This is a genomic window from Thioalkalivibrio sp. ALR17-21, from assembly GCF_000420185.1.
Taxonomy (GTDB): domain Bacteria; phylum Pseudomonadota; class Gammaproteobacteria; order Ectothiorhodospirales; family Ectothiorhodospiraceae; genus Thioalkalivibrio; species Thioalkalivibrio halophilus.
Genome location: NZ_ATUL01000025.1, coordinates 1 through 46,834, shown reverse-complemented (window position 1 = coordinate 46,834; position 46,834 = coordinate 1). Strand labels below are relative to the sequence as shown.

The following is a 46,834-nucleotide window of genomic DNA, read 5'->3' as shown; positions in this document are numbered from 1 at the left end:
AGTGGACCGACAAGCAGAGCGGGGAGCGGCGCGAAAACACCGAATGGCACCGGGTCGTGATGTTCGGTCGTCTGGCCGACATCGCCGCGCAGTCTCTGTCCAAGGGCTCCCAGGTGTACATCGAGGGCCGGATCCAGACCCGCAAGTGGCAGGGGCAGGACGGTCAGGATCGCTATACCACCGAGATCGTCGCCAGTGACATGCAGCTGGTCGGTGGACGCGGCGGCGGTGGCGCCGGCGGTGCCGCTGCTGCCGGTGCCGGCTACGGCGGCGGTTACGACCCGGGCCCCGGTGGCGACGGCTTCGGTGGCGGTTCGTCCTCCCCGTCGTCCGGTCCGGGTGGCTCCTTCGATGACGATGACGTCCCGTTCTCGCCGCTTCGGGGGATCTGGTGATGGGTGTCGCGGAGCTGAAGAACGGGCAGACCGAGCACGCATACCTCAGTGGCGAAATGCCGGCACCAAGGGGTGACGTATGAAGCTGATCACCGTCGATCAATTCCGCCAGCGGTATTTCGACCAGGAAAGCCAGCCCCAGCGGCGCACCGTACGCTCTTGGATCGATGCTGGCGAAGTGCCTGGCAAGATCGTGGGCAAGCTGTACTACGTCGACGAGGACGCCTGGCTGGCCGGTACTCATGACGCCTTGGTCGAGCGGGTGCTGCAGTCCGCATGAGCCCTCGCCCGCGAAAGAAAGGAAGGCGCGACCTGCCGCCGAACCTGTATACCACGGTCAGCCGGGGGCGGACGTACTACGTCTATGAGCACCCGCAGACCCGAAAGCGGCACGGCATGGGCGTGGACAAGGCCAAAGCGATACAGGCGGCCAAGATCCTCAACTCGCGCCTGATGCCTACAGGCAGGGAAGCCGAGACGATGGCCGCGGCCGTGCTGGCCGGGCCTGACCAGATCGGCACCGTACTCGAGCGTTTTGCAGCCACATTGCCCGACCGGCGAAACAGCCAGGGCAACCCTATGGCCGCGAAGACGATCCACGACTACACGAACATGCTGCGCGAGGCGGCCGGGCAGTTCGGCCACCTGGACGCGCACGAAGTCACGCGCCGGCACATCGCCGAACACCTGAACCAGTACCCGCCCCGGTCCAGCAACTCGCGCAGGAACGTGCTGCGGCAGGCATTCGCGTGGATGGTCGCGGAGGGCCTGCGGGACGACAACCCGGTCGAGGGGACGGCGACGAAGACCGAGGTGGTCCAGCGCCAGCGCCTGACCCTGGACGAATGGCGCGCCATTCGCGATGCCGGGGAGCCATGGTTCCGCAACGCGCTGGATCTGGCGCTGCAGACCTGCCAGCGCCGGGGTGACCTTGTCGTGATGCGCTTCGACCATATCGAGGACGGCCACCTGCTGGTGCGGCAGCAGAAAATCGCGGGCAAAGAGGCGGGCAATATCCGCATTGCGATCGGGCCCGAACTACAAAGGGTAATCGATGCATGCCGTGATGACGTGCTCTCCCCTTTCCTGATCCACCGACGGCCGACCAGGAACCGGCGCGACCACCAGAAGCGAAAGGAACACTGGACACAGCTGGTGCCCGAACGCCTGAGCCGAGAGTTCGCCCGGGTACGGGATCGACTGGGCATCCGGTCAGAACTCCCCAGCAGGGCCCGGCCGTCCCTGCACGAAGTGCGCGCCCTGGGCGCAGACCTGTACCGGCAAGCCGGGTGGTCCGAGGACGCCGTGCAGCGGCTTCTAGGTCACTCCAGCCAGGCCATGACCAAGGTCTACCTGAGCCGTCACCGGGAGACCTGGGTGGATGCGGAGGCCGGTCTGGATGTCGGATGACGGCCTTCGTTTCGCAAACGAATCGCAAACGAATTCCCAACACACCCGGGCACAAAAAAGGGCCGGCGCGTAACTCGCTGACCGGCCCCTAGAAATTTGGTCGGGACGGCAGGATTTGAACCTGCGACCCTCTGCACCCCATGCAGATGCGCTACCAGACTGCGCTACGCCCCGAACGCGACATATGGTAATCGAGAGCGGCCGTTCGCGAAAGGGGGCGAACAACCCCGTCTTCCGCGTGTTTCAGTTCCTCAGCACCTTCAGTACCGATTCCAGTTCCTGAATCGTGTCCTGGATGATCTGCCGGGCCTGCTGGTGATCCTCGCGCGCCTCGTCCCCGGAGAGCTTCTGCCGCGCGCCACTGATGGTAAAGCCTTCTTCGTACAGCAGCGCGCGGATCTGACGGATCAGGATGACGTCCTGACGCTGGTAGTACCGGCGGTTGCCGCGCCGCTTGACCGGCTCCAGCATCGGGAATTCCTGCTCCCAGTAACGCAACACGTGCGGCTTGACCAGACACAGCTCCGCGACTTCCCCGATGGTGAAATACCGCTTGCCCGGGATCGCCGGCAGCTCCTGGTGGTTACTCGCTTCCAGCATAGCTCTCGACCCGTTCGCGCAGTTTCTGGCCCGGGCGGAACGTCACGACGCGGCGCGCGGAGACCGGGATCTCTTCCCCGGTCTTGGGATTGCGCCCCGGGCGCTGGTTCTTGTCGCGCAGCACGAAATTGCCGAACCCCGAGAGTTTCACGCCCTCGCCGTCTTCCAGCGACTGACGCATCTCCTCGAAGAACATTTCGACGAATTCCTTGGCCTCGCGCTTGTTCAGGCCCAGTTCCTCGTTCAGCGTGGCGGCCAGATCCGCCTTGGTCACAGCTGCCATCGATCAGTGCCTCAGGGTCGCATTGAACCGGCTTTCGAGGTGCGCCACCACCGCATCGGTCACGGCGGTCACATCGGAGTCATCAAGCGTGCGATCAAATGCCTGCAAAATCAAGCCCAGAGCCAGACTCTTCTCGCCCGGATTCAAACCCTTGCCCTGGTAGACATCGAACAGCCGGACGTCACGCAGCAGCTCCAGCTCGAGTTCGCCGATCGCCGCCAGCAGATCCCCGGCAGGCACGTCCTCCTGCACGACCAGGGCCAGATCCCGCCGGATCGAGGGATAAGCCGACAGGGGCCGGAACTGCGCCACCGGGTCGGTACTGACGGTCCGTGCATCCAGGTCGAACAGGAACACCGGGGCCCCGAGGTCGAAGCGCTCCGCCAGCGACGGATGCAGCTTGCCCACCCAGCCGATCGGCTGTTCGCCGGCCAGCACACGGGCACTCTGACCATCGTGCAGCGCGGGATGCTTCTCCGCGCGGAAGCGCAACGGCTCCGCCAGGTTGCCGCAAAGGGTCTCCACCTCGCCCTTGGCGTCGAAGAAGTCCAGCTCGCGGGATGCCGTCTCCCAGTGCTCGGGCATGGCCCGTCCGCTCAGCAGCCCGGCCAGCCGGGGTTCCTGGGACAGGCCGGAAGGCCCGGGCACGAAGCGCAGGCCGTGTTCGAACAGCCGCAGGTCGTACTGCTGCCGGGCCGTGTTCCAGGCGGCCGTGCTCACCAGCCCCGGCCACAGGCCGGGGCGCATCACGCTCATGTCGGAGGCGATGGGGTTGGCCAGCGCCAGCGGCTCCACCTCGGGATAGAAGCGCTGCGAAACCTCGCGGTCGATGAAGCTGAAACTGATCACCTCGTGGAACCCGCGCCGGGTCAGCCCTTCCCGCAGCGCCTTCAGGCCACCCGGCGGCGTCACCGGCGGCACCGCGCCCGGCAGGGTGCGCGGCAGACGGTCATACCCGTGCACCCGCGCCAGTTCCTCGATCAGGTCTTCCTCGCGCTCCAGGTCGAAGCGCGCACGCGGGGCCAACACCCGCCACGTGCCATCGCCACCGGGCTCCACCACGCAGTCCAGCGCCCGCAGGATGCGCTCCACCTCGCCGTCGTCCAGGGCGACCCCGAGCAGCCGCTCAATGCGTCCGGCGCGCAGGGTGATCGGCCGTTCATCGTGTGTCGCGGGGATGTCGCCGACCGTCTCCACGGGCCCGCAGGCGCCGCCGCAGATCGCCAGCAACAGCTCGGTGGCCCGTTCCATCGCGCGCGGCACCAGGGTGGGATCCACACCCCGCTCAAAGCGATGCGACGCATCGGTATGCAGCCCATGTTCGCGCGCCCGGCCCGCCAGCGCACGCGGCGCGAAATGGGCACATTCCAGGACCACCCGGGTGGTGTCGTCATCCACCGCCGAAGCCGCTCCGCCCATGATTCCGGCCAGCGCCAGCGGCTGTGTCTCTCCGGCGATCACCAGATCCCGCGCCGACAGCTCCACCGTCTGCTCGCCGCCCAGCAGGGTCAGGGACTCGCCCTCGCCGCCCCGGCGCACGCGAATCACCTCGTCGGCACGCTCGGCATCGAAGGCATGCAGCGGCTGCCCCAGCTCCAGCATCACGTAGTTGGTCACGTCGACAATCGCGGAGAGCGGGCGCACCCCGGCCCGGCGCAGGCGTTCGGACATCCACAGCGGCGTGGGTGCCCGGGCATCCAGACCCTCGAGGATCCGCCCCGAATAGATCGGACAGGCCTGCGCATCGTCGACGGTCACGCGCACACGTCGATCCAGCGTCGCCTCCACCGCGGGCGCCGGGCGGACCTGCAGCGGCCGGTCCAGCAGGGCCGAGCACTCGCGGGCGATCCCGCGCATGCCCAGACAGTCCGCGCGATTGGGCGTCAGGTCGACCTCCAGCACATGATCATCCAGCCCCAGCGCCGAGCGCAGGTCACTGCCGATCTCCAGGTCATCCGGGAGATCCAGCAGCCCCTCGGCATCTTCGGCCAGACCGATCTCGCGTGCCGAGCAGAGCATCCCTTCCGAGGCCACGCCGCGCAACTTCGAGCGCTTGATGCGGAACTCGCCCGGCAGCTCCGCCCCGACCACCGCGACCGGCGCCACCATTCCCGTGTAGACATTGGGTGCGCCACAGACGATGTTCAGCGGTTCCGCCTCGCCCGCCTCCACCTGACAAACCCGCAGGCGGTCGGCATCCGGGTGCGGCTCCACGCTGATCACCCGGCCGACCCGCACGCCGTGAAAGACCGGCGCCGCCGCTTCGATGGCGTCCAGCTCCAGCCCCGCCATGGTCAGGCGGTGCCCGAGCTCCCGCGGGGTCTCGTCGATCTGCAGCCAGTCCTGCAGCCATTCCATACTGATGCGCATTAGCCTGCCTGCCCGAATTGCCGAATGAAGCGGATGTCGTTGTCGAAGAACAGCCGGAGGTCATTGACCCCGTGGCGCAGCATGGCCATGCGTTCCACGCCCAGGCCGAACGCGAACCCGGTGTATTCCTCCGGGTCGATCCCCACGTGACCCAGTACGTTGGGATGCACCATCCCGCAGCCCATCACCTCCAGCCACCCCGTGTGCTTGCACACGCGACAGCCTTCACCGCCGCAGTGCACGCACTGGATGTCCACCTCGGCCGAAGGCTCGGTAAACGGGAAATACGATGGCCTGAAGCGCGTGGCCAGATCGTCGCGCTCGAAAAAGCCCCGCAGGAACGCATCCAGCACCCCGCGCAGATCGGCAAAGGTGATGTCACTGTCCACGCACAGCCCCTCGATCTGATGGAACATCGGGCTGTGCGTCAGATCGGAATCGCAACGGTAGACCCGCCCGGGCGCGATCGCGCGCAGAGGAGGTTTCTGCTGTTCCATCGCCCGGATCTGCACCGGCGAGGTATGCGTCCGCAGCACGCGGTGGGCATCGAAGTAGAACGTGTCGTGCATCGCCCGCGCCGGATGATGCGCCGGGATGTTCAGGGCCTCGAAATTGTGGGTGTCGTCTTCCACCTCCGGGCCCTCCGCCACGCGGAACCCGAGACCGGCGAAGAAATGCTCGATGCCTTCGATGGTCGAGGTAATGGGATGCAGCGCCCCGCCGGCGGGACGGCGCCCCGGCAGGGTCACGTCCACCCGCTCGCGCGCCAGCTGCGCCTCGCGCTCGGCCTCGGCAAGCGCGGTCCTGCGCGCCTCGATGGCCTCCGCCACCCGTTCCTTGGCCGCGTTCACCGCCTGCCCCGCGGCCGGCCGTTCTTCCGCCGGCAGCCGGCCCAGCTCCTTGAGCTGCGCGGTCAGCACACCCTTCTTGCCCAGATAGTGGACCCGGACATCATCCAGCGCCTTCAGGTCCGTGGCGGCCTCGACCCGCGCCAGCGCCTCGTCGGTCAGCTCCTGCAATTGCTCCACGTACTGCCCCCTTTGCAAACAAAAAAGGGAGGGCCTGAACCCTCCCCTTTCGGGATCCCCGCATGATCCGGGGTTGCCGGCCTTTCCCGCCCGCGCTCCGGCGGGCCGTCGAGGCCGGCGATGATCCTGCGGGATCTCAGGCCGCCTGAGCGGCTTTCGCCTGTTCGGCCAGCTTGCCGAATGCGGTCAGATCGTGCACCGCCAGATCGGCCAGCGACTTGCGGTCGATCTCGATACCGGCCTTCTTCAGCCCGCTCATGAAGCGGCTGTAGGACAGGTCGAACTGCCGCGCGGCGGCGTTGATGCGGACGATCCACAGCGAACGGAAGTCGCGCTTTTTCTGGCGACGGTCACGATAGGCGTACTGGCCGGCCTTGATGACCGCCTGGTTGGCAACGCGATAGACGTTCTTGCGTGCCCCGTAGTACCCCTTCGCCTGCTTGAGGACCTTCTTGTGACGGGCGTGAGCGGTTACACCGCGCTTGACTCGTGGCATATCTCGATTCCTCGGTCAGTTCAACGATGGTTGGGCAGCATCTTGCGCACGGCGGCCGTGTCGGCCTCGTGCACCATCGCCGGGCTGCGCAGGTGACGCTTACGCTTGGTGGACTTCTTGGTCAGGATGTGGCTGCGGTGCGACTGGAACCGCTTGTACTTTCCCGACCCCGTACGGGTGAAGCGCTTGGCCGCACCCCGGTTGGTCTTGATCTTGGGCATTTTCTTCTCCGGCATTTCGGACCGGTTCCCCGCAGGGCCGGTCGTTTGTGAAAAGGGCGATCAGGTATGCGGAAACCCGCCGCCCCTTGTCGATGTCCGCCCTACTGCTTCTTGCGGGCCGACATCACCATGATCATCTGGCGTCCTTCCATTTTGGGGCGCTGTTCCACCACCGCGATGTCGGACACGTCCTGTTCGATCTTGTCCAGCAGCTGATTGCCCAGCTCCTGGTGGCGCATTTCGCGACCACGGAAGCGGATGGTGACCTTGGCCTTGTCACCCGCCTCGAGGAAACGCCGCAGATTCCGCAGCTTGACGTTGTAGTCGCCCTCGTCCGTTCCGGGACGGAACTTCACTTCCTTGATCTGGATCTGCTTCTGCTTTTTCCTGGCTTCCTGAGCCTTTTTCGACTGTTCGAACTTGTACTTGCCGTAGTCCATGATCCGGCAGACCGGCGGCTCGGCATTCGGCGAGATCTCCACCAGGTCCAGGCCGGAATCGCGGGCCATCTCGAGGGCCTCGTCGCTGGTGGTAATCCCCCGGTTCTCGCCTTCGGCGTCGATCAGCCGGATTTTCGGGCTCGTAATCTGATCGTTCAGGCGAACGGTTTTCGCTGCGCTAATGGCCTTTTCTCCAGTTCAGGTTCCGGTGCCCCGGCTGGCAACCTCTTTCCCGAGGCGTTCGCTCAGTTCGTCCAGGGACATGGTGCCGAGGTCTTCCCCGTCGCGGGTACGAACCGCGACCTTGCCCTCTTCCATCTCCCGGTCTCCGAGCACCAGCAGGTACGGCACGCGCTTAAGCGTGTGCTCGCGGATCTTAAAGCCGATCTTTTCGTTTCTCAAGTCAGGCTCGACCCGAAAGCCCTGCTCGCGCAGGCGCCGCGCCACGTCCCGGGCGTAATCATCCTGGCGTTCGGTGATGGTCAGCACCGATGCCTGCACCGGGGCCAGCCAGGTCGGGAAATGCCCGGCGTAGTGCTCGATCAGAACGCCGAAGAAGCGTTCCACGGAGCCCAGCAGGGCGCGATGGATCATGATCGGCCGCCGCCGCTCGTTGTCTTCGGCGACGTACTCCATGTCGAAACGCTCGGGCAGATTGAAGTCGAGCTGAATGGTGGAGCACTGCCACTGACGGCCGATCGCGTCGTGGATCTTGATGTCGATCTTGGGACCGTAGAACGCACCGCCACCTTCATCCAGGGTGTATTCCAGCCCCTTCTTCTCGATCGCGCCGCGCAGGGCCCGGGTCGCGTGATCCCAGATCTCGTCCGACCCGACCGCATCATCCGGCCGGGTCGACAGGTTCACGTCGAAATCCTCGAAGCCGAAGGTCCGCAGGGTCTCCAGCGTGAGGTCGATGACGCCCATGACCTCGTCCTCGATCTGATCCTCGCGACAGAAGATATGGGCGTCGTCCTGGGTGAACCCGCGCACGCGCATCAGGCCGTGCAGCGCCCCGGACATCTCGCGCCGGTACACCGTGCCCATCTCGCCCCAGCGGATCGGCAGATCGCGATAGGAATGCAGCCGGTCCTTGTACATCAGCACATGGAACGGGCAGTTCATCGGCTTGAGCTGGAACGCCTGGTGCTCGTCCTGCATCGGCTCGTACATTGAGTCGGCATAGAACTCGGCGTGGCCGGAGGTGTGCCACAGTTCCAGATTGGCGATATGCGGGGACACGACGAAGTCGTAGCCGGCCTTCTCGTGCATCTCGTACCAGAAGTTCTCGATCTCGCGGCGGATGCGCGCGCCCTTCGGGTGCCAGAACACCAGGCCGCCGCCGGCCTCGTCCTGGATGGAGAACAGATCCAGCTCCGCGCCGATCTTGCGATGGTCGCGGCGTTCCGCCTCTTTCAGGCGATGAAGATGCTCCTCCAGCTGCTGCTTGTTCGGCCACGCGGTGCCATAGATGCGCTGCAGCATCTCGTTGTCGGAATCGCCGCGCCAGTACGCCCCGGCCACGCTGGTCAACTTGAAGGCCTTCAACTTGCCGGTGGACGGGATGTGCGGGCCCCGGCACAGGTCGATGAAATCGCCCTGACGGTACAGCGAGATGGTCTCGCCCTGCGGGATGGATTCGATGATCTCGGCCTTGTATTCCTCCCCCATGTTGCGGAAGTACTCCACCGCCTCGTCGCGGTCCATGGTCGAGCGCTCCACCGGCAGATCCTGCTTCGCCAGCTCCTTCATGCGCTTCTCGATCTTTTCCAGATCTTCCGGCGTGAAGCCGCGGTCATATGCGAAGTCGTAGTAGAACCCGTTCTCGATGGTCGGGCCGATGGTCACCTGGGCATCGGGAAAGAGTTCCTTGACCGCCTGCGCCATCAAATGCGCGGTGGAGTGGCGGATGATCTCCACGCCTTCCGGATCGCGGTCGGTGACGATCGCGACCTCGGCGTCGTCATCGATCTCGTGGCGCACGTCCACCAGTGCGCCATTCACCTTGCCGGCGACGGCAGCCTTCGCCAGGCCGGTGCCGATGTCCTTCGCCACGTCCATGATGGTGACGGGGTGATCGAACTCGCGGCGGCTGCCGTCGGGGAGGGATACTGCAGGCATTGCGAAACTCCTTCGCCGACCCATACGCGGGGTCGAACGTCGCTGATTCAGAAAATGAAAAGGGTTCGGACAACCGAGTTGCAGAGGTTATCACGAACCCCGCACAAACCGACACGAATCCCTGCCCGCAGCGGGGCGGGGCGCCCCGGCCCGTCGGCCCCTCACCCTTCGGGCACGGCCTGGTCCAGCGGTACCGGCTCATCCGGCCCCGAGTCCCCACCGATGATATCGGTCGACCCCCCGCCCGGATCGGCGTCGTCATCGTCCATAAGCAGCACGTCCACCCGCCGGTTGCGGGCGCGGCTTTCGGCATCCACGTTCGGGCGCAGCGGGCGGGTATCCGCATGGCCGGTGGCACGCATGCGGGCCGGCTCCACCCCGGTGCCCTCCATCACGTGCACCACCGAGACCGCCCGCGCGGTGGACAGGTCCCAGTTGGAGCGGAAACGTTCGCTGCGGATCGGCAGATCGTCGGTATGCCCGGCAATCACGATCTGGCCCGGGGTCTCGGCCAGCACCTCGGCCACCCGTTCCAGCACCGGCACGAAGTCCACGTTCAGATCCTTCTCCCCGATCTCGAAGGCGGCCTGCTCCTCGAAACGCAGCAGGATACCGGCGTCTTCTTCCGCCATGTCGATCAGCCCCTGCTCGAGCTCATCCTGCAGGGCCTCGCGCAGGGCCTCGGTGATCTCGTCCTGCTCGCGGTACTCGGGTTCCGGCTCGGGTTCTTCAATCGTACGGGGTTCAGGGGAACGGCCTTCCAGATCCAGGATGGTCGGCTCGGGGATCGCGGGCACCTCCTCCTGCACCTCGGTGGAGCCCAGCACCTCGCGCAGCGAATCGGCCATCTGCTCGTACTTCTCCGCGTCGATGGTGGAAAAGGCGTAAAGCATCACGAAGAACACCACCAGCACCGCCATCAGATCGGCGAAGGTGGTCATCCAGCGCGGTGCGCCGCCCTCGCCTTTCTTGTTCCTGCGCACGGCCATCTACGAAGACGCCCCCTGAGGCTGCCCCTCGGCCTGTCCCTGCTTTTCGAGCTCTTCGGCCGCCTTCTCGCGCTGCTTGCTGGGCAGGTAAGGCAGCAGCATCTCCTCGATCATGCGCGAATTGAAGCCCTGGTGGATGCAGTTGACGGCATCCACGATCAGGCTCCGGGTGATGTGCTCGGAGCGCGCCCGCATCTCCAGATTGTCGGCGATGGGCAGGGCCACAAGCTGCGCAAAGATCGCGCCGTAAAGCGTTGTCAGAAGGGCCACCGCCATGCCGGGGCCGACCGCTTCGGGGCTCTCCAGGTTGCCCAGCATCTGCACCAGCCCGACCAGGGTTCCGATCATGCCGAAGGCGGGCGCCTGCTCGCCGATGGACCGGAACACCTTCTGCCCGGTCTCGTGCCGCTCCAGCGACAGCTCCAGATCCTCGCGCAGTACGTGCTGGATGCGCTCGGGCTCGAAGCCGTCCACCGACAGCTGCAGGGCCTTGGCGTAGAACGCGTTGGGGGTCTCCTCGTCCTCCAGTGCCAGCAGCCCCTTCTTGCGCGCGACCTGCGCCAGCTCCTTGGTGCGCTCGATCAGCGCACGGGGGTCATCCTCCTGGTGATAGAGGGTCTTCACCGCCACGCGGAACGAGCTCACCACGTGGCGGAAGGGGAACTTGATGAACGTAGCGGCCATGGTGCCGCCGACCACGATCAGCACCGCCGGCAGGTGCCAGAAATCCGCCGCCTGACCGCTCAGGACAATGGCGCCGAAGATCACGCCCAAGCCCAGCACCACGCCGAAAAGGGTTGCCTTGTCCAAGTGGGACTCCGCAGAAAAAGAGCTGGATGGAATGGCGTCATCCTAATATATGCGCTCGACCCGTGCGCGGCCGCACGGGTCGCGGCTGTGTCACAATCGCGCCATGAGCACCCACCCCTACGACGTCCTGACCCCCGAATGCATCCTGGATGCGGTGGAATCCACCGGCCTGCGCTGCGACGGGCGCCTGCTGGAGCTCAACTCGTTCGAAAACCGCGTCTACCAGATCGGCACCGAAGATACTCGGGGAGGATCACGGCCGATCATCGGCAAGTTCTACCGCCCCGGGCGCTGGTCGGATGCCGCCATCCGCGAGGAGCACGCATTCGCCCTCGAGCTGGCGGCGGCGGAGATCCCGGTGGTCGCCCCGCTGGCGGATGCCACCGGTGAGACGTTCCACCGGCACGCCGGCTTCCGCTTCGCGCTGTATCCGCAGCGCGGGGGCCGCAGTCCCGATCTGGAACAGCCCGAGGTGCTGGAACGCATCGGACGCTTCATCGGCCGCATCCACACCGTCGGCGCCGCCGCCCCGTTCCTGCATCGCGAGGTCATGGACCTCGCCGGTCTGGCCACCGCGGCCCGCGAGGATGTCCTGTCCGGCGAGCATCTGCCGCCGGAGCTGGTATCGGTCTATCGCGACCTCAGTGCCGATCTGATCGAGCGTCTGCGGGACTTCGAGCCGATACTGGGCGAAGTCCCGGCGATCCGCCTGCACGGCGACACCCATCGCGGCAACCTGCTGTGGACCGACGCCGGGCCGCATTTCGTCGACCTCGACGACGCCCGCACCGGGCCGGCGGTCCAGGATCTGTGGATGTTCCTGTCCGGCGATACGCCGACCATGACCGGACAGCTGCTGGACCTGCTGGAGGGCTACGAGGACTTCCGGCCGTTCGACCGCCGCGAGCTGTCCCTGATCGCACCCCTGCGCGCGCTGCGGATTCTGCGCCATGCAGCCTGGCTGGCACGCCGCGCCGACGACCCGGCCTTCGTCCAGGGCTTCCCGGTGTTCTACACCCCGCGTTTCTGGGAGGAGCACATCCTCACGCTGCGCGAACAGCGCGCCGCCCTGGACGAGCCGCCCCTGGCACTGCCCTGAGCCGGGCCGCTTTCCGGCTCGGCCGCGTTCGCCGGGTCAGTAGCGCGCGGGGATGTACTTGCCGGTCAGCAGCGGCCCACGGGCATCCTGGTCGTTGGCCCAGACGCGCGGCTCCAGCACCGGCTTTTCCGGCGGGTGATCGCTGTAGGGGATATTCTCGAGGATATCCGCGATGCAGTTGAGCCGCGCGTGGCGCTTGATGTCCGCATCCACCATGCGCCAGGGGGCATGCGCGGTATCGGTATGGCGCAGCATGTCGTCCTTGGCCTTCGAGAACTCGTGCCACAGCTCCCGGGACTTCAGATCCATGGGCGAGAGCTTCCAGCGCTTGACGGGGTCCTCCACCCGCGCCTGAAAGCGGCGTTCCTGCTCCTGCTCGCTGACCGAGAACCAGTACTTGTACAGCTCGATGCCGTCTTCCACCAGCAGCCGCTCGAACGTCGGACAGGCATCGAGAAAGCGCTGCACCTCTTCTTCGGAGGCGAAGCCCATCACCCGTTCGACCCCGGCCCGGTTGTACCAGGAACGGTCGAACAGCACGATCTCGCCCGCCGTGGGCAGATGCGCGGCATAACGCTGGAAATACCACTGCCCGCGTTCGTGGTCCGAGGGTTTCCCCAGCGCGACGGTGCGCACGATGCGCGGGTTGCTCTTCTCCATGATGCGCTTGATCACCCCGCCCTTGCCGGCCGCGTCACGGCCTTCGAACAGGATCACCACGCGGCGGCCTTCGGCCTTCACGCAGCGCTGCAGCTTGACCAGCTCCACCTGCAGCCGCCGCAGCTCGCGTTCATAGACCTTGCGCCGCAACACGCCTTCCTTGTTGTAGTCCTCGGCATCAAAGCGCCGCAGGCGTTCCCCGTCCGCCATCTGCTATCTCCGGCCATCGCAAACCCTGAGTATGACAGCCCGTGCGGGGCGCGGGCATCCACTCGGGACCGTGACCATGCATTGCAAGCCCGCGCCGAGTCGGGCAGGGTCGAACCACGCAACGGAAGGAACCGAATCATGGCCGACATCGCCTCCTGGGCCGGGGCCCTCGATCCCTGGCAGATCTGGCTGCTCGCCGCCCTGCTGATCCTGATCATCGACCTCGCCATCCTCGGCGGGCTGATGTCGGGCGGTGGCGGCATCACCCTTGTACTGGCCGGCGGCGCCCTCGGTGCCATGGTGGCCGCGGCCTTCGGTGCCGAACTGGCCGGCCAGCTCAGCGCCGGCGTGGTCGGCATGATCCTGGCCGGCGCCCTGGCGTTCTGGGTCGGCCGCCGCTGGGCCGGCCGCCCGCAGCAGGGGCCGCCGGATGATCCCCGGGTGCGCGACGAGATCCTGCACCTCGAACCCTACAATGGAGGGCTCGGCGTGCGCGTGCTGGGCGATGCCTACCCCGCCCGTCCCGAGGATCCGCAGCAGACCCTGCAGGAAGGCGACCCCGTGCGCATCCAGCGTTTCCAGGGCATCACCGCCGTGGTCCGGCCGGCCGGCGACGACCCCGGCACCCACTCCAGCCACACCAACGAAGGGAATCCCGCATGAATACGCTCATCACCCTCATCGCCATCGCCGTCCTCGTGGCGGTCTTCCTCAGCATGGGGATCACCATGATCCCGCAGCGCCGTGCCCAGGTGATCGAACGCCTCGGCAAGTACCACCGCACGCTGGAGCCCGGGCTGAACCTGATCATCCCGTTCATCGACCGTCCGCGGGCGATCACCATCCTCACCTTCAAGAACGACCAGCCGGTGGTGAGGACCGAGGACAAGATCGACATGCGCGAGGTCGTGCTCGACTTCCCCAGCCAGTCGGTCATCACTCAGGACAACGTCGGCGTACAGATCGACGGCGTGCTCTACTACCAGATCATGGACCCGCAGGCCGCGGTCTACGGCACCGAGAACCTGGTGCTGGCGATCCAGACCCTCGCCCAGACCTCGCTGCGCTCCGAGATCGGCACCATGGAGCTGGACAAGATCTTCGAGTCGCGCCAGGAGATCAACGCGCGCCTGCAGACGGTGATGGACGAGGCCGGCAACAAATGGGGCCTGAAGGTGAACCGCGTGGAGATCCGCGATATCGACACCCCGCAGGAGATCCGCGAGGCGATGAACCAGCAGATGGTCGCCGAGCGCAACCGCCGCGCCACGGTGCGCGAGGCCGAGGGCTACAAGGAAGCCGAGATCCAGAAGGCCGAGGGTGACAAGCAGGCGGAGATCGCCAAGGCCGAGGGCCAGAAACAGGCCGCCATCCTGGTGGCCCAGGGCGAGAAGGAGGCCATCCAGAACGTGATGGCCGCCCTCGAGGGCAAGGCCGACGACCCGATGGCCGGCGTGCAGTACCTGATCGCGCAGCGCTACATCGAGATGCTGCCCGAACTGGCCAAACAGGGCGACCGCGTGTTCGTGCCGATGGAAGGCACCGCCCTGCTGGGATCACTGGGCGGCATGCGCGACCTGTTCGGTGCCGGAGCCATGTCCAGCGTCGACACCCCGGCGGCGCCGGTGACCGCCTCCCCGACGCAGGGCAGCTGACGCCGCGCCCACCCGGCAGGCACAAAGCGGTCGGTCCGGCGAACGGACCGACCGCCACGGCCTTGCCTCACCGGCCTCGCCGCGGCGCCTGCTCCGGCGCCGTGGTACGGGCCGTACCCGTACTCAGTGCGGTTCGTGGTGGCGGGCCGCCAGAATGGCCGCCGCCACATCGGCAGGTTCAATGCCCGGGGCATCCAGCCCCACCCCGGACATGGCCGTGGCCACCGCATCCTGCAGCACCGGCTCCTCCAGCGGGATCCCGTGCAGGGCCTCCGCAACCCGGTCCATGCCGTCCTCGGGGAACACCGTGAAGTCGCCGGACAGCAGGAGATCGGCGATCTCGTCGTCCTTTTCCATCAGCTGCGCGCGGATCAGCCCGCCGGCCGCCTTGTGCGCGCCCTCGGTGAGATGCGTGCCAGCGGCGATCTTGACCCCCATCTCGACGAACTTGCGGCCCTTGCGATAGGTCCATTCGGGATCCGCCAGGGCCTGCACCTGTTGGTCAATGGCGGCGGCCTCCTCGGCCGTCGGTTCGCTCAGCTCGACGTCCACGTCCAGCTCCTCGCCGACCCGCTTGAGGAAGGCGTCGCGCACCGTCTCGCGCGGCGGTTTCTCGCCCAGCTCGCGGGTCAGCGTGGTGATGTAATCCTCCATGCCGGCACGCAGTTTGTCGCGGAACTTTTCCGACGGCACCTTCAGGCAGCGCGCCATGGTCGCGGTGTCGAAATCGAACATGAAGCTCCCGACCATCACCGTCGCGTCGCCAATGCTGGCGGCGCCGGTGCCGCCGATCTTGCGCCCGTCGACATGGATATCGTTCACCGGCCGGAAGGTCGCATTGACGCCCAGATCCTGATACGTGTGGATCACCGGATCGATGAATTTCTGATAGATCTTCGAGACGATGCGCGGCGCCTTCGCGCTCGGATAGATGAAGTGGAAGAACATCTGGTCGCGGTCCAGATACACCGCGCCGCCCCCCACATGCCGGCGCACGATGGGGAGGTTCTGTTCCTCGCAGTACTCCTCGTCCACCTCCAGGGCGATCTCCTGATGCAGCCCCACGCAGACGTAGGGATCATCGGGGTTCACCAGGGTCAGGACCGGATCGTCGTCCGGCCCCATCGCCTCGGCCACGCCGTGGTACACGGCCTGGGAACGCAGTGCGGGCTGCTGCCCGAAATCGATCACGCGCAAACGCATCTTCCTTCCTCTGATCGAGCGGGGCCGCGGCCCCGGTATCCATGACGGCTCCGGTCGCGGGCCGGATCAGAACTCAGCGTACCAGACCACGCCAAAGCTGCGGCCGGGGGCCAGGATCTCCTGCGCGCCACGCGCCGGGTCGATCTGGTCTTCCCGCTGCCCGGTCACGTGCTCGCGGTAGGCCTTGTCGGCGATGTTGTTCACCTGGAAGGTCAGTTCGTTGTGGCGCAGCAGACCGGACGGCTGGAAACGATAGCCCACCAGCAGATCCCCGGTCGCGAAGCCGGAAGTCTCGCGTTCGGTGTTATCCGTGAAGCGGTCCGCCGTGCGATCCTGGCGCGCCACCGCGCGCAGCCGGCCTTCCCACTGCCAGCCCTGCTCCACCGAGCGGCGCAGCGCGATGCTGGCCTCCGGCGGCGGCATCTCCGCCAGCGGCTCGTCGAACCGGCTGTCGCGGTTCTCGCCGCGGATCCAGGTGCCGGTGAATTCGCCGGTCACGTGTTCGGTGAACGGGCGCTGGACCTGCAGCTCGACCCCGTGGATGCGGGCCTCGTCGAGGTTGACCGTCTGGCGCTGGCCCGCCTCCGGCACCACACCGCCGATGTAGTCGCGGATCCGGCTCTCGTAGGCGGAGACCATGTAGCTGAAGCCCTGCAGATGGCCGCGCGCTCCGATCTCCAGGGTCCGGTTGCGCTCGGGATCCAGCTGCGGATCGGCCTGCCAGAAGTTGCCATCGCTGTAGGGGTAGGTCAGGAACCGTTCGATCAGGCTGGCCGAACGGTAGCCTTCGGACAGACTGACATAGGGATTGACCTCCTCGCGCAGGTCCCAGTTGAAGCCGGCGGACCAGCTCAGTTTGTGATCCACCTGCTGCAGATCCCCGTCATGGCCGGAGACGGCATCCGCATCCCCTTCCACGCGGTCGTAGCGCACTCCGAGGTTCAGGGTGCCGGCATCGAGGAAGGTCTCGTGCTGTACGAACACGCCCTGCGAATCGATCTGTCCGTCGTCGATCAGATCCATGAACAGAGCGGTGTCTTCGTTCGGCCGAAACCCCTGATCCACATGGCCGATATAGGAATCCGGGCTCGCCCGCAGGCGCCAGTACTCGGCACCCACCAGCAGGATCTGGTTGTCGGTCGGGAACAGCTCCGTCTGGATCCGCGCCCCGTCGGTGGTGAAATCGGTGTCCGAGACGCGGTAGTCCCGCCCCAGCGCATGGCTCCAGTCGTAATTGCCGCGCGAAAGCTCCTGACGATAGATCGAGGCCTCGACCCGGGGAGCCCAGGCGCCGCCGAAATCGCCCTGGTAGGTCGCCTCCAGCAGGTCTCGGGTCTGGGTCGGCGTGTAATGGGTATTCAGGCCCTGAGGCGGCGCCTGCATCCGCAGAGCCGCTTCATCCGGATCATTGGGATCCAGGTTGGCCGGATCCATGGGGTTGAACGTCCTCGACGCGAGATACCACACGTCCTCGCGCTCGTCGCGCTGGGCACGGAAACCAAGTTCGTGATCCGGCGTCAGGCGCGTGCGATAACGCAGGTGATAGGCCTCCTGGCGGGTACCGCTGTCGCCCAGGCGGTCACCGTCGCCCATGCGGTAGTCCCCGGTATCCAGATAGGCGGTGGAGAAGTCCAGCACGTGGCGTTCGTTGGAGGCGGTCACCCCCAGCGCGGTGCGCAGCCCGCGATCCACCGAGCTGTAGCCCAGACGGCTCCAGGCGTTCACTTCCTCTTCTTCGGTGAAATCGCCGCTGCGGGTGATGATGTTGATCACCCCGCCCATCGCGCCGGAGCCGTAGAGCACCGAGCTCGGGCCGCGCACGATCTCGATGCGTTCGATCAGGTCCATGTTCACGTAGGAGGCGAGCGAGCCGCGCGCCGGCGGCTGCATCGCGTTGACCCGCACGCCGTCCACCAGCACCAGCACCTGGTCACGTTTGAGCCCGCGAATGATCGGGTCCTGCCCCACCGAACCGTCCACCGCGGTGGCCAGGCCCGCCTCGCCGCGCAGCAGGTCGCCCACGCCCACCCCCGGGCGGTTGCGGATCTCGTCACGGTCGATGACCGTGACCGATGCCGGCGTATCCTCGATCAGGGTCTCGTAGCCGGTGGCCGTCACCGATACCGGTGCCAGCTCCACGGCCTCGTCCTGGGCCAGGGCCGCGCCCGGCAGGGCCAGCAGCGTGGCCAGAGTCGTCTTCCCGATGGTACGTTGCGTCATGGTGATCTCCCCCGTTCCGAAGCCGCGCAATTTAGGCACCTGACGGCCGGGCCGCAAACCGATCCCCACAGCTCACATGGACTTCATCAGGAGACATTGATGTACTGCAATCGGCCGTACCCGGAAATCGGCCCCGCGAGGGGCGGATGAAGACCCGTCCGGTACTTGGCTGGCGCGAGTGGGTGGGGCTGCCGGAACTGGGACTCGACTGGATCAAGTGCAAGGTCGACACCGGCGCGCGCAGCTCGGCGCTGCACGCCTTCGCGATCGAAACCTTCGAACGTGACGGAGGCGAGTGGGTCCGCTTCGGCATGCATCCGCGCCAGCAGGACAGTACGACCGAAACCTGGTGCGAGGCGCCGGTGCTGGACGTACGCCCGGTCACCGATTCCGGCGGTCATCAGGCTGATCGCTACTTCATCCGTACGCCCGTGCGCATTGGCGATTCGGTGCTGCCGGTGGATCTGTCCCTGACGGCTCGCGATACCATGCTGTTTCGCATGCTGCTCGGGCGCGAGGCGATGCGGGGCCGGTTCCTGGTCGACCCCGGCGCATCCTTCGCCCTGGGGAAACCTCCGGAGCGACCCGACATCCTGCAGCAGGACCACGACGACGAACCCGCAACCAGCCCCCGGGAAACCCCATGAAAATCGGCATTCTGTCGCGCAACGCCAAGCTCTACTCCACCCGCCGCCTGGTCGAGGCCGCCCAGGAACGCGAGCACGAAGTACGGGTGGTGGACCCGTTGCGCTGCTACATGAACATCACGGCGCACAAGCCGCAGATCCATTACAAGGGCGACATCCTCGACGAGTTCAACGCGGTTATTCCGCGCATCGGGGCCTCGATCACGTTCTACGGCACGGCGGTGCTGCGGCAGTTCGAGATGATGAACGTCTATCCGCTGAACGAATCGGTGGGCATCTCGCGCTCGCGCGACAAGCTGCGCAGCCTGCAGCTGCTGTCGCGCCGCGGCATCGGCCTGCCCGTCACCGGGTTCGCCCACTCCCCGGACGACATCGACGACCTGCTGGCCACGGTCGGGGGGGCGCCCTGCGTGATCAAGCTGCTGGAGGGCACCCAGGGGCTGGGCGTGGTGCTGGCCGAGACCAAGCAGGCGGCCGAGAGCGTGATTCAGGCATTCATGGGACTCAAGCAGCACATCTTGGTGCAGGAATACATCAAGGAGGCGAAAGGCGCGGATATCCGCTGCTTCGTGATCGGCGACAAGGTTGTCGCGTCGATGAAGCGACAGGCCAAGGAAGGCGAGTTCCGCTCCAATCTGCATCGTGGCGGGAGCGCGGCACTTTGCCGCATCACGCCGGAGGAGCGGGCCACCGCCGTACGGGCGGCCAAGGTGATGGGCCTGAACGTCTGCGGCGTCGACCTGCTGCGCTCCAATCACGGCGCGGTCGTCATGGAGGTCAATTCGTCTCCGGGCCTGGAGGGCATCGAGGCTGCCTCCGGCAAGGACGTGGCCGGCATGATCATCGACTTCATCCAGAAGAACGGCAAGCCCAATCGCACCAAGACCAAGGGGCGCGGCTGAATGGCCGGATTGCCCCGGGCGCGACGCAACCGACCGGTCACGCTGGGCGACACCACCGTCCAGCCCGGTGAACGCCGCACGGTCGAACTGCAGGTCGGCAGCCTGTACACCGACGCCCCGGCGCACATGCCGGTGCAGGTAGTGTGCGGGCGCCAGAAGGGGCCGGTGCTGTTTGTCAGCGCCGCTATCCACGGTGACGAGATCAACGGCGTGGAGATCATCCGTCGGCTGCTCAAGGCCCCCGCCCTGCGGCGCATGAAGGGCACCCTGCTGGCCGTGCCGGTGGTCAACATGCACGGCTTCATCAACCAGAGCCGCTACCTGCCCGACCGGCGCGACCTCAACCGGCTGTTCCCGGGCTCGCGCAAGGGCTCACTGGGGGCCCGCGTGGCCCGCCTGTTCATGCGCGAGATCGTGCATAACAGCACCCACGGCATCGACCTGCACACCGGGGCGATCCATCGTTCCAACCTGCCGCAGATCCGCGCCAACCTGGACCACCGCGAGACCCGCGAGATGGCGCAGGCCTTCGGCGCACCGGTCATCCTCAACTCGGCCCTGCGCGACGGCTCCCTGCGCGAGGCCGCCGCCGAGCGGCAGGTCCCCATCCTGCTGTACGAGGCCGGCGAAGCCCTGCGCTTCGACGAACTCTCCATCCGCGGCGGGGTACACGGAATCATCGAGGTGATGCGCTACCTGGGCATGCTGCCGGCGCCGCCCCGCCAGCGGCGGCGCAAGGAACCGGTGATGGCGCGTTCCGCCAGCTGGGTGCGGGCCCCGGAGAGCGGCATCCTGCGGATCTTCGTGCGCGAAGGGGACCGCGTAACCCGCGACCAGACCCTGCTGGCGATCGTCTCCGACCCGTTCGGTGAACGCGAAACAGAGATCCGCGCCCCGGTCTCCGGCATCGTCATCGGCCAGCTGCGCCTGCCCCTGGTGAACGAAGGCGACGCGGTCTTCCACATCGCCCAGTTCCACCGCACCGACATCGCGGTGGAACGCCTGGAAACCTTCCAGGAAGACCTCGAAGCCCCTGGCTACCCGTATACCGACGGCGGCACCGACCGCAGTGAAGGGCCGTAACCGCCCCGGGGTTACGGCTCCCCGGGACGGACCTCTCCGCTGCCCGGGTCAGGAAGCGAGGGAACGCTCCAGCTCGGCGAACGTCTGGGCCGGCCCCTCGGGCGAGACCTCCACGCCCAGCTGACGCCCGACCTGGGTCGCCGAGAACAGGCCGCACACCGCCTCGCCGCCGCCATCCAGGGACGTCACAACCAGGGCATGCTGGCGACCGGATTTCTTCAGGGTCTCGACCACGTCGCCGACCCGCGAGTGTTCGACCTTGTCAAGATTGATGGCCTCCAGTTCGCTGACCTTGCTCATCACGTGTTTTACTTGCACCGCGTCACGCGGGATCCCTTCGTCCTGTGCGGCCTTCACCGGCCGCTCGCCCATGATGTCGCGCGCGGTCACCACACCCTTCACCGAATCCCGGCCGTCCACCACCAGCAACAGACGCACTCCTGCATGGATCATCCGCTGGAGGGCCTCGTCGGCTTGCATCTCCGCGGTAGCGGTCACCGCCGGCACCTTGCGCAGGTCGGTCATCGCGCGGTCAGCCGGTGATTCCGGCGTCACCCGTGGCGCCAGCACGCCGTCGCAACGCAGCACGGCGGTATCCGCGGACAGCGGGCGAGTCTGGATGGGGGCAAAGCTGTTGTTCATGAACCGCTCCTTGACGTGGTTGCACGGCCCTCACGTTCGTCACGTGGAGGTCATGTCCTTTGAGTGTAGTCAGGAATGCGCCGTTCCGCGTCGCCCGGGGACGGAAAATCGAGAGCGGTAAAATGTGGCGTCCCCGGCAGGATTCGAACCTTTCTCGTGAATTACCAATTATCAGATCCCGGCTGGTTCTATACCCGTTTACGAAACAAATCGGGGCGTTCCTGTTGCCATGCCTTGAGTGTCTCCACCGGCGTTCGATGCCGCGACGCTTTTTTGCCCGATCTGACGGTTGTACAGGCCTGTTCGTCCCGAAGGGTATGCCAGCCACCCCTTTTTCACGGCCTCGCTCACGGTTTCGGCTCCTCCGGTACGCACCGATCACGGTTGGTGGTGTAGCCCTCCCCATCCCAGAAGAAGATCGCCGCCGGCACCGCGACATCTTCTTTCAGCGGTTCCGGGCGATACTGCATGCACCCGCCCTCGTCCCGGCCAATCGGGACATAGCGAACGCTGGGCTCCGATTCGCCGGCCTTCGATTCGTGGGTTCCGACCCCGGCCTGACCGCCGCCGGCACAGGCGGAAAGCATGGTGGCCCCCGCGAGGGCCACCATGAGGGTCATGGCATATCGAGCCGCCATCAGAACCGCACCGCGTAGGTCACGGCACCGGCCCATTCACCCGAGGCGTTCGGGTCATGGTTCGGCTGGTCCATGTACAGCAGATTGGCGTTGAACCGGCTGTCCCGGTCGGGCATGAAGCTGTAGCCCAGCTCGATGTCCGTCTGCCGACCGTCGGTGCCAATGCTGGCCGTGCGGTCCTCGCGAACCACCTCACCATCCACCGTTCGGCCGACCGGCACACTGGCCTCGATCTCCCCACCGGTCACCCGCATCGGCTGGTTCGCCATGAGCGCGACCTGATGGTCATCGCCGTCCCACGCCACGCCCAGGGTGGCCTGTTCGGTGCGCAGGTTGTCGATGGAGCGGATCATGCCGGCACCGCCGTCCATACGGCCCTGGCCGTACTCGTACTGACCCGTCACGCTCAGTCGATCCGACACGGCATATTCCGCCCCGAAGCTGGTGACATGCAGCTCGTGTTCGTCACCCAGGTTCAGCGCACCATAGCCACGAGAGCCCAGCATGCCGTTGTCCTCACGCAGCATGCCCTGACCCAGCGACAGCCGCAGTTCGTCCGTGGCCTGCATGTGCAGGGCGACGTCCTGGCGGTCCACGCCGTAATCCGACAGACCCACCGTGTCTTCGCTCAGCATGCGCTCGGCCGGATCTTCATCCGAACGCCCGGACCAGTATTCCGCGCTGACGCTGAACGTATCGGTCAGGCCCACCTCGGCGGCGACGCCGGCCACATCGTCCAGACTGTGGGTGAACTGCGGCGTGGTGCTGGACAGCATGGCGGTATCCGCCCCCTCCAGCACGGTCTCCATCGGGTTTTCTTCTCCACCCTGGAAGCCGAACGCGGACACGCGGGTACCGTCGAAGTCCATGTCGAAACGACCGGTGAGCAGTTCTCCGGAATCCGCATGGCGCGCGGCCATGCTGACGCCTTCGGCGATCTCGATGGATTCGTCACCCGCCACCGAGGCGTTCCCCAGGTGCGTTTCCAGCCGCTGACGGACATGCGTGTCCAGCGCGAACCCGCCCGCATGATGCCCGCTCAGGTCCACGCGGTAGTCGCGACCCAGTTCGTCGAACGCGACCGCGCCGTCGAACAGCTCTTCGTCCGCCTGGAAGCCGTTGCCGAACGCGTGCGACCAGGACGCGTAGCTCTCCTGAACATCGTGGCTTTCGTCATCCTCGACCTGTTCGCCGGCCGGCTGGACGACATCGCCTTTCGGTTCCAGAGCGGCCTCGAAATCCGCATGACCCTGGCCGAGATAGTAATAGCCGCAGTTCAGGTCTTCGTTCGGCCCGCAGTCGTTTTCTTCATAAAGCTCCGACTCCTGGCTGGCCGTCTCGAGCAGACGCCCGGTGGCCTCGGATGCGTCCAGATGCGGCCACTGCGCGATGATTCCGGTCACCATGCCGGCAATCCGCGGGGTCGCGAACGAGGTGCCGTTGAACATCCCTTCGGCGTCGTCGTCGGTATTCGTTGCCGAACGCGCCGTGTAAGGCGCCACCAGGAACCGATCCTGGATTTCTTCATCCTGGCCCGGGTAGTTGCTGTTCACGTTTTTCTTCCACCCCCGCGAACCGCCCGCAATCAGGATTTGTTCCCAGACTTCATCCAGGTAATCGAACCCTTCGTGGTCGATATACGGATCATCGGGCCCATCGTCTTCGCTGAGGTTGCTCCCGTCGTTCCCGGCGCCGACTACCCCCGCCGTACCCACCTCGATGGTTTGGCTTTCGCCATCTTCCTGCGGTTTTTCGTACGTGACCTCTTGAAGATGCCCCACCGTTTCTTTGCGATCCCATGCCGACCATTGCCCGGACAGAGACGCATTGATGACACGGGCCCCTTCCTCGACGGCATGGGCGATTCCTTCAACCACTTGACCACCAAAAACCACCCCATCTTCATTCGCTGCAGCAATCAGCTCCATTCGGGCATTCCCGCTGATCCCGAATTCTTGCCCACCGAGCAGGGCTGCAACCGGGGTTCCATGGACATAATCCGGATTCCCGTCATCATCTTCCGTGGCTTCCACGCTATCCCGGTAGCCCGCCACGGCCTTCGTGCCCGACACACGGCCATCGAATTCTTCATGACTCGGACGGAATTCAGTATCGATGACCGCGACCTGGACTTCCACGGTGTCCCCGTCATCATCCAGGATCGCCTGCTGATCGTAGGTTGGCAGTACGCGTGTATCTTCTTCCTCGCCGTTGTCGGAGCCACCTCCACCACCATTGCTACTGCTTCCACCGCTACTGGCGCAGCCGGACAGTGCCACGATTGCCGCCGACACGGCGACGGCCACGAAGGTGGGACGAAAACGGTCCCTGAATTCAGGGTCTATTGAAATCATCATGATTCGGATCTCCCTGGTTGTTGCCGGGGCCAGCCCTGCGTGCGCTGCACAAGGCTGGCCCCAATTTCTTGTTTTCGAATCACGCGGAATGTCGACCGCGTTCGGGTCTCAATCCATCAGCTCCTGACCGACCACCAGATAGGCCTCCCGGGTCATCGTGTCCCGGTCTTTCTCGTCGAACACGGCCCGGCCGGCTTCGCCTTCAACGGGGTCAATCGGCACTCGGTTCCGGTCGGCCATCTCTTCTTCGAGCGGGGTTGTGAACAGGGAGATCGACCATTCCCAGGATTGCGAGGCACGGGCATCCTGAGCCGCCATCACGGCCACGACCATGCCTTCCTTCCCCTCGACCGGGAACGTCCCCTCGTCGGTCATCTCCCCCGCCGGTTGGGCGTGGTCTTCCACGGTCGTCCGGATCAACGCATCGCGATACTCACGACGCGACCGCTGGAGAGCCTGCTGCTCTTCCCGAACCTCGAAGGACTGCACGTTCGGTTCCGCACGTTCCACTCCGTCCAGGCGCCCCTGAACACGCTCTCGCTCGCGTTCGGAACGTGAGTGTTTCCGGTTGAGATCGCGCGCACTTCCATGCTTCGAGTCCGCCTCGTTCTGACGCTCGGAGAGCGTTTGTCGAGCCTGGCGAAGCTCGCCCCGGAGACTGTCCTCGGGTGCGTTGCGTCCAATCGGACCGAGCTCCTCTGTCACCTCGTAGGCCTCCAGCAGCCTCGAAGCCAGGATCGGGTCCAGGACCTCATTGACCCCTTCGCCACCATCGAAGGGCGATGGATCACGGTAGGGCGTCGGGGTCGCGAAAAGGCATACTCCGTGGGAGTCTCGAGCATCCACGGTAAGTGAGCTGTCCGGCCGTGGGCATTCCTCCCCCGGCCCCTTCTCCCACTCACGCCACGAATAACGACGCAGGTGGTCCAGCGTGTTGATGGGCAGATCTTCTGCCTCGATCGCCTCGTTCAGTTCCTGGCGGACCGTCTCGCGGATGTCTTCGAACTCCTGTTCGGCTTCCTCGATCTCGTCCTCGAGCTCGCTCACCGCTTCCACTTCGTCCCGCAGCATTGCTTCGCGCGCTTCGATCGCCTCCTCCGTTTCCGCAAGATCGGCGTCGATCGACGACAGCTCCTGCGAGAGCTCCTCCCGCCGCGCCTCGATTTCCTCTTCCCGTTCGGCCTTGATCGAGCGCCGGACTTCCAGGTACTCGGAGTGCGCCGCGCGCAGGGCCTCGCTTTCCGGGCCTTCGTACAACAATTCCGGTTTCGAACCGTCACCGGGGGTGTCCAGATAATCGGACAGTTCCTCGAGATGAGCGGCCACCGGCTCCAGCTCCGCCTCAACCTCGGTCGAAAGCATGAACGACCAGCCCGTTTCGAGCGTTTCCTCGAATTCGACCCAAATCATCCGGGCCACTGCACGTTCCTCTTCCGACTCCAACGCATCGAAATCGATCTCGGCCTCCGTGGGATACGAGTCGCACCCGGTCGCCAGTACCGCAAGCGCCGCGCTGACGCCCGCCACAAGAAGAGTCCTCTTCATGTCGCCTCCTTATTGTTTTCCTCGCAATTCAGTCTGCAGTGCATACCGATAGCGTTACCGTATCCCGACCTGCTAGACCGCTTCCGGAACGACAACCTTGTCGATCCCGGCCGAATCCTGAATATCTAGCGGGAATTCCCCAATCGGACGATGGCAGCCTCCCAATATCGTTCACGGGGGGTCGCGCTGAATGAGGTGCGCATACAGCGCTTTGCTCCGGGCCGGTCAGATTCGTACCGGGGGAATCTGGCCGGCATCGGGGCTATATGGGCAGGAACCGAACGTGGACGGGCCGGTAGCCGAACATGGACCGACACTCCGTTCTGACGAGTCCCGCAAGGTTGCCGGCCCGGACACCTTTGGCACCGCCCGTTATCGTTGCATTCGAGGTCAACACAGCCAGAAACTGGCCGAAGGAGACACAGGATGCTTAACGGGATGGCCAAACTGTCGCTCGCGCTGTTCATTGGCATTGGGGCCACCGGTTGCGCCAACACCCCCGTAGGTTCCGGTGATTACGAAACCGGACAAACCCGGTCGACCGGGACAGTGCAGACCGGTGAGGTGGTCGATGTTCGGCAAGTACGGATCCGCGAGGACGCACGGTCCGCGTTCGGTCGGCGTGGCGGGGTCGGTGCCAGCGCCGGTGCCGCTGCCGGCGCTCTGCTCGGGGACAATGTGGGCGGCGGGTCCGGCCGGGATCTTGCCCGCGTTGTCGGGGCCGGGGCCGGCGCGATTGCCGGGTCCCGGGTGGACCGAGAACTCGCAACCCAGAGCGGCCTGGAAATCGAGGTTAGAAAAGACGACGGCAGCCACGTTGTAGTGACGCAGGGAGACGATCAGACGTTTCAAGCCGGACAGCAAGTCCGTCTGATCAAACACGGAAGGACTTACCGCGTGGCACCCTGATGGATGGCAGGCAGACCGCGCCGCGATCCATCTACGGCGGGGGCATTCTGAACACAGGTACCCTGCACAAGCTTCTGCCCCCCTGAATTCTTCAGAAAACAGGAGAGTCCCTGATGAGCAACGAGAAACCGACTCCCGACAACCAGGACTCGGAAGAGGAAACGCCGCCGGAGGAACAATCCTTCATTGACACGGTACTCGATCACCTCGATCGAATCGGGGCCGGCCTCCAGAAAGCAGCGGATGCCAGTCAAAACCTGGCCGAGAAGGCGGCGGAAAACAACGAGCCACGCGAGACGCATCGCGGATTCGGGAACAAGAGTCCCCGTTCGTCGTCGTTGCCCTGGTGGATATACGGCCCTGACGCCGATAACGAACATTCGCCACCCAGCCACGAGGACGACTGAACATCCGCCCTTCGGCAGGTGATCGCCGGCCCGCCGTTCGGCCATACCGGACCTCCGGTCCGCCCCAATACGGCGGCCATTGAAAGACCCTGTGCCGGTAACAACCCAGAACACAAACACCAACCACGGAAACCACGAAGCCATGGAAAGCGCCGAAACCCACTCTACGCCCCGCAACGCGCTTCTTTGCGTGGCGGGGCTCGCACCCCAGATCATCACGGAAACACTCTACGGACTTGCCGTGCAGCGTGATCCCGCTTTTGTCCCCGACTCCATCCATGTCGTGACCACCCAGGAGGGAGCCGAACGCGCCCGCCTCACTCTTCTCGACCCCTCGCAAGGGTATTTCTACCGTCTTTGCGCTGATTACGGTCTGGATCCCGAACAGATTGACTTCAGCGCCGAAACCATTCATGTCATACGTGACCAGCACGGCCAACCACTGGATGACATCCGGGATCCCGCCCACAATGAAGCTGCGGCCGACCTGATCGTCGACCTCGTGCGCCGCCTGACCCAGGATCCTCAGCTAACGCTGCACGCGTCCATCGCGGGCGGGCGCAAGACAATGGGCTATTACCTTGGCTATGCGCTATCGCTGTTTGGGCGACCGCAGGATGAACTTTCCCACGTTCTGGTTTCCGAGCCGTTCGAGGGTCACTACCAGTTCTTCTACCCACCGCACACCCCGGTTGTACTGTATACGCGGGAACAAAAGCCGATCCGTACCAGCGACGCGGAAATCACCCTCGCCCAAATCCCGTTTGTTCGTCTGCGCGGCGGACTCTCCGATCTTCTGGTAGAGGAAGGGGTCGGTTTCTCCGAAGCGATCAACCGGGCGCAGGCGAGCCTCAAGCCGCCGCGTCTGGAACTGGACCTGGAGCGTCTGGAAATTCACTGTCGCGACGAGACGCTCACTCTCAGCCCGGTCAATTTCGCGTTTTATCTCTGGCTGGCACGCCGCGCTCGCAATGGTGAGCCGCCTGTAGCCCGCCAGGAAGTCGGCCCCGAGTACGCACAGCAGTTTCTTCAGGCATACTACGACATTTCCAACCCCATGGCGGGCGATCGTGAGCGCGTCGAGAAAGCCGTCAAAGAAGGAATGCCTCCGGACTATTTCGACCAGCGCAAGTCCCACGTCAACAGGGAGCTGAACAAACTGGGCCCCGCCGCCGAGGCCTACCGGATTCAGCAAACGGGCTCCCGGCCTCGCGTCCGATACCAGCTCACGTTGGACCCGGAGAAAATCGAGATCCGGCCTTCCACTCGCGGACCCTAGGTACGATCACTGCCGGCGTTTGCGGGTAGCCCGCGACCGACGCACAACGGGCTCCCCGAGAAACCGTACGCGCGGCGAAACCCTGGAGACGCGGGTTTTGTCCGGGTGCAGTTCGAGTCCCATCCGCCGAAGGCAACGATCCACATGACTGCGCGCCCGTTCAGCGTCGGTCCGGGTCGCAGCGAGTAGAAGAAAATCATCCGCGTAGCGGACGAACGGGATGCCGGCATCCGCCAGACTGCGATCAAGGCGGTCGAGGAAGATATTACAAAGCAGCGGTGACAAAACCGCTCCTTGTGGCACTCCTCTCCGGGATCCGGCCAACGAGGCGGAATGGCTGCCCGCGACAAGCCAGCGATCAATCAGGCGCCGCAAGCCGCGATCGCGTACGAAACGCTTCAGCTCCCGACGTACGCCGCGGTGCGGCACCTGATCGAAGAACGAGCGAATATCTGCGTCCACCACCCAGTCCAACCCCGTGGCAATCCGCTCACGCACGCGATGGAGCGCATGCGGAACACCGCGCCCCGGTCGATAGCCAAAACTGTCGGGATGCAGGAACGGTTCGACCCGCGGTTCGAGCACCTGATGCGCCATACGTTGGGCGAGCTTGTCCCGAAGGTACTGGGCGGAAATCACACGCCGCCCGCCGTCGCCCTTGGCCACAGCAAACTGACGCATTGCTCCTGGCCGATACCGCCCGGTTTGCAGGTCCTGAACCAACCGCAGCAGGTGGCGAGGCAGCGCCTGGTCCAGATGTTCCCGGTTGACCTCTGGCGACCAGGGAGCCCGGTCGCGGCGCACCCTGCGCCAGGCCTTCTGTACGTTCTCCGGATCCACCATGGAGTCCAGCAAGGCGTTCATGCCGAGATCTCCTGCCGGATCGACTCGAGCTCTGCCCGCAGCGACCGGACTTCCGCTTGCAGCCACGCACCCACCCCCTTGCCTGACACCGATTCCACGTCGTCATCGCCGGACACGGCGGGCGGAACCTCGCGGTTCCAGTACGCCCAGGCAGAATAAAAGCGGCCTCGCGGTTCCTTGTGCAGGCGGCAACCATCGAGATCGTTGTTGGAAAAATCGGCGGGCCCCACCACACGATCGAGCAGCCCCAGTACGAACAGATCCACCCAGGGCCGGAGCGGCTCCATCACATCCAGCGCCAGCGCCGGGCGGCCCGGTACCGGCTGATGCAGAAAGCCCAGATGCACATCCAGACCAGCCGCTTCGACCCGTGAGTGCGCCTGAGTCGCCAGCAGCGTATAGCCCAGAGACAGCATCGCGTTGACGGGATCCCGGGGTGGACGGCGGTTTCTCCCAAGGAATCGCCATTCCTCGGGAATTCGTTCAGCCAGCCAGTCATACCAGAACCGCGCCGCTGCTCCCTCCAGCCCTCGAACATGTTCGAGCGTTACCGCCTCGTCGAGGTGGGACTGCAGCTCAAGCAGTCGGTTCTGAAAGGTCGACTCGCCGTGCCCGGCCCAGATCAAGGCATCCATGTATCCCCGGAACTTCCGTTGCACCATTCGACGCGCAAGGAGCAAGCAGCCTTGAGCGTCCTCGGCAGCCCTGAACTGACTCCTGCGGATGTTCAACGATCCGCCCAGCCCGCCACCCACCCAGGCCGCGGGGCCATGGCCCCGTCCCGGCAACAACACCGCCGGAACTCCCTGGCCGGCCAACAAGCGCCACACGTCGCTGGCGACGGAATTCCTGCCATGGATCACGACCGCCTCCAGCAGCGCCGGAGGCACTCGCCGAAACGAACCGTCCGGCTCATCCACCCGCACCGACTGGTGTTCAACCGAGAGCGTGGCCCCGCGACGGTCGACGATCAACCAGAGTCCGTCACTCATGCGGACGCCCGCCAGCGCCGTATCCGTTCCGACAACCAGTCCCACCACACGCCGATGGCCTCGACCGACTCATTGCGTTCAACGCTTGCACTGACCATTGCGCCGCCACACCAGAGTCGAGCCGGGTGCGGCACGGGATAGGCCCTCAGATCATCCACCGACGGTTCCATGTGCCCCTCAAGTCGGCCCAGAAGCTCCTGCAGATACTGCCGGCTTCCGCGCACCAGGTAGACCGACTGCTGCAAACCCTGAGCGTCCTTTACGATTTCGCGCTGGACCCGACGCAAGCGCCGCGGGCAACGGATGTCATAGGCGACCAGATACCACTTATCCCCATGCATCATCCGACCCTCAGCATCCGGCGAAACAGGCTCTCGCTGTCGCCACTGCCCCGCGCCTCGATCGGGGCATTCGGCGTCAACCAGGCCAGCAGAAGACGATCCTTGTCCGGGTCAATCAGCTCACCGAGCTGGAGGTAGAGCTCGTCCGCTTCCTGCGGGGCAAGAAGGCATTCGTGGACCGATTTCTGGCCATCGATACGCCACTGGACCAACTGCCGGTGAACGCGCCGACGGCGCAAGGGGCTGCTGATGTCGTAAGCAATGATCGCGGGTCGACGTCGCATGGTGCGGCTCCTTTCGATTCGATGAATTGGCAATTACGATCCTCCACCGTGCGCGCCGCCGTGTCCGGCCCGGCAAGCTTGTCGGGATTGTCGAGCCGTCGGACCTTGCGTGGCACCTCTCCGGCGGGCTAGCCTTTGGCCGTGGTTACCCCGACTCAACAAGCAAACTTTTTCTGCACCAGATTGGTGCAGGACTGGACGTCGCAAGCCGCTGAATCTACGGCTTATCTACGAAGCGGAAGAGTCCGACCGATGCCCCGACTGAAAGGGGATTAAGACAATGACTCGGACTTCGACGTCCTCGCCCAGGTCGTCCGACCGATGCCCCGACTGAAAGGGGATTAAGACCTCGGAAGATTTCCCCTACTTCTATTTTCATTTTGTCCGACCGATGCCCCGACTGAAAGGGGATTAAGACATCCACAGGAGCATGACGTTGACCCCGTGATAGGTCCGACCGATGCCCCGACTGAAAGGGGATTAAGACCATCGGCCCGTTGCTTTCCAGCAACGCCCGAATGGTCCGACCGATGCCCCGACTGAAAGGGGATTAAGACGAGGGCGCAAGCGCGCCCTCCGCCCCGTCAGAGTCCGACCGATGCCCCGACTGAAAGGGGATTAAGACTTCCACGGAATCCGCTTCCTCCACGGGATCCGGGGTCCGACCGATGCCCCGACTGAAAGGGGATTAAGACCGGGCTTCTCGCCCGGGCCGACGGAGTGTTACGTCCGACCGATGCCCCGACTGAAAGGGGATTAAGACCCCGCTGGAAGCGGACCCGGAGTTGGCGTTGGTCCGACCGATGCCCCGACTGAAAGGGGATTAAGACGATTAAATCCGTTCGGGTTCTGTGGCGCGTTCGTCCGACCGATGCCCCGACTGAAAGGGGATTAAGACCTTCCGGGGCCGCACCTCGCGGATGCGGTTTACGTCCGACCGGTTACCCGGAACGCGCGCGACTCGAACCTCCGCGTGTCAGCGGTATTTCCGCCGAGTGCCGCACATACCGCCGCTACGCCCTCCACCGAGATACTTCCCGAGTCCGGCCACAACCTTTTCGCAGCTGCCGCATCCGCATTTTTTTTGTACCCTCCAGCAAAAAATCGTCCCCGCCGCCAGGAGGCAAGGCCTCCGGCCCGTCAAGGAAGGACCTATGCGCTACCACGCCTATCTGTTCGAAGCCCGCTCCATCCAGCCATTCCTCTTCGCCTCCGGCCGCCTGGCCGACATGGTGGCGGGGAGCGACCTGCTGGACGAGCTCTCGCGTGGCATCCTCGACCAGGCCCTGCGCGCCTGCGAGGTGGAACCCGAGTCGCTGCCGGCACCGCGGCGGGCCGGTGGTGCCCTGTACCTGGTGTTCGAGGACGCAGAGACCGCCCGGCGCTTCCGGGCCCTGTGGCGCACGCTGGTGGCCCAGCTCCTGCCCGGCATCGAGCGGGTGGACTGCATCTGCTCGGGTGAGTCGGTGAAGGGGGCCATCAACACGGGGATCGACACGCTTGCCGGCATGCGCAACCTGCGCCCCGCCGCGCTGCCGAACCCGGCGCCCGTCGCCGAGCGCAACGCCCGTACCGGCGAGGTCGCCGTGGCCCGGGACCGCAAGCGTGACCGGGAACCGGTGGATGCCGCCACTCGGGTCAAGCGGCAGTTCGCTCGGTCGGAACACGCGGGTCTGGCGCACAAGTTCGACCCGGATGACCGGGCCGAGTGGCCCCGGAACTTCGAACAGGACGAGCCCGGATCGCGGCGCTTCCCGCTGGGCGAAGACGGCATGGTCGGGCTCATCCACGCGGACGGCAACGGCCTGGGCCAGATCCTGCGGGTACTGGGAGACGCCACCGGACACGCCCCCGAACACTACGTCCGGCTTTACCGCGCCTTCTCGGAAGGGCTGGACGCAGCCACGGGCGACGCCGCCCGCAGCGCCACGCAGGACGTGCTGCAGCCGCAGATCAACGACGGCGTCTACCCCGCACGCCCGCTGGTTCTGGGGGGTGACGACCTGACCCTTCTGGTGCGCGCCGACCTTGCACTGGACTTCACCGAGAACTTCATCGAGGCCTTCGAGCGCGAATCCGAACGCATGCTGCAGACCCTTCGCGGACAACTGAAGGAGGCCGGCACACCGGACGATGTCATCGAGCGCCTGCCAGAACGGCTGACCGCCTGTGCCGGCATCACCTATCTCAAGTCCGGGCAACCGTTCGCCCGCGGCTATCAGCTGGCGGAAAGCCTGTGCGACCGTGCCAAGCAGCAGTCGCGCTCGGCCACCGAGGAGGCGACAGTGCCGTCATCCATCGCCTTCCACCGGATCCAGACCAGCCTGGCGGACGATGCCGCGGCCCTGAGTAGTCAGGAGATGGAACGCTACGAGTCGACGCACAACACGGTCTATCACCTGGGCCTCCCGGCTTACGCGGTAGGCCAGGTGGACGCCGCCGGCCTGCCGAGGCTGCAAACGCTGCGTGATCTTGTCGAGCACCTGCAGGACGGTGCCCTCAACGCCGCGCGCCTGCGCCAGCTCGCCACCCGCATCCACGAAAGCCCCGAGCTTGCGCGCAAGGAATACAACCGCTGGCGCGCCCTGGCCGAAGCCCCGGCGGCCCGGGCACTGCACGAGTTCGACCGCCACCTGGAAGCGCTGGTCGGCCGGGCCGATGAACACGATCTCCCGTTCGGCCCCGAGCGTGACGGCGACCGCGACGGAGGGAGCCGGGAGCGCTACAGCCCGCTGGGCGACCTGCTGGCGCTGCTGGCCCTCCACAGGCAAGACACCCGGAAGGAGACCGCCTGATGTCGACGAAGACCCTGACCGTGCAGCTGCACGGCTACTGGCACTGTGGCAGCGGCCATTCCGCCGGTACGCATCTCGACGCACTCACCGCACGCGACCGTGACGGCCTGCCGGTCATCCCCGGCCGCCATCTCAAGGGCCTGCTGCGCCATGCGATGCGCTGCGCCGGCACCTGGAACTGGTTCGACGGGGTCACCCTGCCCGACGGCCCTGCCGGAAACGTGGAAGAACTCCTGTTCGGCTCCCGCAGCGGCCAGGAGGCGCGCTCCGCCACCCGGCCGGGGATGCTGCAGGTGGATGACGCCACGCTGCCGGAGCCCGAGCGAGCATTCCTCGCCCATCCCGACACCGATGGCCCGCAGCTGCGGCCGTTCCTGTTCCGGGACGTCCATCGCACGGCCATCAACCGACAGGGCAGCGCCAGCGACAAGACCCTGCGGGGCACCGAGGTCGCCCTCCCCATGCAGCTGCAGACGCCACTGGGCCTGGAGGTAACCTCGCTGGAAGAGGAACTGCGTCGGCAACAGCAGCGCGCGCTCGATGAAGCCGATCTGTGGAGCACGCTGGAAGGCGTCCTGCCGCTGATCAGCGCCGTCGGCGCCGAACGCAACCGCGGCCTGGGTGAGGCCGAACTCAGCCTGAGGGATCCGTCATGAGTGCCACGCGCCACGCCTTCCGCGTCACCCTGGAGCAGGACGTGATCGTCAGCCGGTCTGCCGCCACCGCAGGCGAACACGAAACCCTCGATCATCTGCCGGGCAGCCTCTTTCTGGGCCTGGCGGCGGGCCGGCTGTACGCCAGCCTGGCCCCCGATCAGGCCTGGCAGGTGTTTCACGGCGGGGGGGTCCGCTTCTGCGACGCCCTGCCCGAAAGCGAACCCGGCACCCCCGCCTGGCCGGTGCCGCTCGCCCTTCACCACTACAAGAACGAAGACGCCAAGCAGAAGGTTGCGGGAAGCGGTCACGCCCGTCTGGACCGCGACCGGGTGCTCAACCTCATGCATCGCGAACCCGAGGACGGGCGCCAGCCCCGCCAGCTGCGTGGCGGCCATGTCGATGCCTGCGGTCGGTGGATCCGCCCGCGCACCCGACAGTCACTCAAGACCGCCATCGCGCCGGAGACCGGCCGGGTCGAAGAAGGCCAGTTGTTCGGCTACGAAGCCCTGGAGCGCGGGCAGAGCTTTGTCTTCGAGCTGCAGACCGACGACACCCTGGACGAGGCGCTCGTGCAGCGCCTGCACCAATGTCTGAACGGCCCCGCGCGTCTCGGCCGCTCGCGCAGCGCCGAGTTCGGCCGCGTGCAAATCGAGCCGCTGGACCAGGCGCCGCCGCATCCGGCCAGCGTTGGCGGTTCTGACAACACCCTGACCCTGTGGCTGCTGTCCGATCTGGCGCTGCGTGACGAACGCGGGCAGCCCACCCTGCAGCCCCGACCGCAGTACCTCGGCCTGCCCGAAGGCGCCGAGTGGGACCACCAGAAGAGTTTCCTGCGCACGCGCAGCTACAGCCCGTACAACGGCAAGCGCCGGGGGCGGGATGCCGACCGCCAGGTGATCGCCCGCGGCAGTGTGCTGCATTACACCCTGCCCGCCGGCACCCCGCCCGAGGCCCTGCCCGCGCTGGAACACGGCCTCGGGCACTACCGCGAGGCCGGCCTGGGCCAGGCCGTCGCCCGGCCGCAGATGCTCGCCGACAAGTCCCTGCAGGTGGAGGCGCCCGCTGCGCGAACCACGGACACCCGCTCGGTCCCGGCGGCACCCGACACCGCGCTGCTGCGCCGGCTGCGCCGGATGGCCCGCACCGAGTTCCTCGAATTCGACGCCGAGCACCGTGCCCGGCGGGTCTTCGAGGCCCTGATCGCATCCCTTGACGAGGCCCGCAGCTGGCAGGGGATCCCGCCCAATGCGCCCCTGGCGGAGGACGAGGTCCCCGGGCGCAGCCAGTGGGGCCGTTTGCGCGACGCCGCCAACCGCCACCGGGGCGACCCGGACGGCCTGTGGCGCGCCCTGTTCCCGCCGCCCAAGGACTCCGGGGCCACCAAGGATCGCGAGCCCCCCGAAGACGCCATCGTGCGTACGCGTTCGGGATGGCAACTCAAACTGGGTCCCAGGCAAGAAGACGTCCTGGGAGTGCGCCTCAAAGCTCAACTGGAGGCGATTCATCGCAATGTCCCGGAGCTGCTGTCCGAGGTGGTGGTGCGGCTGGCATCGCTGGGCCAGACCCCCGAATGGACCCGTGCCGTGGAAGGGCACGCAACCAAGGAGCCGCAGGCATGATCCCCGAACTCCCGGTACACGACTTTGCCCGCGTCACCCTGGAAGCCGACACCCCGCACGCGATCGGCTCGGGTGCCGGCGATGCCACGCATGACCTGGTCCTGATGCGGGACGCGAATCACCTCCCTACCCTGCCCGCCAGTGGACTGGCCGGCGTGCTGCGCCACGCCTGCGCGGACGAATACGGCGACACCGTCGCCGACCGGCTGTTCGGCCACCTCGAAGGCGAAGGACGCGGCGAAGGGCGCATCTCGCGCGTACAGGTCTTCTGGGGGCTGGTGCACGACAGCCACGACCGGCCCGTGGAAGGCCTGCGCGAGGACGTCGATGACGACGAACTGCTCTCGCGGCTGAGCCTGAACCATCCGCTGATTCGGCAACGGGTCCGGCTCAACCACCGGGGCGCCGCCGATGACCGCGGCAAGTTCGATGTCACGCTCGCTCCGCGCGGCACCCGCTATACCTTCCTGCTCGGCCACTGGAGCGACGGCTCGGACGCCGCCTCCCGGGAATGGGACGGGCTGCTGCGCCTGCTGCAGTCCCCGGCCCTGCGTCTGGGCCGCGGCACCCGCGCGGGTTCGGGCGCGTTCCGGGTGGCCGAACTCCACATGGCGCGCTGGGACCTGCGCACCCCCGAAGGCCGCGAAGGATTTCGCAACCGCCCGCGCCACCGCGCCAGCCGCGACGGGCTGCAGCCCCTCACGCCCGGAGACACCGCGTTTCGCATCCCCGGCGTGGAGCTCGATCTGCAGGCCGAAGCCGGCTGGCGCATCGGGGGCGGCGAGCACCCGCTCGGCGAGTACTCGGGCACGAAAGAACCCGACAACATGCTCCCGCAGAGCGAGCCCGTGATCGAATGGCGCGACGGACGCGGCACCTGGACCCGGCCCCGGCCGGTGGTGCCCGCCTCGGCGATCAAGGGCGCGCTCGCCCATCGGGTGGCCTTCCACCACCGTCGCCTGACCGGGGAGTTCATCAACCCCGACGGGCCACCGCCCGATGCGGAACGCAGCGAGGCAGTGCGCTGCCTGTTCGGCCACGCCAGCGACCGCGATGCCTCCGGGCTCGCCGGTGCCGTCATTATCAACGACACCTATCTGGAACCCGATCCGCAGGTCCACGCACCGCTGCACAATCGCATCGACCGTTTCACCGGCGGTGTCCAGCGCGGCGCCCTGTTCCAGGAGGAACAGCTCTGGCGCAGTCGCCTGCCGCTGCGCCTGCATATCCTGCCGCGCCGGGACATCCCGGTCCCAGTGGAGGTGCGCGAGGCCCTGGATCTCGCCCTGCGCGACCTCGCGCGCGGCTGGTTGCCGCTGGGCGCCGGCGGCAGCCGCGGGCTGGGCGGATTTGCCGCCGAACACGATCCCGAATGGAACGACGACGGGGCCTGGGTCGCCGGCCAGGACGCGCCAACGCTCAACGCCGAAGGAGACACCGCCCGATGAACCGTCTCGAATCGCTGCTCGCCGACCACCGCCGCTTCCTTCGGGCCTGCGAGGAGCAGGGCTGGGAATGGACCCCGCCCGCGCTGACCCCCGTGCGCCTGAAGCACGACTGCGAGGACCTGGACTCGACCACCGTGCACGAGCGCTGTCGTGCGCTGTGCAACGACCGGGGCTGGATGCAGTGGCCCGCCGAGGTCCACATCCTGCCCGCCGAGCCCGTGGACGGCATGCCGCCGCTGGAGGGCGAAGGCCTGGCGGCGGACGGGACGCGCTGGCAGCTCGAATACCGGGGCGGCGACGGCTGGCGCCTGCACTGCTTCCGGATCGAAGAGACAGACACGGACCCCGGTTATCTGGCCGAGACGGTCATCCATCTCAACGACCATCGGGCACCCGCGCCCCTGCGTTACCTGCGCCTGTACGGCTTCGCCGGGCACACCGACGGCGATCCGGCCGACGACGCCACCCCCGAGGCCGTACTGGCCGTATTCGACGGATTCAAGGAGGACCGGGCATGACCCTCAACCTGCCCTACAACTTTGTGCCGCTCACCCCGTTCGTGCTGCGCCCGGACTGGCACGCGCACGTGAGCCACGACCACCCGTTCCGGGATGGCTGGAGCGGAGAGATCCGCATCCGCCTGACCGCGCACACCCCGCTGAGTGTCGGCGGCGAGCAGACCCCGAGCAGCGAAAGGGAACGCGAACCCGGCAAGGTCCACTTCGCCCGCACGCCGGACCGTCGTCCGGCCGTGCCGCCCAGCAGCCTCAAGGGCATGCTGCGCAACGTGCTCGAGATCGCCGCGTTCGGCCATTTCCGCGAGGTGGAGGACCAGCGCCTGGGGGTGCGCGACCTCACCGATGCGAACAACTTCTACATGAAGGAGATGAAGGCACCGGTGCAAGCAGGCTGGCTGCGCTACCGCGAGGGCGCCTGGTACATCCGTCCCGTGAGCTTCGTTCGCCTGCACCAGAAAGATCTGGTCCGCACGCTGGGCGTCCCCGAAGACCAATGGAAAGAAAAGAAAACCGCACTGGAACGGTATGAGTTAATTGGGACCCTGCCGGAAATCCGCTTCGACATTGGCCCCAAACGCAAAAACGGTCAGGTCGATGCCATCGACCTCGACCTTGAGCGTGGACCATACCAAGGCCATGTGGTGGTCACCGGCCAGCCGGGGAAGGACTACACGCAGGGCAGGAAAGCAAAGAAACGCGAGTTCATCTTCTACGACTCCGGCGACCCCCGGGACGAGATCCCCGTATCCCCCGAGGTGATGAGCGACTTCCAGTTCATCCACCAGGAATCCGACGAATGGAATCGCTTCTGGAAGCCGAAGGTGCTGGATGCCGACCCCGGCGTGCCGGTGTTCTGGCACGCTAAAGGCAGTCAGGGCGGCGTGCGCTCGCTGGGTCTGGCCATGCTGTACCGCCTGGCTTATCGCCACACGCTGCATGACGCCATCCGCCACACACGGGCCGGCAAGAACGCGAACTCCGCGCACCTGGACGACGACGCACCCGACCTGGCCGGGCTCCTGTTCGGCCACATTGATGCCGAAAGCCCGGATGGCAGCCTCCGGGGTCGCGTGATGCCCGGTCTGGCCGAGTGCGAACAGGACGTCACCACCCGCTGGGAAGGCCCGATGGTTCTCAACGGGCCCAAGCCCACCTTCTACCCGGCCTACCTGCGCCAACAGGAAAAACAGGAAAGAGAAGAGGGCTATGCAACCCTGATGGATAAAGACGCCGAACTGTCCGGCTGGAAACGCTATCCGGTCCGAAGCTCCCATCACGTTCCCCGCCCGCCGGACAAATCCGGCCCGAAGGTCCAGGTGAAGCTGGAAACCGTGCCCTCCGATACCACCTTCTCCACGCAGATCCGCTTCCACAACCTGCGCGACGTGGAGCTGGGCGCGCTGGTGTGGGCGCTGGACTTCGGCGGGCGCGGCGACCTTCGCCACTCGCTGGGAACCGGCAAGCCGTTCGGGTTCGGCCAGGTCTCGGTCGGCGTGACCGATGCCCGTCTGGAGCCGAACGATCCGGCACGCGAGATCGACGACGACGCGCTTGTGAACCTGGAGGCCTGCCGCCACGCCTTCGTACAGTACATGAACGACGCCTGGGCACAGGCCACCGACGGCGCGGAAGAGCGCTGGGAAGACAGTGAACCCCTGCGCCAGCTACTGGCCATGGCCGACCCGTCCCGGGCCGCGGACGCCCCGCTGGACAAGCTGGGGAATCCAACATTCTTCATGGACGCGCGCAAAGACGGCGAATACCTGAAGCCACATCTAAAAGAAAAGGACGCCTGGCACAGCCTTCGCACGCAGCTCGGTGACAGCGCCGCACCCGAAGCCCCCGGCTTCGGCCAGGCCCTGGAAGAGACCCGCCGCCAGCACCAGCAGGCGCAGGAAAAACAGGAGCGCGAACAGAAGCGCCAGGCGATGAGCCCCGAAGAAACGCAGGTCGACGACCTCCGCCAGGCCCTGGAGGCCTGCGAGGCCGAGCCCGGCAAGAGCCGCTGGAACAACCTCAACAAGGCCATCCGCGAACTCCCCGATGAAGCCGCCGGCTGGGACGAACTCATCCCGCAGCTCGCCGACCTGCTGGACCGCGCGGAGAACCTGGCCGACGGTCACGACCAGAAGAAGATCGTCAAGGCCGTGCGCCAGGCCCGCACCCGCCTGAGCATCGCCGGCGACTGACCCCATTCACCGCGACCGGGCCATGCCCGGTCGCAGTCCAGGGCCCGCGCATATCTGCGCCTCACGCCCACCCACCGAACGAGCGAGCGAGCCGAACAGGCTCACGCAACTTTGTTCCGTCTCAGAGGGACGACCGTAACCAGTTCAAGTGCCTTTGGAGCCGGTGACAAGCTTGTGGGTCCGGACGCGCCCGGCAGCCTCTTTTACAGTCGAAGCCCTGAACAACAACAATCGGGCGCGCTGTAGCCATCAGCGCTCCGGGGCTCCGGCCAGGGGCATCAGGTGGTATTGCCCGAGCCCCATGGTCGTGCCCTTGCCCGCGTGCCACCACTGCCCCTGCCATAACCATGGCCAGACGTCATTCAGGGCTTCCCCGGCAATCCGGACAGTCCCGAGCAGTCCGCCCATGGGGACAGCACGACCCTGACGGGCGGAATAGCGTCGAAGATCCCGCCAGGCGAGATCGCTGGACAACAGTCGCAAGTGGCTCGCACGACGACCGATCCGTGCCAGTTCGGATTCCTCGAAGTCAGGGCAGTGACTGGCACCCAGGTGTGTGGCCCGGCGCAGGACGGTGCGCACGAAAGAGACCGGGTCAAACGCATCCGGTGTCACGTAACGCCCGCGAATGCGCATCCGCAGGGGCGTGACCAGCCGGACATCAACCGCTGGCGGTGCCGGCGGAACGACCATCGCCGAGGGGGGCTCAAGCGATTGATCGATGGAATCATTATTCAGGACACGCCAGGGGGGCTCACCATCTTCCCCTCCTGCCCGAACGTCGGCCTGTTCGATGCTCACAAGTTGAAGCGGCACCCGGTTGTGCCCCATTCCCAGCGCACCGGCGCGCTCCAGCGCTCGGACCATCAGCGCACACGCCCGCGCGTCCTGACTCACGAGATTGAGGCCCAGAGTAGTCCGGGTCACATCCTGATCTTCGCCGGACGCATCCGGGCGCAGCACGAAGGGGGGCGTTGTTGCGCCATTGTGCTGCAGCAGGGCACTCGGCGGGTCGGCCGGGACGCGGGTCTCGAACAGCGCCGGATAGGGGCACTGATCGACGACAGGACAGCCATTACACTCCGGCAACCCGGTGGTGCATACCAGTTCGCGAAGCCGGGCACCAAGCGCACCACGCCAGACCGCACCGGGAAATTCCCCTAGGCGGACCGGGATCGACGCAAAAAAGTGAAGGCGCAACAGCGTTAAGGGAAGTGCATTCATCAGCCGGCTCGTCGACAGGCGGTTGGACTGCGTACGGTATCGAATTCCAGGAGATGACATGAAGAAACTCGCCGGAACCCGCAATCGGTCCCTGCTCAATGCACTACAGAACGTCCTCGGCGGCAACACATGGCGGGCCATTCTCCTCGTCGTGGGCATTCTTCTGGCCCTCGACTGGCTGGGCTCCAGTCTGTTCCTCCTGACGGAGAGCACACTGACGGAGTGGGGAGTGCCCTACCCGCCTACCACGACTCCTCTGCTGTTCCTGATCATTGGTCTGCTTATCATCCTCTATGCCATCCATTTTCTGCGCAATCAGGAAGCCCCGGCCGACTTTGCAGCCGAACAGCGCGAGATCACTCTGGATCCTCCTGACACTCGCGTCCTTGTACTGTTCCTGAGCGCCCTTCCGAAGGACCACTCCCTGAACGACGCGGCATCACTGCCATCCAGGCTGGACCCCGCCACAGACCTGAATCAATGGCAGGACACCCTTGCTAACTGGCGGATGCCGCTGGAAGCCATCAAACCGCATCTGAGCGCGGAACCTGAAAAGACGCGGCTAAAGGAGATTGTGGTCATACCGTCCGGGGGTGACGACGGCTCAGTCCGTGACCTCGACCTTTTCCGACAGATCCTTACGCGGCTGCTGGCCCCACACAACATTCGGATCCTCAGTCTGGATGATTTCAAGCATTCGGCACCGGGGACGAACGTTTTCGATCCCCAGGGCTGTGATTTCAACGAGGTCGAATCGGTCTGGAACCATCTTCAGGTGATTTGGGAAACCTATCGCCAGCAGGAAGAAGGGTGGGTACGCCGGCTCAAGGAACGCCAGATTCTGGTGGACATCACCGCCGGCACCAAACTCGCCTCGGTGGCCGGCGCACTCTTCACCCGCGAACAGGACCGGCGTTGCCAGTATGTCCGGATCTCGGACGGCACACCACGCGTATTCACGATCGACGTACTCCGAACCGACAGGTCATGAGCCGCGGACCGGCGAGTACCGGCCCGATCGAGCGGCTTCGATTCCCTTCACCCAATGGTCACACCACGCGATGAGGACAACATGCATTCATTGATCACTTTTCTCGGACGCGGCCGGTACTCGGAAGCCACGGGCTACCGGACGGCCAGTTACGCCTTTCCCGGGGGTTCGATCCGCGTCAGCCCGTTTTTCGGGCTGGAACTGGCCAAGGAACTGATGCCGGACCGACTCGTCATTCTGGGAACCAGCGGCAGCATGTGGAGCGTGCTGGTGGAACATCTGGCAGACCAAGGGGACAACCGGCGGGAGAACGAGCGTCTGGAACTGCTCGAAGCGGAAAGCCACCACCGCGTCTCCGAGGAACAACTGGCGCCCCTGACTGCACTCGCGCAAGAGGCCACGGGCATGGATGTCGAACTGCGCCTGATTCCGGAAGCCCGTGACGACCGTGAGCAGATGCGCATTCTTCAGGGAATCGCCGAGTCGATACCGCGCGGGCGAGTCGATCTTGACCTGACCCACGGGTTCCGTCACCTGGGGATGCTCGGTTTCCTCTCCGCATACTTTCTGGAGGCCCTGCGCTCCATCCAGGTAAACCACTTGTGGTACGGCGCGCTCGACATGACCCCGAGTGACGGCCCGGATCAAGGCATGACGCCCGTACTTCAGCTCGATGGTCTCGATGGAGTTCACCGCTGGATAGAAGCCCTCACCCGGTTTGATGCCTCGGGGGACTATGGGGTGTTCGGGCCCCTCCTGGCACGGGATGGTCTGCCCTCGGACAAGGCCAGGGCGCTGGCAGAAGCGCATTTCCATCAGACCACGCTCAATATTCCGGCTGCACGCCAGCGACTCCAAACCGTACTCAAGGAGCTCGAAGAAACCGAACTGAGCGGGGCTTCCGCCCTGTTCAGGGAAAAACTCATCGAACGGCTCTCCTGGGCACGGTCCGACAACCTCGGCAACAATCAGCGAGCACTGGCCCTGCGTGCCCTGCGCCGACGGGACTATCCGCGCGCCGCGATATTCGGGTTCGAGGCGTTTCTCACCAGCCTTTGTATCGAACAGGGAGAGACCCCGACCAATTACAAGGCTCGGGAACAAATCCGCGACGCCTTCAGCAAGCGGGTCAACAAGGAAGAACCCGATTGGAAACGCGACGCGTGGCACCTTCTGCGCGAGCTGCGGAACGCCATGGCTCATGGCACCCCGCCCAGAAATTCAAAGGTGCGGCAAATCATGCATGACCGGGAGCGGCTACAACGCGAGCTCGAGGCCGCCATCAACCGGCTCAATAACACCTGAAATGGATCGCGCGGCAAGCTTGCCAATCCGGACTCCGGCGAGCCAATCGCGGAGTATGCACTCACTCTCAGCCAACCGGAGGATGTCATGCCCGAACGGACCTATTTCGTAACCCGCCATCCCGGAGCGGTGGAATGGGCAGAACGCCAGGGACTGGCGGTCGACGAATCCCTCGCGCATCTCGACCCGAGCATTCTGGCCCCAGGGGACCGGGTACTGGGCACCCTGCCCGTCCACCTCGCCGCAACCGTCTGCGAGCAGGGCGCCCGTTACTTCCATCTTTCACTGGACATGCCGCCAGAGGCTCGGGGCAAGGAACTCAATGCCGACGACCTCGAAGCCTGCGGCGCACGCCTTGAGGAATTTCGCGTGGTTCCAGTAAAGCCCCAGTAACAATGAACCCCGATGACCCACCCAAGGCGGCGGCCCCGCAAGGTTGTCGGCCCGGATAACCAGCGCTTTCCATCCTAGCCTGTATCCATATCGCGCTGACGAACAGCACGAGCACGACCCACGATCCTTGCCCGTCGGACAATCAAGCGAACACCCAATCAAGCAAAGGAGAACAATGAAACGCTCGATCCACGTAACCCTGGCTTCTGCTGTTGCGCATTGTGTCCACTAGAGCCCGAGACCCCGTTCCACACTGTTCAGGGGCCGTGAAACATATTCTCTGGAGGTCGGCTTGGAGGGAGCGAAAGTGGCGAAGGATCAATCGGATACCAACGTATGCACCCCCGAAGCGCCTAACCGTGAAACATTCAAAGAGGGGGCCGTGAAACTCACCGGCGATGCCACCTACCCGATCCCGTGGGGGCACCCGGCCGGCTGGCCGGCCGTGCCGGATGGCACGCGCGGGCGGTTTCGGAATCCCGGCGACAACATGCTGGATGCGGCCAGTGATCGGGAGGCGGTGATCGCCTGGTTCGCCCGCAAGGGCATCGACCCCAGAGGCGACAACCGCCCTACCCCGACGGCAGACGCGTATATCCGGGAGGTCACGCGCGTGCTGTTGTGGGCCGCCTGGCGGGGGCAGGCCCTGAGTGACCTGTCAGCCCGGGACGTACTGGCCTACAAGGCCTTCCTGGTCGAGCCCTCCCCTGCCGAGGTCTGGGTGTCGAACGACACGACCAAGCGTGCGCGCGCGCACCCGGACTGGCGACCGTTCCAGCCGGGGCGCTCATCCAAGCGGGCCGAATACGGATTGCGGGTGCTGAACGATCTGCTGGGATTTCTCGCGCAGGCCGGTTACCTCCAGGCGAACCCGGCGGCATTGGTGGACCTGACCGTCGAGCGATCGAAGGAAACCGAGGCGGCGGCCAGCCAGGCGCAACGCGGGCGAGCACTGACCCGTAAAGGCTGGGAGGCCATCAAGCGGTACATCGATGGCCTCCCCTTCGGCACCGAGGAAGACGCGTTCCAGAAAGCCAGAGCCCGCTGGGTCTTCCATCTGCTCTACACCCTGGGAATTCGGATCAGTTCGTTGCGCGGACGTTTTGGGGAGATCCAGCCCACGGTGATCGACGAGGAGGAAGTCTGGGTCTGGTCCCTGGAGGTGAAAGGCGGGAAACGAATGGTGCTACCCCTGCCATTCAGCGTGCTGGATGAAATGCAGCGGTTCCGGCTGACCTTGGGGCTGTCTCGATGGCCGTCAGCCGATGACCCGGTGCCCATCGTGCCGCGTGCGCGCGCACAACGGCGTGGATGAAAAGCCGCTCACGCGGCAGGCCCTTGATCACCTAACCCGTCGAGTCATCCAGGGTGCTAGCCGGCGGCTGGCCGAACAGGGGGAAGAACGGGAGTCGGAAAGGCTGGCCCGGGCGAGTGCGCATGCGCTCCGGCATACGGCAGGGACGGAACTGGCCGACCAGGGTGCCAGCCTGCGCGACGCGGCCGAGGCGTTGGGGCATTCCGATGTGCGGACCACGCAGCGGTATAGCCGCGCGGAACTCGAACGATTGCGGAGCGTGTTGGAAGTACGGGATACGCGCTGGTGAGTGGGGTCGCTCTGATGCGTCGCCCTCCCCTCCTCGGCTATTTTTGCCTCCTTAGTGAGGTCTTTGGTCTTGCCTGGTCAAAACGTGACCAACAGAGAGCACGCACAGGCCGTTTTCCCGAGGGGCCGTGAGCGATTACCTATCCAACAGATAAGAGCCTCATGTGCGCCAACACGAGGGCTCTGAGGAAATTGGGGTCTTTGGTGTGGTTGATTGATACCCACGTGAAGCCGATCGGTCCAGGTGTGCGCGTGCGCACACTCGAATTGGGGCGATGGAAAAAATCGACAAAGGGCGATCGATCTGTACGCTGGGCCCTGCAACCAATAAAGGAGAACGTTGATGAAGATGAAGATGATGGCTCTGGCGCTGGTGGCGCCGATGGCTCTGGGCCTGGCGGCATGCTCGAATGAAGGCGAAGGGCCGGAAATTGACGCAAGCTCGGAGGCCATGCTGATGACCTCCTCCATGCAGGCCGTGACTTGGTTCAAGGAGAAGGGTGAGGAGGTGAAGGCCCGAGAGCTGGGCACGGGGGTCGAACTCTATATCGAGGAAGGGAAAGCCGAAGAGCTCGATGGGCTGCGTGCGACCCGCGCTCACGCCGAAGTTCAGGAGGTCGCTGAAGAGGTCGTGGAAAAGCGGCGGAAGGAACGGGAAGCGAGGGAACAGAGCCCCTGAATTCACAGAATAACTGCAACGCCTGAACCCGGAAGGGGTGGGCCAGCTGCCGCCGTAGAATGGGTGGCTCTCACCCCAAACCCATTCAGGCGTACCGATGAGGCACTACAGGCAGCTGACCCAGGAAGAACGATATCAGATCAGTGCGTTGCGCGGGCTGGGGCGCTCGCAGGGGGCGATTGCTCGGACGCTGGGCCGCAGCCCGGGGACGATCAGTCGAGAGCTGAAGCGCAACGGCGATGGCGGTTGCTACGAGGCGCGTACCGCCCAGAAGCGCACCGACCAACGCCGCCGAAGCGCGCACAAGTGGCACA

General features: G+C 65.5%; 47 protein-coding genes, 1 tRNA gene and 1 CRISPR repeat array. Of the genes, 25 read left to right on the top strand and 23 right to left on the bottom strand.

Going from position 1 to position 46,834, the window contains the following annotated elements; all coding sequences use genetic code 11:
* The 3 genes from ssb to G020_RS0112075 form a co-directional block, all read left to right on the top strand.
* Window positions 1-395 (top strand): single-stranded DNA-binding protein (ssb, locus tag G020_RS14705; RefSeq protein ID WP_024329757.1); only part of this gene is annotated, 395 nt, incomplete at its 5' end.
* Between the two features lie 79 nt (window positions 396-474).
* The gene (locus G020_RS0112080) at window positions 475-675 is read left to right on the top strand and encodes a hypothetical protein (RefSeq protein ID WP_018935693.1); all 201 of its coding nucleotides are present in this window, start codon (window positions 475-477) and stop codon (window positions 673-675) included.
* Window positions 672-1,805 (top strand): phage integrase Arm DNA-binding domain-containing protein, encoded by a 1,134-nt coding sequence (locus tag G020_RS0112075; RefSeq protein ID WP_026287610.1) that lies wholly within the window; start codon window positions 672-674, stop codon window positions 1,803-1,805. Before G020_RS0112080 ends, G020_RS0112075 begins: the two co-directional genes overlap by 4 nt.
* Before the next feature lie 97 nt (window positions 1,806-1,902).
* Here G020_RS0112075 and G020_RS0112070 read toward each other — a convergent pair.
* From G020_RS0112070 to G020_RS0112020, 11 genes are all read right to left on the bottom strand, one after another.
* A tRNA-Pro gene (locus G020_RS0112070) sits at window positions 1,903-1,979 on the bottom strand.
* Between the two features lie 69 nt (window positions 1,980-2,048).
* A complete protein-coding gene (locus G020_RS0112065) occupies window positions 2,049-2,405 on the bottom strand; it encodes a MerR family transcriptional regulator (protein ID WP_024329756.1) in 357 nt (118 codons plus the stop codon).
* Complete coding sequence (locus G020_RS0112060; RefSeq protein WP_024329755.1) at window positions 2,389-2,688, bottom strand: integration host factor subunit alpha; 300 nt, start codon at window positions 2,686-2,688, stop codon at window positions 2,389-2,391. The genes G020_RS0112065 and G020_RS0112060 overlap by 17 nt, the downstream gene beginning before the upstream one ends.
* Before the next feature lie 3 nt (window positions 2,689-2,691).
* Window positions 2,692-5,058, bottom strand: coding sequence for a phenylalanine--tRNA ligase subunit beta (gene pheT / locus G020_RS0112055; protein ID WP_024329754.1), 2,367 nt, complete (start codon window positions 5,056-5,058; stop codon window positions 2,692-2,694).
* Complete coding sequence (pheS, locus tag G020_RS0112050; protein WP_024329753.1) at window positions 5,058-6,086, bottom strand: phenylalanine--tRNA ligase subunit alpha; 1,029 nt, start codon at window positions 6,084-6,086, stop codon at window positions 5,058-5,060. The genes pheT and pheS overlap by 1 nt, the downstream gene beginning before the upstream one ends.
* A gap of 136 nt (window positions 6,087-6,222) precedes the next feature.
* A complete protein-coding gene (rplT, locus tag G020_RS0112045) occupies window positions 6,223-6,582 on the bottom strand; it encodes a 50S ribosomal protein L20 (RefSeq protein WP_018869320.1) in 360 nt (119 codons plus the stop codon).
* A gap of 20 nt (window positions 6,583-6,602) precedes the next feature.
* A complete protein-coding gene (gene rpmI / locus G020_RS0112040) occupies window positions 6,603-6,803 on the bottom strand; it encodes a 50S ribosomal protein L35 (protein ID WP_018869319.1) in 201 nt (66 codons plus the stop codon).
* Window positions 6,804-6,904: 101 nt separating this feature from the next.
* Window positions 6,905-7,426: a translation initiation factor IF-3 gene (gene infC, locus G020_RS0112035; RefSeq protein WP_081647432.1), complete on the bottom strand. Its 522-nt coding sequence runs from the start codon at window positions 7,424-7,426 to the stop codon at window positions 6,905-6,907.
* A 15-nt stretch (window positions 7,427-7,441) separates the two neighbouring features.
* Window positions 7,442-9,364, bottom strand: a complete 1,923-nt coding sequence (gene thrS, locus G020_RS0112030; protein ID WP_024329751.1) for a threonine--tRNA ligase — start codon at window positions 9,362-9,364, stop codon at window positions 7,442-7,444.
* Between the two features lie 161 nt (window positions 9,365-9,525).
* Window positions 9,526-10,353: a flagellar motor protein MotB gene (locus G020_RS0112025; RefSeq protein ID WP_081647431.1), complete on the bottom strand. Its 828-nt coding sequence runs from the start codon at window positions 10,351-10,353 to the stop codon at window positions 9,526-9,528.
* On the bottom strand, window positions 10,354-11,163 hold the full coding sequence (locus G020_RS0112020) for a motility protein A (RefSeq protein WP_024329749.1): 810 nt from the start codon (window positions 11,161-11,163) through the stop codon (window positions 10,354-10,356).
* Between the two features lie 103 nt (window positions 11,164-11,266).
* Here G020_RS0112020 and G020_RS0112015 point away from each other — a divergent pair, with 103 nt between their 5' ends.
* Window positions 11,267-12,262, top strand: coding sequence for a serine/threonine protein kinase (locus G020_RS0112015; RefSeq protein ID WP_024329748.1), 996 nt, complete (start codon window positions 11,267-11,269; stop codon window positions 12,260-12,262).
* 36 nt (window positions 12,263-12,298) lie between these two features.
* Here the strand turns inward: G020_RS0112015 and ppk2 are convergent, their stop codons facing one another.
* Window positions 12,299-13,132: a polyphosphate kinase 2 gene (ppk2, locus tag G020_RS0112010; protein WP_024329747.1), complete on the bottom strand. Its 834-nt coding sequence runs from the start codon at window positions 13,130-13,132 to the stop codon at window positions 12,299-12,301.
* Window positions 13,133-13,270: 138 nt separating this feature from the next.
* Here ppk2 and G020_RS0112005 point away from each other — a divergent pair, with 138 nt between their 5' ends.
* Together G020_RS0112005 and G020_RS0112000 are read left to right on the top strand one after the other, a co-directional pair.
* Window positions 13,271-13,795 (top strand): NfeD family protein, encoded by a 525-nt coding sequence (locus tag G020_RS0112005; protein WP_019021978.1) that lies wholly within the window; start codon window positions 13,271-13,273, stop codon window positions 13,793-13,795.
* Complete coding sequence (locus tag G020_RS0112000) at window positions 13,792-14,787, top strand: SPFH domain-containing protein (RefSeq protein WP_024329746.1); 996 nt, start codon at window positions 13,792-13,794, stop codon at window positions 14,785-14,787. The genes G020_RS0112005 and G020_RS0112000 overlap by 4 nt, the downstream gene beginning before the upstream one ends.
* A 123-nt stretch (window positions 14,788-14,910) precedes the next feature.
* Here the strand turns inward: G020_RS0112000 and G020_RS0111995 are convergent, their stop codons facing one another.
* Window positions 14,911-15,990, bottom strand: a complete 1,080-nt coding sequence (locus tag G020_RS0111995) for a biotin/lipoate A/B protein ligase family protein (protein ID WP_024329745.1) — start codon at window positions 15,988-15,990, stop codon at window positions 14,911-14,913.
* A 66-nt stretch (window positions 15,991-16,056) separates the two neighbouring features.
* A complete protein-coding gene (locus tag G020_RS0111990) occupies window positions 16,057-18,210 on the bottom strand; it encodes a TonB-dependent siderophore receptor (RefSeq protein ID WP_024329744.1) in 2,154 nt (717 codons plus the stop codon).
* Window positions 18,211-18,356: 146 nt separating this feature from the next.
* Between G020_RS0111990 and G020_RS0111985 the strand changes: the two genes are divergently transcribed.
* Genes G020_RS0111985 through G020_RS0111975 form a run of 3 tightly spaced genes read left to right on the top strand, consistent with a single transcriptional unit; the run spans window position 18,357 to window position 20,842 of the window.
* Entirely contained in the window at window positions 18,357-18,857 is a 501-nt protein-coding gene (locus G020_RS0111985; RefSeq protein ID WP_024329743.1) for a RimK/LysX family protein, read from the top strand.
* Window positions 18,854-19,759, top strand: coding sequence for a 30S ribosomal protein S6--L-glutamate ligase (rimK, locus tag G020_RS0111980; RefSeq protein ID WP_018946102.1), 906 nt, complete (start codon window positions 18,854-18,856; stop codon window positions 19,757-19,759). Before G020_RS0111985 ends, rimK begins: the two co-directional genes overlap by 4 nt.
* The gene (locus G020_RS0111975) at window positions 19,760-20,842 is read left to right on the top strand and encodes a succinylglutamate desuccinylase/aspartoacylase family protein (protein ID WP_024329742.1); all 1,083 of its coding nucleotides are present in this window, start codon (window positions 19,760-19,762) and stop codon (window positions 20,840-20,842) included.
* 48 nt (window positions 20,843-20,890) lie between these two features.
* On the opposite strand, the gene G020_RS0111970 is transcribed toward G020_RS0111975, so the two are convergent.
* The 4 genes from G020_RS0111970 to G020_RS0111950 all read right to left on the bottom strand — a co-directional run bounded on the left by G020_RS0111970 (window position 20,891) and on the right by G020_RS0111950 (window position 26,024).
* Window positions 20,891-21,484: a CBS domain-containing protein gene (locus G020_RS0111970; protein WP_024329741.1), complete on the bottom strand. Its 594-nt coding sequence runs from the start codon at window positions 21,482-21,484 to the stop codon at window positions 20,891-20,893.
* Between the two features lie 347 nt (window positions 21,485-21,831).
* On the bottom strand, window positions 21,832-22,122 hold the full coding sequence (locus G020_RS0111965; RefSeq protein ID WP_231363088.1) for a hypothetical protein: 291 nt from the start codon (window positions 22,120-22,122) through the stop codon (window positions 21,832-21,834).
* Window positions 22,122-24,479 carry a S8 family serine peptidase gene (locus G020_RS0111960; protein WP_231363087.1) on the bottom strand — a complete coding sequence of 786 codons (2,358 nt, stop codon included), beginning with the start codon at window positions 24,477-24,479 and terminating at the stop codon, window positions 22,122-22,124. Before G020_RS0111960 ends, G020_RS0111965 begins: the two co-directional genes overlap by 1 nt.
* A 108-nt stretch (window positions 24,480-24,587) precedes the next feature.
* Window positions 24,588-26,024, bottom strand: coding sequence for a hypothetical protein (locus G020_RS0111950; protein WP_024329737.1), 1,437 nt, complete (start codon window positions 26,022-26,024; stop codon window positions 24,588-24,590).
* A gap of 426 nt (window positions 26,025-26,450) precedes the next feature.
* Between G020_RS0111950 and G020_RS15635 the strand changes: the two genes are divergently transcribed.
* From G020_RS15635 to csm6, 3 genes are all read left to right on the top strand, one after another.
* A complete protein-coding gene (locus G020_RS15635; RefSeq protein WP_051130347.1) occupies window positions 26,451-26,933 on the top strand; it encodes a glycine zipper 2TM domain-containing protein in 483 nt (160 codons plus the stop codon).
* 113 nt (window positions 26,934-27,046) lie between these two features.
* Complete coding sequence (locus G020_RS0111940) at window positions 27,047-27,340, top strand: hypothetical protein (protein ID WP_024329735.1); 294 nt, start codon at window positions 27,047-27,049, stop codon at window positions 27,338-27,340.
* 142 nt (window positions 27,341-27,482) lie between these two features.
* Complete coding sequence (gene csm6, locus G020_RS0111935) at window positions 27,483-28,619, top strand: CRISPR-associated ring nuclease Csm6 (protein ID WP_024329734.1); 1,137 nt, start codon at window positions 27,483-27,485, stop codon at window positions 28,617-28,619.
* Between the two features lie 6 nt (window positions 28,620-28,625).
* On the opposite strand, the gene G020_RS0111930 is transcribed toward csm6, so the two are convergent.
* From G020_RS0111930 to G020_RS14695, 4 genes are read right to left on the bottom strand one after another with little or no spacing between them, the layout of a single operon-like run.
* Window positions 28,626-29,483 carry a reverse transcriptase domain-containing protein gene (locus tag G020_RS0111930; protein WP_024329733.1) on the bottom strand — a complete coding sequence of 286 codons (858 nt, stop codon included), beginning with the start codon at window positions 29,481-29,483 and terminating at the stop codon, window positions 28,626-28,628.
* Window positions 29,480-30,475 (bottom strand): CRISPR-associated endonuclease Cas1, encoded by a 996-nt coding sequence (cas1, locus tag G020_RS15085; protein WP_081647428.1) that lies wholly within the window; start codon window positions 30,473-30,475, stop codon window positions 29,480-29,482. The genes G020_RS0111930 and cas1 overlap by 4 nt, the downstream gene beginning before the upstream one ends.
* Window positions 30,472-30,819 (bottom strand): CRISPR-associated endonuclease Cas2, encoded by a 348-nt coding sequence (locus G020_RS0111920; RefSeq protein ID WP_018870801.1) that lies wholly within the window; start codon window positions 30,817-30,819, stop codon window positions 30,472-30,474. Before G020_RS0111920 ends, cas1 begins: the two co-directional genes overlap by 4 nt.
* Window positions 30,816-31,100 carry a CRISPR-associated endonuclease Cas2 gene (locus tag G020_RS14695; RefSeq protein WP_018870800.1) on the bottom strand — a complete coding sequence of 95 codons (285 nt, stop codon included), beginning with the start codon at window positions 31,098-31,100 and terminating at the stop codon, window positions 30,816-30,818. Before G020_RS14695 ends, G020_RS0111920 begins: the two co-directional genes overlap by 4 nt.
* Window positions 31,101-31,343: 243 nt before the next feature.
* Window positions 31,344-31,998: a CRISPR direct-repeat array (repeat unit 36 nt; unit sequence GTCCGACCGATGCCCCGACTGAAAGGGGATTAAGAC).
* A gap of 256 nt (window positions 31,999-32,254) precedes the next feature.
* Here G020_RS14695 and G020_RS0111910 point away from each other — a divergent pair.
* From G020_RS0111910 to G020_RS0111885, 6 genes are read left to right on the top strand one after another with little or no spacing between them, the layout of a single operon-like run.
* Window positions 32,255-33,895, top strand: a complete 1,641-nt coding sequence (locus G020_RS0111910) for a hypothetical protein (RefSeq protein ID WP_024329731.1) — start codon at window positions 32,255-32,257, stop codon at window positions 33,893-33,895.
* Entirely contained in the window at window positions 33,895-34,551 is a 657-nt protein-coding gene (locus tag G020_RS0111905; RefSeq protein ID WP_024329730.1) for an RAMP superfamily CRISPR-associated protein, read from the top strand. Before G020_RS0111910 ends, G020_RS0111905 begins: the two co-directional genes overlap by 1 nt.
* Entirely contained in the window at window positions 34,548-36,170 is a 1,623-nt protein-coding gene (locus G020_RS0111900) for a hypothetical protein (protein WP_024329729.1), read from the top strand. The genes G020_RS0111905 and G020_RS0111900 overlap by 4 nt, the downstream gene beginning before the upstream one ends.
* Window positions 36,167-37,618, top strand: coding sequence for an RAMP superfamily CRISPR-associated protein (locus tag G020_RS0111895; RefSeq protein WP_024329728.1), 1,452 nt, complete (start codon window positions 36,167-36,169; stop codon window positions 37,616-37,618). The genes G020_RS0111900 and G020_RS0111895 overlap by 4 nt, the downstream gene beginning before the upstream one ends.
* Window positions 37,615-38,136 carry a hypothetical protein gene (locus G020_RS0111890; RefSeq protein ID WP_024329727.1) on the top strand — a complete coding sequence of 174 codons (522 nt, stop codon included), beginning with the start codon at window positions 37,615-37,617 and terminating at the stop codon, window positions 38,134-38,136. The genes G020_RS0111895 and G020_RS0111890 overlap by 4 nt, the downstream gene beginning before the upstream one ends.
* A complete protein-coding gene (locus tag G020_RS0111885) occupies window positions 38,133-40,325 on the top strand; it encodes a TIGR03986 family CRISPR-associated RAMP protein (RefSeq protein WP_024329726.1) in 2,193 nt (730 codons plus the stop codon). The genes G020_RS0111890 and G020_RS0111885 overlap by 4 nt, the downstream gene beginning before the upstream one ends.
* Before the next feature lie 249 nt (window positions 40,326-40,574).
* Here the strand turns inward: G020_RS0111885 and cas6 are convergent, their stop codons facing one another.
* Entirely contained in the window at window positions 40,575-41,549 is a 975-nt protein-coding gene (cas6, locus tag G020_RS0111880; protein WP_029681305.1) for a CRISPR system precrRNA processing endoribonuclease RAMP protein Cas6, read from the bottom strand.
* Window positions 41,550-41,607: 58 nt separating this feature from the next.
* Here cas6 and G020_RS0111875 point away from each other — a divergent pair, with 58 nt between their 5' ends.
* The 7 genes from G020_RS0111875 to G020_RS0111845 form a co-directional block, all read left to right on the top strand.
* The gene (locus G020_RS0111875; protein WP_024329724.1) at window positions 41,608-42,540 is read left to right on the top strand and encodes a hypothetical protein; all 933 of its coding nucleotides are present in this window, start codon (window positions 41,608-41,610) and stop codon (window positions 42,538-42,540) included.
* An 81-nt stretch (window positions 42,541-42,621) separates the two neighbouring features.
* Window positions 42,622-43,845 carry a TIGR02221 family CRISPR-associated protein gene (gene csx2, locus G020_RS0111870; protein ID WP_024329723.1) on the top strand — a complete coding sequence of 408 codons (1,224 nt, stop codon included), beginning with the start codon at window positions 42,622-42,624 and terminating at the stop codon, window positions 43,843-43,845.
* 87 nt (window positions 43,846-43,932) lie between these two features.
* The gene (gene csx16 / locus G020_RS0111865) at window positions 43,933-44,238 is read left to right on the top strand and encodes a CRISPR-associated protein Csx16 (protein WP_024329722.1); all 306 of its coding nucleotides are present in this window, start codon (window positions 43,933-43,935) and stop codon (window positions 44,236-44,238) included.
* 307 nt (window positions 44,239-44,545) lie between these two features.
* On the top strand, window positions 44,546-45,553 hold the full coding sequence (locus G020_RS0111860) for an integrase (protein WP_156002756.1): 1,008 nt from the start codon (window positions 44,546-44,548) through the stop codon (window positions 45,551-45,553).
* The gene (locus G020_RS15630) at window positions 45,504-45,842 is read left to right on the top strand and encodes a site-specific integrase (protein WP_081647427.1); all 339 of its coding nucleotides are present in this window, start codon (window positions 45,504-45,506) and stop codon (window positions 45,840-45,842) included. Before G020_RS0111860 ends, G020_RS15630 begins: the two co-directional genes overlap by 50 nt.
* Window positions 45,843-46,184: 342 nt before the next feature.
* Window positions 46,185-46,520, top strand: coding sequence for a hypothetical protein (locus G020_RS0111850; RefSeq protein ID WP_024329719.1), 336 nt, complete (start codon window positions 46,185-46,187; stop codon window positions 46,518-46,520).
* 97 nt (window positions 46,521-46,617) lie between these two features.
* A partial coding sequence (locus tag G020_RS0111845; protein WP_029681304.1) for a helix-turn-helix domain-containing protein occupies window positions 46,618-46,834 on the top strand: 217 nt, incomplete at its 3' end.

What these genes read in the sequence shown, in the direction of transcription:
- G020_RS0112080 (WP_018935693.1), top strand. Translation starts at nt 475, where the DNA reads ATGAAGCTGATCACCGTCGATCAATTCCGCCAGCGGTATTTCGACCAG.
- G020_RS0112075 (WP_026287610.1), top strand. Translation starts at nt 672, where the DNA reads ATGAGCCCTCGCCCGCGAAAGAAAGGAAGGCGCGACCTGCCGCCGAAC.
- G020_RS0112065 (WP_024329756.1), bottom strand. Translation starts at nt 2,405, where the DNA reads ATGCTGGAAGCGAGTAACCACCAGGAGCTGCCGGCGATCCCGGGCAAG.
- G020_RS0112060 (WP_024329755.1), bottom strand. Translation starts at nt 2,688, where the DNA reads ATGGCAGCTGTGACCAAGGCGGATCTGGCCGCCACGCTGAACGAGGAA.
- pheT (WP_024329754.1), bottom strand. Translation starts at nt 5,058, where the DNA reads ATGCGCATCAGTATGGAATGGCTGCAGGACTGGCTGCAGATCGACGAG.
- rplT (WP_018869320.1), bottom strand. Translation starts at nt 6,582, where the DNA reads ATGCCACGAGTCAAGCGCGGTGTAACCGCTCACGCCCGTCACAAGAAG.
- rpmI (WP_018869319.1), bottom strand. Translation starts at nt 6,803, where the DNA reads ATGCCCAAGATCAAGACCAACCGGGGTGCGGCCAAGCGCTTCACCCGT.
- thrS (WP_024329751.1), bottom strand. Translation starts at nt 9,364, where the DNA reads ATGCCTGCAGTATCCCTCCCCGACGGCAGCCGCCGCGAGTTCGATCAC.
- G020_RS0112025 (WP_081647431.1), bottom strand. Translation starts at nt 10,353, where the DNA reads ATGGCCGTGCGCAGGAACAAGAAAGGCGAGGGCGGCGCACCGCGCTGG.
- G020_RS0112015 (WP_024329748.1), top strand. Translation starts at nt 11,267, where the DNA reads ATGAGCACCCACCCCTACGACGTCCTGACCCCCGAATGCATCCTGGAT.
- ppk2 (WP_024329747.1), bottom strand. Translation starts at nt 13,132, where the DNA reads ATGGCGGACGGGGAACGCCTGCGGCGCTTTGATGCCGAGGACTACAAC.
- G020_RS0112005 (WP_019021978.1), top strand. Translation starts at nt 13,271, where the DNA reads ATGGCCGACATCGCCTCCTGGGCCGGGGCCCTCGATCCCTGGCAGATC.
- G020_RS0112000 (WP_024329746.1), top strand. Translation starts at nt 13,792, where the DNA reads ATGAATACGCTCATCACCCTCATCGCCATCGCCGTCCTCGTGGCGGTC.
- G020_RS0111995 (WP_024329745.1), bottom strand. Translation starts at nt 15,990, where the DNA reads ATGCGTTTGCGCGTGATCGATTTCGGGCAGCAGCCCGCACTGCGTTCC.
- G020_RS0111990 (WP_024329744.1), bottom strand. Translation starts at nt 18,210, where the DNA reads ATGACGCAACGTACCATCGGGAAGACGACTCTGGCCACGCTGCTGGCC.
- G020_RS0111985 (WP_024329743.1), top strand. Translation starts at nt 18,357, where the DNA reads ATGAAGACCCGTCCGGTACTTGGCTGGCGCGAGTGGGTGGGGCTGCCG.
- rimK (WP_018946102.1), top strand. Translation starts at nt 18,854, where the DNA reads ATGAAAATCGGCATTCTGTCGCGCAACGCCAAGCTCTACTCCACCCGC.
- G020_RS0111975 (WP_024329742.1), top strand. Translation starts at nt 19,760, where the DNA reads ATGGCCGGATTGCCCCGGGCGCGACGCAACCGACCGGTCACGCTGGGC.
- G020_RS0111970 (WP_024329741.1), bottom strand. Translation starts at nt 21,484, where the DNA reads ATGAACAACAGCTTTGCCCCCATCCAGACTCGCCCGCTGTCCGCGGAT.
- G020_RS0111965 (WP_231363088.1), bottom strand. Translation starts at nt 22,122, where the DNA reads ATGGCGGCTCGATATGCCATGACCCTCATGGTGGCCCTCGCGGGGGCC.
- G020_RS0111960 (WP_231363087.1), bottom strand. Translation starts at nt 24,479, where the DNA reads ATGATGATTTCAATAGACCCTGAATTCAGGGACCGTTTTCGTCCCACC.
- G020_RS0111950 (WP_024329737.1), bottom strand. Translation starts at nt 26,024, where the DNA reads ATGAAGAGGACTCTTCTTGTGGCGGGCGTCAGCGCGGCGCTTGCGGTA.
- G020_RS15635 (WP_051130347.1), top strand. Translation starts at nt 26,451, where the DNA reads ATGCTTAACGGGATGGCCAAACTGTCGCTCGCGCTGTTCATTGGCATT.
- G020_RS0111940 (WP_024329735.1), top strand. Translation starts at nt 27,047, where the DNA reads ATGAGCAACGAGAAACCGACTCCCGACAACCAGGACTCGGAAGAGGAA.
- csm6 (WP_024329734.1), top strand. Translation starts at nt 27,483, where the DNA reads ATGGAAAGCGCCGAAACCCACTCTACGCCCCGCAACGCGCTTCTTTGC.
- G020_RS0111930 (WP_024329733.1), bottom strand. Translation starts at nt 29,483, where the DNA reads ATGAACGCCTTGCTGGACTCCATGGTGGATCCGGAGAACGTACAGAAG.
- cas1 (WP_081647428.1), bottom strand. Translation starts at nt 30,475, where the DNA reads ATGAGTGACGGACTCTGGTTGATCGTCGACCGTCGCGGGGCCACGCTC.
- G020_RS0111920 (WP_018870801.1), bottom strand. Translation starts at nt 30,819, where the DNA reads ATGATGCATGGGGATAAGTGGTATCTGGTCGCCTATGACATCCGTTGC.
- G020_RS14695 (WP_018870800.1), bottom strand. Translation starts at nt 31,100, where the DNA reads ATGCGACGTCGACCCGCGATCATTGCTTACGACATCAGCAGCCCCTTG.
- G020_RS0111910 (WP_024329731.1), top strand. Translation starts at nt 32,255, where the DNA reads ATGCGCTACCACGCCTATCTGTTCGAAGCCCGCTCCATCCAGCCATTC.
- G020_RS0111905 (WP_024329730.1), top strand. Translation starts at nt 33,895, where the DNA reads ATGTCGACGAAGACCCTGACCGTGCAGCTGCACGGCTACTGGCACTGT.
- G020_RS0111900 (WP_024329729.1), top strand. Translation starts at nt 34,548, where the DNA reads ATGAGTGCCACGCGCCACGCCTTCCGCGTCACCCTGGAGCAGGACGTG.
- G020_RS0111895 (WP_024329728.1), top strand. Translation starts at nt 36,167, where the DNA reads ATGATCCCCGAACTCCCGGTACACGACTTTGCCCGCGTCACCCTGGAA.
- G020_RS0111890 (WP_024329727.1), top strand. Translation starts at nt 37,615, where the DNA reads ATGAACCGTCTCGAATCGCTGCTCGCCGACCACCGCCGCTTCCTTCGG.
- G020_RS0111885 (WP_024329726.1), top strand. Translation starts at nt 38,133, where the DNA reads ATGACCCTCAACCTGCCCTACAACTTTGTGCCGCTCACCCCGTTCGTG.
- cas6 (WP_029681305.1), bottom strand. Translation starts at nt 41,549, where the DNA reads ATGAATGCACTTCCCTTAACGCTGTTGCGCCTTCACTTTTTTGCGTCG.
- G020_RS0111875 (WP_024329724.1), top strand. Translation starts at nt 41,608, where the DNA reads ATGAAGAAACTCGCCGGAACCCGCAATCGGTCCCTGCTCAATGCACTA.
- csx2 (WP_024329723.1), top strand. Translation starts at nt 42,622, where the DNA reads ATGCATTCATTGATCACTTTTCTCGGACGCGGCCGGTACTCGGAAGCC.
- csx16 (WP_024329722.1), top strand. Translation starts at nt 43,933, where the DNA reads ATGCCCGAACGGACCTATTTCGTAACCCGCCATCCCGGAGCGGTGGAA.
- G020_RS15630 (WP_081647427.1), top strand. Translation starts at nt 45,504, where the DNA reads ATGACCCGGTGCCCATCGTGCCGCGTGCGCGCGCACAACGGCGTGGAT.
- G020_RS0111850 (WP_024329719.1), top strand. Translation starts at nt 46,185, where the DNA reads ATGAAGATGAAGATGATGGCTCTGGCGCTGGTGGCGCCGATGGCTCTG.